Raw genomic sequence first — 57010 nt, 5'->3', positions numbered from 1 at the left:
ACGCCAAAGATCGATCCCGAAACACACGCGGTCTACGTACCTTCGCGGAACGGGTCAGTAGCGGTCATCCGGGATCCATCCAACCGGGATTTCACGACCGACGGTCGCGCCGATGTGCTGGCCAGAGACACCAACGGAGCCCTGTGGCTGTACCCGACCAATGGTGCCGGAGCTTGGCTCCCGCCGGACCGTGTGGGTCAGGGATGGAACTCCATGGCGTCCATAGTGGCTGGCGGCGACTTCAACAGTGATGGACGAGCGGACGTGCTCGCCACGGATGGAGGCGGGGCGCTGTGGTTGTACCCGGGCGACGGAGACGGCGGCTGGCATCCGCGGATTCAGGTCGGGCAAGGCTGGCAGTCGATGACTGCCATTGTCGGCCCGGGCGACTTCAACAGCGACAGCCTTCCCGACGTCCTGGCCCGTGACCAGGCCGGGGTCCTTTGGCTCTATCCGGGAAATGGGGCCGGCGGTTGGTCCGCCAGGGTTCAGGTGGGTCAGGGGTGGAACGTCATGACGACAATTCTTGGCGGCGGAAACTTCGCCGGAGATGGGGAACCTGATGTCCTGGCACGGGACACGTCCGGTGTGCTGTGGATTTATCCCGGCGACGGGGCAGGTGGCTGGTACCCGCCGGTGCGGTCCGGTCAGGGGTGGAACGTCATGACTGCCATCATCGCTCCCGGAGACTTCAGTGGTGACGGCCGAGCCGACGTGCTGGCCCGTGACAGCGCGGGAATTTTGTGGTTGTATCCTCGGGCCAGCGCCACTGGGTGGATGCCACGTGTTCAGGTTGGGCAGGGCTGGAACGTCATGATCACCATTGTCTGACCTCTCGGAGCACCGAAACGAGTACGACTGGGCGGAACCAAACCCAGTCGCAGCGCGAGAAGCCAGCACGGGCGAGCAGGATGATGAGTGCGTCAAAAGATGGCATGACCGCGCCGTGTCCGCCGGGGAGGAACGCATTCTTGCCCGAACGGTGAATGGTGGACTTCACAGTTACCGCGCGGAAGAGATCACGCTGTATCGCCAAGGAAACCGCTGGTACGCGGTCGGTCAGCTGCCTACTTCGAACATCTGGACCGAAATGCATCCAGATTGCCGAGCACGCCAGAGAACGATGATGATGTTGAACTCTTGCTGATGAGCAAGGGGTTTGCGGACGACGGCTCGGTTATCGGCGGGGAGCAGAAAGCATCTGGCGGTGAAGGGAAAGGCCACCAGCCGCAGTCAGGGATGAAGGGCTGGTTCTCTCGCCTTTTCGGTCGCGCGACCTCCGGCAAATAGCCCGGCCACCGCTTGTCCGTTAGTCGGTGACGTTGACGTCTGAGGAAATGAAGAGAACCAAGTACTCCCGGGTGGGAGTTCGCATCGAAGAGGTCAGGAGTTCGAATCTCCTTAGCTCCACAGTTTAGGTGTACCGCAGCTATCTTGGCTGCAGTGAACGTGTCTCCCCGGGAACTTCGCCCACCTGGCCGGACGCCAGCAGTTGAAGGGCTCCTTCGGCGGAAGAACCAGGATCAGTCGCATACATGAGAATCCGGTGCCCTGATTCGTCCGGAGGGGTAAGAACCTCGAAATTGAGCACCAGATCCCCAACGTCCGGGTGATGAAGATGTTTCAGCCCGGACATGCAGTTCTCGACCGGATGCCGGGCCCACAGGGCTGCGAATTCTTCGCTTTTCATGGTCAGCTCTCCAACCAGGGAGGCCAGTTCGGGATCGTCCGCGGATTGGCCGGCAACCAGGCGCAGCGACGAAACAGCCCGCTTGGCTTCCTCGCCCCAATGTGTGTACAGCTCACGGGTGTGGGGGTCGAGGAACAGCATCCGGGTCAGGTTCGGCCTTGTCGCCGGCGTTGAAGGCGCAGAGAAGTCCAGATGACCGGCAACAAGCCTGTGGCCAAGGGCATTCCATGCCAGCACTTCGCTCCGGCGGCCCAAGACAACGGCCGGTGTGGTCGGCATCGAATGAATCAGCCGCAAGGTGCCGGGCCTGGCTTTGTCCGGCTTCATGGTTGTTCGCCGTTTGGTGGTCGTTGCCCGGGCAAGGTTAAACAGGTGCGTGCGTTCATCGCTGTTCAGGTTCAGGGCCCGGGCGATTGATTCGATGACAGCCTCGGAGGCGTTGCTGCTCTGGCCCTGCTCAAGGCGCGTGTAGTACGTGCTGCTGACTCCGGCGAGCATCGCCAGTTCTTCCCGGCGGAGCCCCGGTACGCGGCGGATGCCGTAGTTGAGGAGGCCGACATCCTCCGGCTGCAGGGAAGCGCGCCGGATACGAAGGAACTCCCCAAGTTCGCTTTGACTGGTCATGAACCCATTCTGCCGGTCCTGCCTGAAACTGTCCTGTCCCTGCCAGGGGTAGGCAAGAGGGGGTGTGGTTGATGCGCTGGCATTCGGTGAAGGTGGAGATCCGAGACACTGCCGACGGACGCAGCAAGTACTCCACGGAAGGAAACACCCATGACCTCGCACCAGGACTTAGCCACAGGATCGGCTCCACCCCCATCAGAGGCCCGCCGGATTACCACGCCGTCTGCCCGGATGGCAGGCAGGCAACGACTCGCCCTCATCATCCTGCTCGCGGCCAGCTTCACCCTCGCCGTTGATTTCTCCATCCTCAACGTCGCCCTCCCCGCCATCGGTGCCGACGTCGGGTTCAGTTTGGAGAACCTCCAATGGATTGCGACGGCGTTCGCCTTGTGCGCCGCCGGACTGACCTTACTGTTCGGACGTGTTGCCGACATCGTTGGCCGCCGCACGATGTTCCTCATAGGGATGGCCCTGCTCGGTGCAGCCTCCCTGGCCGGTGGCATGGCAGTCGACCCAGCCGTACTGCTGATCGCCCGTGTGGGCCAAGGCACCGCCACAGCCATCGTCGTCCCCGCTGCCTTGTCACTATTGCTGGCTTCGTTCCCGGAAGGACCGCTCAGGGACAAAGCCCTGGGACTCAACGGTTCCCTTATGGCCGCTGGGTTCACCACCGGCGCCATCCTGGGAGGCCTTCTGACAGACCTTCTCAGCTGGCGGTGGGCCTTCTTCCTGAACGTTCCCGTGGCCGTTGGAGTGCTTGCCATCGCTCCGATCGTCCTGGCCGAAAGCAAGCCCGCTGCCAAGCTGCGGTTGGACGTACCGGGGGCAATGACCGTAACTCTGGGCCTTCTGGCCTTGGTTTTCGGACTCACCAACGCTGCCGAGCACTCGTGGACCGATCCGCTGACCCTGGGTGCCCTGGGGGCCGCCGTCGTGTTCTTCCTTGCGTTCGCAGCCGTCGAGCGGCGTGCTGCGTCGCCGTTGGTGCCGCTGGAGATACTGAAGCGGTCGACCGTGGCCTGGGCGAACATCGCAGGCATTCTTGCGTTTGTCACGGAGACGTCCCTGGTTTTCCTCCTGACCCTGTATCTCCAGCAGGTCCTCGGCTACACACCTTTCGGTGCAGGTCTGGCCTTTGCAGTATTGGGTCTTGGTACTGTCCTGGGCGGCGTCCTCGGGCCGAAGATCATCGGCATGATCGGGAGCAAGAAGGCGATCGTTTATGGATTCCTCGTTCAGGCAACGGCCACTGGCCTGCTTGTGTTGCTCAGTGCTGACCCTGCCTCCATCGGCCTGCTGCTGACTGCAACGTTCATCGGGGGAGTCGCGAACCTTGTGGTCATTGTCGGGTTCATGGTCACCGCAACCTCGGGCCTGCCTGAATCCGAGCAGGGTTTGGCCACGGGACTGGCAACCATGAGCCAGCAGATCGGCATCACCCTGGGCATTCCGGTCATGAGCGCTGTCTTCACCGCGCATATTCTGGCCATCGGCCGCCAGGATGCCCTTTCGGTGCTCAGCGGCGTGACAGCCGCCGTCTGGGTCAATGCCGGGCTGTGCCTCCTGGCGGCACTTCTTGTGGCTGTGTTCCTGCGGAGACCGATGCCGGTCACCCCGCAGTCGCTACCGGCGGTCAGCTGACTGCCGGCGGCGCCTGACGTTTCGAATAACGAGCCATCCCAGAAAAACCGCCAACGCTGCGTACACGGCGTAGTTGAGGAACCGCGAGTACTGGTCGATCAGGTGGTACTGCTTGCCAAGCAGTGACCCCAGGCCGATCAGTACTGCGTTCCATAGTCCCGCGCCGGCGATCGTGAAGATGGAGAACGTCATGAGGTTCATCCGTTCGGCGCCTGCGGGCAAGGAAATGAGGCTCCGCACGCCGGGGAGTAGCCTGCCGAAGAAAATCGCGGACTTGCCGTGGCGTTCGAACCAGCCGGAGGCTTTCTCGAAGTCCTCCCTGTCCACCAGCGGAAGTTTCGAAAGCAGCGAGATGGACCTCTCCAAACCAACCTTGTATCCGAGCCAATACAGGAACAACGCCCCTGCGTATGCGCCAAGGGTGCTTGTGACGAAGACCAGAACAATGTTCATGCTTCCCTGCTGGGTCAGGAACCCCGCGAGGGGGAGTATCACCTCGCTGGGGATGGGAGGGAACACGGTCTCCAGGAACGTCATCAGGCCCACGCCCCATTCGCCCAGGGCATCAATCACCTGGGCGGCGACCCCCACAATGCCGGTCAAGTCTTCGGTGGAACCTTGGGCTCTCGGTACACTGATCAACTCTTTGCCCTTTCATGGACTTCGCCACAGTAAACGCTATTGCCACGAATGCTTTTGGGCAAAGTTGCCTGCTTGGACGCGCGGCTGCCTCTCTGATCCCGGCAAGGTGTCGTGCCCTTTACGGGCCCCGGAGGATCGGCAAGGATGACGAGATTACCCAGCCGTGCCTGAAGGAGCATCGCGATGACCAAGTACCTGATCTATTTTCCCAGTGCTGCCATGGACATCACTGAGGAAGAACTCCCTGCAGTGGCTGCAGCGGCCCACGCCGTAGTACAGGAGGCCAAAGACGCAGGAGTGTGGGTGTTCGGCGGGGGTATCGATGAAAGCATCCCGCCGGTCATGGTCGACGGCGGCGGCTCGGTTCGGGAGGGAACGTACCCGCAAACGTCGCAGTTCGAAGTTGGCTATTCCATCCTGGAGTTGCCCTCCTACGAGGCCGCACTGGAATGGGCCACAAGGATGGCGGCGGCGTGCCGCTGTGCCCAGGAAGTCAGGGCTTTCCAGTACGATCCTGCCAGCTGATGCCCATTGTTTTGGACCCCCGTCACCTATATCGTTGACTATATCGTTCAGTATCGTTCGCGAATCTCAGAGGTGAGCTTGATGCACAATTCATTCCCTTCAAATGGCTTTATGGGCAACAACCTGGATGGCATGTGGCAGGCCGTGGAAGAGTTCCGGTCACGCTTCGAGAAGCGCTCCGGGGGCCGGGCCGGGCGCGGCGAACTAAGGACCGCGATTTTGGCCCTCCTGGCTGAGCGTCCCATGCACGGTTACCAGATCATCCGGGAAATCGAGGAACGCAGCGGTGGAAGCTGGAAGCCCAGCGCGGGTTCCGTATACCCAACGCTTCAGCTGCTCTCTGATGAGGGATTCGTCAGTTCCGAGGAATCCAGCGGGCGCAAGATCTACGCCCTGACCGAAGCAGGCAGGGAGGATGTAGCAAGCTCCGAGACGTCGGCACCCTGGGGCTCCGTGGGCGCTGCATCGGGTCCCGGGTTCGCCGCATTGCCCAAAGCCGGGGTCGAGCTCGCCCAGGCCGCTGCGCAAGTGGGCCGGACAGGCACACCACAACAGGTTCGGGAAGCGGTGACGGTGCTCGAAGAGGCTCGCCGCCGTCTGTACTCGATCCTCGCCCAGGACTGAAGGGGTGACGTCGGTTCGACCGGATCAGGCAGAGCACGTCCCGGGCGCTGTGAGTGCACGTGCCCGTTACCGTCGCATCCTGCGGTTCGCTGCCTGGCATCTTGCGGTGACGTGGTGGTTCGAGCTTTTCCTGCCAAGGTTGGGCCTGCGCCGGCTGACTGAACGCAATCGTGCCCGGCGAATGACGCGTTTCGCTCAACGGTTCCACCAACTCGCGGTGGAACTTGGCGGCCTGATGATCAAGGTGGGACAGTTCATGTCCTCGAGGCTCGACGTCCTGCCGCCCGAGATCACCGCCGAGTTGGAGGGCCTGCAGGACGAAGTGCCGCCCGTCCCGTTCCAAGCCATCCGCCAACTCGCGGAGGCCGAACTCGGCGCACCCTTGGAGTCGGTGTTCGCCTCCGTTGAGGAGGTGCCCATCGCGGCGGCCTCACTCGGACAAGCCCACCGTGCCAAACTCTTGGCAGGCAACGCGGAGGACACTGGGCTGAGCAGCGTGGTTTTCAAAGTCCAGCGGCCCGGGATCCAGACCATCGTCGATATCGATCTTGCCGCACTGCGCAGGGTGGGAGGCTGGCTAAGCCGGATCCGCATTGTGTCCGACCGTGCCGATGTTCCCGCGTTGATCAAGGAATTTGCCCAGACCAGCCTTGAGGAGATCGACTACCTGAACGAGGCCGCGAATTCGGAGCGGTTCGCCGCTGACTTTGCCCATGACCCACGCGTGACGGTGCCGGGAGTGGTGTGGGAGCGGACCACCCGCCGTGTGCTCACCCTTGAAGACGTGACCGCCATCAAGATCACAGATACCGAGGCACTGCGGTTGGCGGGAATTGATCCCGCGACTGTCGCGCCCGTTTTCGCGTCAGTGATGTTTGACCAATTGTTCACCAATGGCTTCTTTCACGCCGACCCGCACCCCGGGAACATCTTCGTCACCCCGAACACCGGCACCTCGGAACATCCGTGGAAGTTGACGTTCATCGATTTCGGCATGATGGGCGAGGTTCCGGCGAAGACACGGTCCGGCCTTCGGAAGCTCCTGATCGCAGCAGCCTCACGGGACGGCAAGGGGCTGGTGGCCGCCATCAGCGACGTCGGCGTGCTGATGCCCTCTGCGGATACGGTCGAATTGGAGCGGGCCATGACACAGCTCTTTGCCCGCTTTGGAGGCATGGGTTTCGCCGAACTGCGTGACGTGGATCCGCGGGAGTTCCGCGATTTCGGCGCAGAGTTCGGAAGCGTCATCCGTTCACTGCCGTTTCAGTTGCCGGAGAACTTCCTGCTTGTTATCCGGGCGATGTCCCTGACGTCCGGGGTTTGCAGTTCCTTGGATGCCCGATTCAATCTGTGGGATTCGGTCGAGCCCTACGCGGCACAGCTCCTTCGTGATGAACGCGGCAATCTGGTAAATGACATTGCCTCCCAGGCGATGGAGGCCGCGACGCTGGCCTTGCGCCTACCGAAACGCCTTGACAGCTTGATCACCCGGGTCGAGGACGGGTCGCTGCAGGTTTCGAACCGCAAGCTGGAACGCCAGCTGGCGCGGCTCATACGTTTGGCCCGTTACGGGGTGGCTGCTGTGCTCTTCGCTGCGTTGCTCATTGCCGGTTCCGTGGTCAGGGGAGGGGATGCGGTTCTTGGCGACGTGCTGATGTTTTCGTCAGTGATCCCGTTGCTGGGTGCGCTGCTGACGGGGCGCCGACACAGATCCTGAGGGCACGCCCAGTGCCGTGCCGCGCCGTAGAATTGCCCTGTGACTGAGACCCCTGCCCGTCGTCGTGAAGTATCCGGCGGCATGAACGGACCCATTCTGGTGGGCGTCATGCCTGGGCAGCATCCGTCGGTGGTGGAGCAGGCAGCCGTGGTTGCCGGCGGCACACGCCTTCCGTTGGTGTTCGCCTACGCCGATGTCACCGTCTATCCCGTGGACGGAACCACAGGAGGACCGGCGGCACCCATTGATCCCGATGGCGTGGACGGCGATTCCCGCAACGCCATCGAAGCGCTGAAGAAGACCATCGCGGATCAACTGTCCGGACTTGATATCCAATGGTCGATCACGCCGCTGGCGGGGGAACCTGCGCGTGCCCTGGCCCGCGAGGCGGAGGCCATTGGAGCGTCGATGATTGTGGTGGGTACACGCGAACACCGCCTGACCGCGGCACTCAAGGACGCAACTGCCGGTTCCGTGGCCCGCCATCTGTCTCACCGGCAGAACCGCCCTGTGCTGGTGGTGCCTGTGAACCCGCGGGTCCCGGACGACGATGACGACGAGTAAAGCCACACGCCCGGTACATCTGCACTGGCGGTTCATGGGGATAGTGGCCGCCGGAGGGGTACTGGGGGCAGTGACACGCTATGGCCTGGGAATGGTGATCCCCGCGCCCGGAGCTTGGCCCCTTCCCACCCTGATCATCAACCTTTCCGGGGCTTTGGCCCTTGGTGCCCTTCTGGAGGGGCTCTCCCGCAGGGGTCCCGACGTCGGAAACCGCCGGGTCTTGCGGCTTGCGCTGGGAACGGGGTTCTTAGGCGCCTACACCACCTACAGCACCCTGGCCGTGGACGCCGTGCATTTGCTGAACGCTGACGCAGTTTCCGCAGCTGCGGGCTACCTGACGGCAAGCCTGCTGGGCGGGGCTGCCGCTACGACTGCGGGAATATGGCTCGGCGCCTGGCATCACAGACTGACGGAGCGGGCCCGATCATGACGGTCCTTCTGCTTGGCTTGGCTGGAGGAGTGGGCGCAGTCGCCAGATTCATGGTCGATGGCCTCATTCGCGCAAGGCTGAAGACCGCCCTTCCCTGGGGCACCATCCTGATCAACGTTTCGGGCTCTTTAGTGCTCGGATTTTTAGCTGGGTTGATGATGCGCGGCGAGGCGTCCGAGACCCTGTACCTTGTCCTGGGCACTGGTTTCCTGGGAGGCTATACGACATTCAGCACGGCAAGCCTGGAGACCATCAGGCTTATCCAGAGCGGCAGGGCAGGGCTGGCCCTGATCAACGGTGTGGGCTCCATGGCCGCCTGTGTCCTGGCTGCCGCGGCCGGTGTCGGACTCACTTTTCTCCTGCCCTAAGCCGTGTGTGTCCGCCCGTCTAGGACGCAGTCGCGCGGCTGTAGGATCTAGCCATGGCTAACAAGACTTTCAATGAACTGTTGTCCGCCCAGGTTGCCAATGAGTTTGCAGCCTCCCAGCAGTACATCGCTGTGGCTGTGTACTTCGACGGTGAGGATTTGCCACAGCTTGCCCGGCATTTCTACCGCCAGTCCCTGGAAGAACGCAACCACGCCATGATGATGGTCCAGTACATGCTGGACCGTAACGTCCACGTCGAGATTCCGGGCATTGCCCCCGTGCGGAACAACTTCACCAACGCCAAGGAACCCATCGCCCTTGCCCTGGAACAGGAGAGGGAAGTCACCCGCAACATTGAGGAGATGTTCCGTGCTGCCCGTGCCGAAGGCGACGCCCTGGGCGAGCAGTTCATGTTGTGGTTCCTCAAGGAACAGGTTGAAGAGGTCGCATCGATGACCACGCTGCTCAACATCACAGAACGCGCCGAGAATCTCTTCGACATTGAGAACTACGTCGCCCGCGAAGCAGTGGGCGACGGCGGTCACGACGCCAGCGCCCCCTCCGCTGCCGGTGGCGCCCTTTAGGAACCGGCAACAGCCCGACGCAACGCGCATGACGGGGAAGGTCGCCGGAATCTCAGCTTCCGGCGGCCTCTTCGCGTGCAGCGTCGTCGTCCGCGTGGGACCGTCCGAGCAAGGACAGGCGGCTCGCGATGCGGGCGAAGTCCATCGGAAGGCCGCTGCGGCCGGCCCCGACGTCCCAGTCCAGCGGGCCGGGGCCGATCAGGAACAACGTGATGTCCTGATCGTGCAGCACGTCCACCACGTTGCTGAACCTTTGCCAGGCCGGCGCGGATGCCGCATCGGCGTCCGCAGGTGAGGGGACGCCGTCGATCACCCAGGTGGTGAACGTTTCGGCCAGTGCCAGATAGTCGGACGTGGAGGTCAACCCGCCGCACAACTCCTCGAATCCAACCCACAGGAGGTCGGGATCGGAGTTCTTGACGACGATCGGCTGGGTGGTGGGGGTCAGCACCCGGCTCTGCGACGGTGACGGGACGAACAGGCCCAGCCGGCCCAGCTGGCGGGACGTACCGGGTGTCACGATGCGTCCTGCCCGGAAGGACTCCCTGCCTTGGGGCTCTGCGGACCCGGCTGCGGGGAAGCGTCGAAAATCTGAAGAACCATCGATTGTCACTATGTCCATCATCTCCTTGATGGCCTCAATGGTGGGCAGGAAATGGTCGTGCCAAAGAGGGTTGGGCAGCAACTCGTCCGGCGCGTAGTTGGACGTGACCGCCAAGGGGATGCGGCGCTGCGCGGCAGTTCGCAGCAGACGCGCAATGAACATGCCATCGCCGACGTCGTGGACGTGAAATTCGTCAAAGAAGAGCACCTCAATGTCATCCAGCAACGAGTCCACCGAATGCTGGATGGCCGTCGAGCTGCCGGCATGGGAACCGTGGGTTCCGGCGTGGAGGCTGCGGAAGAAGTCGTGGAAATGCACCCGCCGTTTGCGCACATCGAGCTGCCCAAAGAAGCTGTCCATCAGCCAGGTCTTTCCCCGTCCCACAGGTCCGTGCAGGTAAAGACTCCGTGGCATCTTCCGCGAAAGAGTCCGACGCCGGACCGTCACCTCCGCGCCCATGGCCGCCAACCGCCCGGCTGCACGCTGCTGGCTGTCTTCGAGCGCAAAGCCGGACTGTCCGGCGTCGAGGTTTATTCCTTCGAGCAACCTCCGGGCGATGTCCCGGGTTGCTCGTGGAGTTGGCCTCAAGAGTGGCGTCACAGCCATCCTTTGCGCTTGAAGATGACGTACATGAGCAGTGCCACGCCCACCATGAGGCCGATCGCCATGGGGTAACCAAGGTCCCAGTGGAGCTCGGGCATGTGGTCGAAGTTCATTCCGTAGATTCCTGCCACGAACGATGGCGCGAAGAGGATGGCAGCCCAGGAGGAGATCTTCTTGACCTGCTCGTTCTGGGCCGCGCTGGCCTCGTTCTGCCGGTTTGCGGTCAGTGTGCCGTCCAGGGTCAACGCGTTCTGGAGGAGGTCCCGGAACGAGTTCACACGGGAAATGACGCGTTGCACGTGGTCTTCGACGTCCCGGAGGGAACGCTGCAGCTCGATGTCCACGCCATATTTCTCAAAACCCTTCTCCAGAAGCGACATGATGTCCGGCAGGGGTTGGATCGCCCTCTGGAACTGGATCACTTCGCGGGCGAGTTCGTAGATCCTCCGGGAAACGGCGCTGTCACCGCTGAAGAGCTGGTCTTCGATTTCATCGATGTCGTTCTCCAGGCCGGCGACCACGGGCGCATAATCATCCACCACCTGGTCCAGCAGCGCGTACAGCACCGCTTCCGGGCCGTGGCAGAGAAGATCCGGCCGTGCTTCCAGGCGGTGGCGGACACGGGCAACCCCGCCGGTTTCGGCATGGCGGATGGTCACCACAAAGTTGACGCCGGTAAAGATATGGAGTTCCCCGAACTCCACGGACTCGGAGTCATCCAGATACCTCGCCGGTCGGAGAACCGTGAAGAGGTTGCTGTCGTAGCGCTCAATCTTGGGCCGCTGGTGCGCCGAGACGGCATCCTCCACAGCCAGCCGGTGGAGGCCGAACTCCCGGGCCACCGCGGCCATTTCTTCCTGCGTGGGGCGGTAGAGGCCGATCCAGGCCATGCCGCCGTGCTTGGCCAATGTCTCAAAGGTTTGCTCGAGGCTGTGGGGGGTGGCAGTGCGGACGCCGTCCACGTACACGGCGTTGTCGATAATGGTCACAGGTTGAACGCTACTGCATGGCCCCGATGATCGCCCCGGCAACAGTCATGGCAAGAATGTCGTGGCCGGAATCGATCACGGTAACCGTCGAGGGGCGTCCCGCAAAGCCGTTGTGGATCACGTGGCCACCGGCACGGATGACCACGGCGATGATCAGGGCGAAGACGGCGCCTGCCCAGAAAGTGTTGATGTCAAGCGCGCTGAGCAGGATCGCCAGGAGGATGCTGGTCACGGCCGCTGCGAGCATCATGGGTACCCAGATCCCGGCTCCGCCGTCGATGTTCTTCAGATCGTCCTCGGTCTTGCCGATGGCCTGCATCCACCTGCGTCCAAGAACGGCCGGCATGTACCAGACAAAGCCGATCACCATGCTTGAAACGAAGGCCAGGAGAACGGCGAGCCAGTTGATCTGGGAGATATGTGAGAGCCAATCCATGCCTAAGATCCTAGTTCGTTCAGGCCTCCGCGCCCGGGCTCTGGTTCTCGTTCCTGCTGCGTGTTGGTACTGAGGCCATCCGGCCGATGAGCGGTTCCGTGCGGTAAGGGATGTGCGTGTGGAGCGCCAGCACCGTTTCCGTCCTGATCACTCCTTTCGTGCGGAGGACCGAGCGCAGCGCGGACTGCAGATTATGGGTGTCGGTTGCCACCACCCGGCACCACAAATCTCCCCGCCCGGAGATCTCGTGCACTTCGAGGACCTGGGGGATGAGGCGCAGGGCGCCGATGACGCCGTCGAGTTCGCGGTGGGTGACCTCGATCGTGACGAAAGCGACGACGTCGTATCCCACCTTCTCCAGGTCGACCTCCCGTCCCGCGGCCTGAAGGACGCCGGTGCGGAGCAGACGCTTAAGGCGGCTTTGGGCGGTGTTCCTCGCGATGCCCAGACCGTCGCTTAGTTYGGCGATCTGGATGCGCGGATCCTTGATCAGTTCCAGGAGGATCCGCAGGTCCATGGGGTCGAGGGTGTTCAAATGGTCACTCCAGATCACTCGGCTGCTAGGTCTTTGAGTATTTTGCTCAATCCCTGCATGTTTACAGCTCCCAAAGTTCAGTCCTCCTGCATTCTATTGCCATCAATACTTAGCCGGCCTGCGTTTCCCACAAGGAGGCCAAAACCGGCAACCGAGTCCGAAGGCATGGAAATGACTGTCTTGAGCGAACTCCGCATGCGTCCGGCCACCGCCGAGCGCTGGGGATGGGATGCCTCCACCACGGCCAGGCTGGTCCTGGCAGGGGTCGTGATCTTCACGTTGCTGGTTGGCGCGAACCTCGCCACACCCCTGTACCCCTTGCTCCAGGCCAGGATCGGCTTGTCATCGCTTGACGTGACCGTGGCCTTTTCCAGCTATGTGCTGGCGTTGGTGGCTGTCCTCATGGTGGCAGGGCACTGGTCGGATCACATCGGCCGACGGGCGGCACTGGTGCTCGCGGTCCTGGTGGGCCTGGCGGGCGGGGTGATCTTCGCCAACGCAGATTCCCTCCTTACCCTGTCTGTCGGCAGGGCGCTCCAGGGGGTCGCCGTCGGCCTCGCTACCGGAGCGAGTTCCGCGGCGCTGCGGGAGTTGCTGCCCCAACGCCCGGACTGGGCTTCTCGCTTCACGCTGCTTTCTTCGGCAGGTGGCGTGGCTGCAGGTCCTGCCATTGGCGGTCTTTTGTCGCTCCTCCCGGAGCCCACCCGCACGCCGTACTACGTCCACTCGGCCGTGCTGCTGGCCGCCCTCATTCCCCTGTGGCTGCTGAAAGCCAGGCCCGCGATCGCCCCAGCAGAAGGCCCAAAAGCCCATAGGGTGCTGGCACCCCGGAAACCGTCCATTTCACACGAGGCCAGGGGAGCTTTCTGGATGGCGGCCGCCACTGGATTCCTGAGCTTTGCGGTCTTCGGTTTCTGCTTGTCGCTCGCGCCCGGATACTTCGCCACAGTGGTTCACGCAGACTCCCGGCCCTTGATCGGAGTGCTTGCCGGAGTCACCCTTGGCGCATCAGCACTCAGTCAATTGCTGGGTGTCCGTGGGAGTTTCGTTGTTCCTGCGGCGCTCGCAGTACTGGGTGTTTCCGTGGTCCTCGTGGGAGCTGCCGCCGCGTGGTCAAGTCCTTGGCTGCTGGTGGCAGCGAGCATCTCGGCCGGCATGGGCCAGGGAATTGCCTTCCGGCAGGTATTCAACGAGGTCGCCGGAAAGGTAGAGGCGGCCCGGCACGCACAAGTCATCAGCACGGTGTACGTCATTACCTACCTTGGAAGCGCTGTTCCGGTGATTGGGCTGGGACTTGCCGTGACGGCACTTGGCCTGCAGGCCGCCGTCGTGGGCTTCACCGCGCTATGTGGCCTCGCCGCGCTGACGCTGGCCGCCGTGTCCATGAAGAGTGCCCTGCGGATCTGACGCTACGGGGGCCGGTGTTGGCAGGGATCCGGTGTTACTCGGGGAGTGGTCCCCGGTTGCCCGGGATGTGCTGGAACACCATGGTGGTTTCCGTGTGGCCGACCACGGGGTCGGTGGCTAGGTTGTCCAGGAGCCAGTTGCGGAGGTCGTCGGTATTTGCGACGGCGATGTGCAGCAGATAGTCCACCGAACCGGTGGTGTGGAACGTTGAGATGACGGCCGGGAGCTTGGGCACGCGCGCCGTGAAACGGTCGATCTGGTCGCGGTCGTGGGCGCGGAGGCGGACAGCGATCAAAGCCTGTACCGAGCGGCCAATGGCCGGCAGGCTCAGCACCGCCTCGAAGCCTTCAATAATGCCGCGCTCGGACAGGGCCCTGGTACGCATCAGGGCCGTGGACGGTGCGATCCCCACGAGTTCTGCCAACTGCTTGTTGGAAATGCGGGCGTCATCTACCAAGGCAGCGAGGATCCGCTCATCGATCGCGTCCAACGGCTCTGCGCTGCCCGTGCTCGACCGAACATTCTTCGTGGGGTTGCTCACGGATCCTCCTGAAATTGCCTTCCACCCATCCTAAGCGGTGAATTCTTCAGGTGACTATCGTTGCGCGGGCTTGCTGCGGTCCCTCCGGCGGTCCAAGCGCTGGAGTGGCTCGCTGAGCAACATCAGGAGCAACGGAAGATTTCCCGCGGATGGAATCACAATGGCCAGCACGAGGGCGGCGAGGAAAAGCCCGGCCACTATCGCCCCTGCCCGGATTCCGGAGCGAGCCTCCACCGCGTCCATTTCGTGAAGCTCGGGATGTGAACGGAGATAGATGCGTGCCAGGAGAAGCGTGAGGCTGGTGGCAAACAATGTCCCGATGTACACCAGGGGTTGGGCCCAATCGGCGTCCATCTGGGTGGAGAGCGACGTGGACACGGGCATGACCACAATGAAGAACATCCAGGCTACCGTCAGCCACAACAAACCCGAATCGATCTGCCGGACCTTGCGGAACATGCGGTGATGATGCGTCCAGAACACGGCAATGAGGATGAAGCTGAGGGCAAAGCCCAGCAAAGCGTATTGTTCCTCGACGAGCCATTCCGCCGTGGTTCCGTGATGATCGGCCAGTTCCCCCACGCTCTCCATGAGGGGAAGGATCAGCAGGGTCAAAGCAATCGCCACCACGGCATCGGTAAACGCCTGCAAACGTTCCGGCGACGACAGTACCCGTGTACTCGCGAGCTGTGTCATGCCTCCGATTGTAGGACCAACACGGCCCGAATCAGCGGGAAATCCGTGGTGAACGGTGCACTGCCAAGGTGACTGCCGCCGTCGTGCAGGAAAGGGCGATGACCCCCACCGCCAAAGCGGTCCAGCCGAAGTGCTGGAAGACCAGGCCTCCGGCCCATCCGATCACGCTGGAACCGAGGTAATAGGACAGGTTGTACAGGGACGCTGCCTGTGCCCGGCCGGTAGTGGCAATGGCGCCGGTCCAGCCTGAGCCCACGCTGTGGGCCGCGAAGAAGCCGCCGGTGAAAACTACCAGCCCGGCAAGGATGGCCACAAGGTTATCCACCAGGGTCAATGCCAACCCGGCCGACAAAACGGCGATGCCGGCTACCAGGACGTTCCGCCGTCCGAACCTGGTGGTGAGCCCGGCCGCCCAGCGGGAACTTACCGTGCCCGACAAGTAGGCAAGGAATATGAGGCTGACCAGGGTGGCTGGCAGCCCAAAAGGCTCGGCATGCAACCGGAAACCCAGGTAGTTGTAGACCGCTACGAAGCCACCCATGAGGAGGAACGCCTGCAGGTACAAGGACAGGAGTTTTGGATTGCGTGAATGTCCGCCCAACGTACTGATGGCGCCACGGAACCCTGCGGCCGGGGCTGGCGTGAAGCGGCGCTGTTTGGGAACAAGCACCAGGAACAGGACGGCGGACACGGTGGCCAGCAGGGACACGGCAAGGGTCGCTGCACGCCAGCCCCACAGTTCGCCGGCGGGACCCGCCACGAGTCGCCCGGCAAGGCCGCCCAGGGTGGTGCCGGCTACGTAGCTCCCGGCGGCCAGGGCGGTATGGATCTTGGTGACTTCCTCATTGAGGTACGCGATGGCGATTGCGGGTATACCGCCCAGGGCCATGCCTTCCAGCATCCGCAGACCCAGCAGCATGGGCACATTCGGGGCCAGCGGAACAAGCAGCCCCAGGATCGTAGCGGCAGCGATGCCGATGGCCATGGCACGGACCCTGCCGATCCTGTCGGCCACAAACGACCACGGAAGCACGGTGGCGGCGAGACCAACCGTGGCCAGTGAAATGCTGAGTGCGGCTTCCGCTGCAGTGATCCGGAGGTCCGCTGCCATGAGGGGCAGCACGGCCTGGGTGGAATACAGCTGTGCGAACGTCGCGACGCCGGCCAGGGCCAATGCCGCCAGAACACGGCTGTAGCCGCGGGACCCCTTGGCGTGCCCGTCCCAGCTTTCGGTTTCAGCCTCAATGCTCGTTCTGTTCACCGGCCCAGAGTAGGACGACCTCGACTACCCATTCCAATGCATGGGTTACTTATAATTGATGCAGATATGCATGAGTTGTGTTGCTGAAAGGGAACGTCGTGGAACCGGATTACCAGCAGCTTGTCCAACTCCTCCCGCTCCTGCCGGTTCTTGCAGAACTGGGCCGCACCGAACATATGACGGAAACCGCGGAATTGCTCGGGGTGCCGCAGTCCACGGTCAGCAGGGCCGCGGCTCGGGCCAGTGCGATCGTTGGGATGGACCTGTTGGTTCGGGACGGACGCGGTATACGTCTCACCTCCGCCGCGAAGGCCCTCCTCCCGTACATCGACGCTGCGCTGGAGGATTTCCAGGCAGGCCTGGACCGGGTACGCCACGAATCGGACGTCGTGCGGGGGAGGATCGGAGTCTCGTTCCAGCACACGTTCGGCGAAGCCACCCTCCCTCTCCTGATCAGTGCGTTCCGCGGCCGCCATCCCCACGCAGCGTTCGAACTCTGGCAGGGACCCGGCGACGATTGCCTGCAACAGTTGGCCAGTGGGGAGATGGACTTCGCCTTGACGGCGCCCATAGCGCCGGAGGGCCGGGGCATCCGCTCCCATCCGCTGTACCGGGAGCCGCTGAGGGCTGTGCTGCACTACCGGCACCCCTTGGCCGGGCGGCCCAGCGTCAACCTCTCGGAGCTGCGGCACGACCCCTACGTGACGCTGCCGGCCGGAGTCGGCTTGCGGGCACTGGGGGAGGCACTGTTCCGTGAAGCAGGATTCCGGCCACGCATTGCCTTTGAGGTCCAGGAGTCCACATCCGCCCGAGGGCTGGTCTCGGCAGGGTTGGGGTTCAGCATCCTCCCGCCCGCCGGGCCCGGCTCCGGCACCGGACAATATCTGCCCAAGACGGAACTCGGGCTCGTCGAGGTGCCCATTGAATCCGATCTGGCGTTCCGGCAGATTGGCATCGCCTGGCGGGAGCGGACTTTCGAGCCGGACGCGGTTCGGCTTTTTCGCGAACTGGTGGTGACCGAAGGCGGCGAACTGTTGGCCGAACTCGTTAGAGCCCGTTCAGGAACTCCCTGACAACATCCCTCGCTGATCCTGTCCGCGCATGCTTCCAGCCCGTTCCAGCCCACAAGTTGAGGCGGTGCGGATCGCCCGCCGCGGACGCCGCCGCACGGACCGGGGCAGTGAGGTGGTGGATGGCCGGGTAGCCCTTGGGGGCGTCCTGATGATCCTGCACGAACTCGTTAACCAGAGAACGTGCCGGACGTCCCGTGAAAGCCTGGGTCATGGCGGTTTCAGTGAACTCAGGATTCCCCAACGCGTCCTTGTGCGATTGGCGCGCGCCGCTTTCGTCCGTGCGGAGCAGGGCGGTGCCAACCTGGGCGGCTGCTGCACCGGCAGCCAGGACCCCGCGGAGCGCATTGCCGTCCATGATCGCGCCGGCAGCTATCAGCGGAAGCCCGACGGCGGCCCGCACCCGGGCGACCAGGTCCGCCGTCGTACTGGCCGGCGACGTATCCGGACTGCCGGCCAGGAAGGCCGCAGTATGTGCCCCTGCGGAGGCGTGCTGGACGACCAGTGCGTCAGGGCCCTCCTCGGCAGCGGCGAGGGCTTCCTGAACACTGGTCACACTGGTGACAACGAGTGTTCCGGCCTTCTGCAGGGACCCGACCACTTCGCGCCCAGGGAGGCCGAAAGCGAAACTCACCACTTCCACCGGGTCCGTCACGAGGATGTCGATCTTCTCCTGCCAGGCGTCATCGTCATCGAGGCGAAGCGGGGGCAAAGTGACACCGTAGCGCGCAGCCTCTGGTTCCAGCTCGGCGCGGTAGGCTTCCAGCCGTGCCCGCTCCTTGGGCCCCGGCGACAGTGCGTCCGGGTCCGGAACAAAGACGTTCATGCCGAACCTGATCCCCAGCGCCCTCGCAGCGGAGATCTCCGCAGCCATGGACCCGGGACTCTTGTACCCGGCAGCGAGGAAGCCCAGCCCGCCGGCCTCATGGACAGCGTGTACCAACTTCGTTGTTGATGTCCCTCCTGCCATCGGGGCCGCAATAAATGGTGTGCCAAACAGGAATTGAGGCATGGTCGGTTCCTCCTCAGGACGCTCCAAGCTAGTCTTTCACGGTGAACAATCATGACTCCGCACTGCATTCCCCTGCCCCCTCCGCGGCCGCGAGCGGCACCGTTATCGGGCTCGACATCGGCGGCACCAAGACCCGCGGTGTGAGGTTTCAGGACGACGAACCGGTCCGGGATGAAACGTCAGGCAGTGCCAACGTCCAGAATGTCAGCCGGGAGAAGGCTGCGGCGAACCTGGCCGAATTGTTCGGAAAAATCGGTGGTGGCCGGATCGACCAGGTATACGCAGGTGCCGGCGGAATCGATACGCAAGAAGATGCCCAGGCGCTCGCAGACCTGATCGCCCCCCACGCGCCGGGGGCGCGCATCACCGTGGTCCACGATTCGAGGCTGCTGCTGGCGGCCGGGGGAGCTGGCACCGGTGTGGCCGTCATTGCCGGGACCGGTTCGGCGGCGTGGGGAAAGAACGACGCCGGTGAGGAAGCCCGGGCGGGTGGCTGGGGCTACCTCCTGGGGGATGAAGGAAGCGGGTACTGGCTCGGAAGGGAAGCCGTCCGGCACAGTTTGCGGCGGATGAATCAGGGCTTGGAGCCTGACCGGCTGAGCCGCGCGCTCCTGGATTCCTGCGGAGTGGATGAGCCGGGGAAGCTCATAGCCCTGTTCCATTCACCTGACACCGGCCGCCGCTACTGGGCACAACAGGCCCGGCTTGTGGTGGAAGCCGCCGACGCCGGTGACGAGGCCAGCCAGGCAATGGTGGTGCAGGCCGGGCGTGACCTCGCCGACCTCGCCGGACAGGCCACCCGCCAGCTGGGCCTGAACGGTCCGGTCATCCTGGGCAGCGGACTGGGAATGAATGTTCCACGTTTGCAGGAAGCGTTCACGGCGGCACTCGCCGAACAAGGCATCACGGATGTGCGGATCCTGCGGCAGGATCCCGTCTTTGGCGTTCCCCGTCTGATTGCCGAGCAGCGGACATCAAGCCGGAAATAAGGCTCAGCCGCGCGTACGGGGACGCAGCTTGACGCCGGGAAGAGGGGGAGCCGGAATGCGGCCGGCTTCGGGACCGGCATCTGGTCCGTGGCCATGGACATGGCCGAAGCGCGAGGCCGCGGCAGCATCGGCGTCGAGCAATCCTTCGGCCTCCCATTCTTCGCGGGCCTGTTCTACTTCCTCGTGCGTCCGCCCAACGAAGTTCCACCACATGAGGAGGTCTTCACCGAAAGGCTCGCCGCCCAGGAGCATGAAGCGGGTGTCGGGTTGCGCTTCCACGGCGAGGCTGCTCCGGCCGGCGCCAAGATAGGCCAGGGGACCGGCCTGCACCTCCTGGCCGTCAATGACGAGGCGGCCGTCCAGGACCAGTACAGCGTGCTCGAAGTCGGGCCGCAACGGAAGTTCCAGCAGGCCCGATCCCACGATGTCGGCGCCAACGATGGGGCTGAACATGGTGGCAGGGGACCGCTGTCCGGCGAACTCGCCTACCATCACCGTGGCGGAGAAGCCGTCTCCCACGGCCACCGGCAGATCCCGGACTTGCTCGAACGACGGCGCGCGGTGGCGATGCTCATCCGGAAGGGCAACCCAGAGCTGAAGTCCCCGTGACACCGGCAATTCCTCGACGAGGGGGCTGGAACCGTCTTCGGTGGTGGCCGGAAGGACCGAGAACTCGGAATGCGAAATGCCGTTGCCGGCGGTCATGATGTTCAGCTCGCCGGGCCGCACCACAACGTCGCTCCCGACGCTGTCACGGTGCCGCACGGCACCTTCCAATGGCCAGGTGACTGTCTGCAGACCACAGTGGGGGTGGGGAAGGACGCTCATCGCCACCCGGTCCGGGCCGAAGCTGTCCAGGAAGCACCAGGCCCCTACGGTGGGCAGTCCACGCTGCGGCAGCGTCCTCATGACGTTCATCGCGCGGACGCCGCCCAGGGGGACTTCGCGTTCGGGCCACAGTTGAACGCATGGACCCTGCCCTTCGGGCGCGGCAGGGCAAACTTCCTGTGCAGGGGAAGTATCAAGATTGGTCACGTGTTCATCACCTGTGCATAAATGTTGGAAATTGAGCTAATCTGTTCCGTGTGAACAACGCCCTTTTGAGCTACCACGACGCTGTCCTTTACCGTTCGGGTGAACCGTACCGCATCCTCGCTGGAGCCATCCACTACTTCCGGGTTCACCCCGATCTGTGGCGGGACCGCTTGCGTCGGCTCAAGGCCATGGGGGCCAACACTGTTGACACCTACGTTGCCTGGAACTTCCATCAGCCGCAGCGTGATGCGGCACCGGACTTCACTGGCTGGCGGGATGTTGGCCACTTCATCGACCTCGCAGCAGAGGAAGGTCTGGACGTCATCGTCCGCCCGGGTCCCTACATTTGCGCAGAATGGGACAACGGGGGCTTCCCGTCATGGTTGACCGGCATCCCGGGCATCGGGCTGCGGTGCATGGACCCGGTATTCACCACCGCCATTGAGGAATGGTTCGACCACCTACTGCCGATCGTTGCTTCCCGGCAGGCCTCCTTGGGCGGGCCGGTGGTGGCCGTGCAGATCGAGAACGAGTACGGCAGCTACGGCGATGACCATGAATACATCCGCTGGAACCGCCGGGTCCTTGAAGAGCGCGGCATCACGGAGCTGCTGTTCACGGCCGACGGCGGCACGGACTACTTTCTGGACGGCGGCTCTGTCGCGGGAACGTGGGCTACAGCGACGCTGGGAAGCCGGGGAGATGAAGCCGTGGAGACGTGGAAGCGGCGTCGCCCAGGTGAGCCGTTCTTCAATGTCGAGTTCTGGGGCGGCTGGTTTGACCATTGGGGCGAACACCACCACCGGCGCGATGCCGCCGATGCAGCGCATGAAGCCCGCAAGATGCTTGATCTTGGCGGCTCCGTTTGCGTCTATATGGCCCACGGCGGGACCAACTTCGGCCTCGGATCCGGAAGCAACCACGATGGCTCCCGCCTGCAGCCGACGGTCACGAGCTACGACTCCGACGCGCCCATCGCGGAGAACGGTGCCCTGACGCCTAAGTTCCATGCCTTCCGGGCAGAATTCTTCCGTGCGCAAGGCATTGAGGAGATGCCCGGGCTCCCCGCCGAATTGCTGGCGGACCCTCCGGTGGTCCCGGCGCAGTCGCTGCCATTGTCGGCCGGACCGGACGTGCTGGAGCTTGCACGCAGCTCCGGCAAGCCCGTCAGCAGTGTCAAGCCCCTCAGCTTCGAACAGTTGGGGCTTGACGCCGGTATGGTCCTGTACTCCGCCGACGCCATCTTGCCGGGCCGCGCCGACTCTCCCAGCGAGTGCCGGTTGAAGATCACTGGCCTGAACGACCGCGCCTACATCTGGGTGGACGGCGCTTTTGCCGGAGTGCTGGACGATACGAGCGGCGCAGAAGGCTTGCCCCTGACAGGGACTGGTGCCTCCGCCAAGCTGGACATTCTGGTGGAGAACCTGGGCCGCATCAACTACGGGCCCCTCACCGGGCAGGGCAAGGGAATCCTGGGCGGAGTCCTCATCAACCAGCGCTACACGTTCCACTGGACACAGGTTCCGGTGGCACTCTCCGAGTGGGGCAGCGAGGAGTTGGAAGACCTCGCCGGGGCCGACTTTGACCTGCGGGAACCGGCTGATACTTACGTTGCCTTGCCCGATTCCGGGAAGGGCTTCGTCTGGCTCAATGGTTTCCTTCTCGGACGGTACTGGGAAAAAGGACCACAGGTCACCCTGTACGCGCCCGCACCGTTGCTGAACGTTGGCCTCAACCGCATCAAGGTTCTTGAACTCGGCAAGCCGGGGACCGTCGTCGAGCTTCGTGAGCAGCCGGACCTTGGCCCCGAAGAGCCCGGCCCCATCGCCGCCGCCGAACTGCCCTAGGGATCAGGCAAAGCGAATTATGCTGGCACGATGAGCCCGCAGTTCGACACCCGCCCCGCAGCCTACGCCGTCATCGTCAAGGAGGAACGGATCCTGCTGGCCTACTGGAAGCAGGATGACAAGGAGGGGTGGACTCTGCCCGGCGGAGGCTTGGATTTCGCCGAGCACCCGGTTGATGGGTGCCGGCGCGAAGTCCGGGAGGAAACCGGCTACGAGGCCAGGGTTGACCGGATGTTGGGGATCGACGTCGGACACTGGCCCGGGGAGACGCAGGCGGACGGCTCCGTTCGGGGCTTCGAGGCCCTGCGTATTGTCTACGAGGCCACCGTGGTGGGCGGAGAACTGACCTACGAGGTGGATGGCAGTACTACCCATGCCGCGTGGATTCCTTTGCATGACGTCGGGAAGCTGAACAGGGTTTCCCTGGTCGACACGGCACTGCGCCTCCACAGTGAGCGCCCGGCAGACGGAAAGCCCGGCACGGAGGGCTAGCCAAGCTGCCCAACGGTTGGCTAGGCTTGGCATCGTTGCCGGCCTTCCATGCCGGCCCTGATGCCCAAGGAGGTGGATTTTGATGATTGCCATAACTTCGCGCGCCCCGCACGCGGCGGCGCACCGTCATCACACCACTCACCCTGTCCCGGCATCTGCCCGCCAGTAGCAGGCAACCGGGCCTCAGCAGAGGCATCCCATTGAATACTTACGCGAATAACTACGCGAACACTTACGCTTCTTCAAGCGACCCGTCATTGAGCAGCACCATGCCATTCCGCGGACCTGCGGAATACGGCTTTACAGCCAAGACAGCAGCGCTCTTCAGCGCCAATCTTCCGGCGGACAACCAGGACGCAGCCAGCCCCGGAAGGGTGGTCCGCTTGGACCGCAACCGCGTTCTCGTTGTCTCCGGTGAAGGCCTGCTGCATTTGCCCTATCCCACCCAAGGACTGGTGCCCGCCACGGGGGACTGGGTCTGGGTCGGCCGGAACAGTGCAGGCGAGCCGGCCGTCGTCGCCGTCCTTCCACGCTATTCCGCGCTGAGCCGCAAGCGGGCCTTCGAGGCTTCCTCGGAGGAACAAATCCTGGGCAGCAACATCGACATCGTCGCAGTGGTGGTCCCTGTGGACCGGCCCCTCACGCACAACCGCCTGGAGCGCACCCTGGTGGCTGCTTGGGACTCAGGGGCCACACCGCTGGTGGTCATTACCAAAGCCGACCTGGCGGACCTCGCGGATGACGTCGTGGGGGAGGTCATCCTGCAGGCTGCGGGCGTGGAGGTGGTCACCACGTCCGCCGAGCACGGCGATGGGCTCGACGAACTCATGCAGCACATCCCCGACGGCGCCACCCTGGTTCTGCTGGGTCCCTCAGGAGCGGGGAAATCAACGCTCATCAACGCCCTGGCAGGCCGCGACGTCCAGCAGACCGGTGCCGTCCGCGCCGGCGACGGCAAGGGCAAACACACCACGACGGCCCGGGAACTGGTGCCCCTCGGCGGCGGAGCTGTCCTGATGGACACTCCCGGGGTGCGCGGGTTCGGGCTCTTCGACGCGGAGGACGGGATGGAGGAGATGTTCGGTGACCTTGACGAACTCTTCGCCCAGTGCCGTTTTGCCGACTGCGCCCACCAGGCGGAGCCCGGCTGCGCCGTGCAGCAAGCGCTCGCCGAGGAGGCCCTGGATCCCCGGCGATGGGCCAGCTACTTGAAACTGCAACGCGAGCTCGCTGCCCTGAACCGCAAACATGATGCCGCGGCCCGCCGCGCCTACCAGCGCGAATGGCACCAAAAGGTGATGTCGGCAGACAGGGGCCAACGCGCCGTCGAACGTTACAAACATGACCAGGCCCAGGAACGGTCCGGCAGGGGAGCCAAACGAAGGAAGCGGTAAACATTGCCGATTGATTACGGAAATCGTGCCGCCGCTGACATCGTCGGTGGTGCTGGCTACGCTGGGTGAAGATTGCTTTGCAGCCAAGTAATAAGAGTGCATATGATCATCAGGCTCTACCGATGTTCTCGACCACAGATAGGTAAGCCCGGGTATGGCCGAAGCCATGATTGAGTTCCAGAGCGTCACCAAGCGATACCAGGGCGGGCAACCGGCGGTGGACGATCTCACCATGTCCATCGACAAAGGTGCCATTACCGTGTTCGTGGGGCCCTCGGGCTGCGGTAAAACCACGTCCCTGCGCATGATCAACCGCATGGTGGAGCCCACCAGCGGGACCATCACCGTGGCCGGAGAGGATGTGTCCCAGGTTCCGGCGGCAAAGCTGCGCCGCTCCATGGGGTACGTCATGCAGTCGTCGGGCCTCTTGCCGCACCGCTCCGTGCTGGACAACATCGCCACCGTCCCGCGGCTTAATGGCGTATCCAAGTCAGCGGCGCGGAAACGCGCGGCGGAACTGCTTGACGTCGTCGGCCTGGCATCGGTTCTCGGGAAGCGTTACCCGAGCCAACTCTCAGGTGGGCAGCAGCAGCGTGTCGGGGTTGCCCGGGCGCTCGCTGCTGATCCGCCCATCCTGCTCATGGACGAACCGTTCAGCGCAGTGGATCCTGTGGTGCGCGACGAACTCCAGCAGGAGTTGCTGCGCCTGCAACGTGAACTTGCCAAGACCATCGTGTTCGTCACGCACGACATCGACGAAGCCACCGTGCTCGGCGACAAAGTTGCGGTGTTCGCCGTCGGTGGCAAGCTGGCCCAGTACGCCGCGCCGGAGGAAATCCTCAGGGCACCGGCAAACGACTTCGTTGCCTCCTTCGTGGGCCGCGACCGCGGTTTCCGGCACCTCGCCTTCAACGCCGCGGACGCCGTGACCCTGCACCCGGTGACCATGGTCAGCGCCAACGACGGCCACAGTGCCGGGCGTCGCTCGGGGGAATGGGCGCTCGTGGTCGACGAAGATACCCGTCCGCTGGGGTGGTCCTCGCCGCGTGACGGCGCCGGCCTGATCCCCGGCGGATCGCTCTTCCGCAAGGGGGACACGCTGCGTCGCGCCCTGGATGCGGCGTTGTCGTCACCGTCGGGTCTTGGCGTGGCGGTAGACGACGACGGCCGGGTTGCCGGAGTCCTGAAGGCGCCGGAGGTCCTGGCCTTGATCGAGGAAGTCCGGCACCACAGGGAGGACGCCACCTGATGGAGTGGTTCCTTGCCAACAGCGGCATGGTCCTGGGCCTGGCCGGCCAGCACCTGGTTCTCGCGATCATTCCGATGGTCCTTGGACTGCTGATTTCCATTCCCCTGGCCCAGCTGGCCCGGCGGAACAGCACACTCCGTTCGGTAGTGGCTACTGCTACGTCACTGCTTTACACCATTCCTTCGCTTGCCCTGTTCATCATCCTGCCCACCATTCTGGGGACCAGGATTCTGGACCCCCTGAATGTGGTGGTGGCGCTGACCATCTACGCCGTGGCCTTGCTGGTCCGCGCAGCGATGGATGCGTTCGACTCGGTGGACGACGATCTCCGGAACGCCGCCGTTGCCATGGGCTTCAAACCCATGGCCCGTTTCTTCCAGGTAGACCTCCCGTTGTCCCTCCCGGTCATGTTCGCCGGTCTTCGCGTGGTGTCGGTCAGCAATATCTCCCTGGTCAGCGTTGCGGCATTGCTGGGTGTAGGGAACCTTGGATTCCTCTTCACCGACGGACTGCAGCGGACCTTCATCACTGAAGTGGTGGTGGGAATCCTTGCCATCCTGGTCCTGGCCTTGCTGATGGATGCTGTTCTTGTGGTGTTGGAACGACTCCTGACGCCTTGGACCCGTGCGGCAGGTGGCAAGTCTTCGGGAGCTGACGCCACCACCTTGATCACTGAACCCAAGTCCGGTCCTGGCCTGCCGCGTGCAAGCCTTCGGCCCGATACGGGGGCGTCCGGATGAATATTTTCGCTGAAACCATTGCCTGGCTGCTCGACCCCAAGCACTGGACCGGAACCGGCGGGATTCCCACCCGGCTCTTCGAACACCTGCAGTACAGCGCCCTGGTGTTGCTCATTGCGGCCGTGATCGCTATCCCGGTGGGCCTCTTCATCGGGCACACAGGACGTGGCCGGGTTGTGGCTGTCGCTGTGGCCGGCGCGCTCCGGGCGTTGCCTACCCTCGGATTGCTGGTCCTGTTCGCCTTACTCGCCGGCAGCGGCCTGATGCCGCCGGTCTGGGCGCTGGTGATCCTCACCGTGCCGCCACTCCTGGCAGGTACCTATGCCGGTATTTCCAGTGTTGACGCCAACGTCGTTGACGCTGCGAGGGCCGTTGGCATGACCGAACTGCAAATCCTGTTCCGAGTGGAATTGCCCAACGGACTGCAAGTGATGTTCGGCGGTATCCGCACCGCGGTGTTGCAGGTCATTGCCACTGTTTCCGTGGTTGCCTATCTGCCGCTGGGAGGGCTGGGCCGGTACCTGTTCGACGGCCTTGTCCTTCAGGACTTCCCCAGGATGCTGGGCGGCTCGTTGCTTATCGCCGGACTTGCGATCGCCGTGGACCTGATCCTCGCCGGTGTGCAACGGCTTGTCCTCTCACCGGGACTGACCCTCGACTCAAAAGCAAAAGGCAGCCACAAGGCGGCCGAAGATCTCACAGCCACGGCGCCAGCCGGGGCTGCCGTTCAAGGAGGTACACCATGAAGAACCCCGTCCCAATGACCCTTACACGCCGTGGTCTTGGCGGCCTCGCAGCCGGTGTGGGTTTGGCCCTCGCCTTGAGCGCCTGCGGTGGCAGCCCCTTGGCTACCCCTTCCTCGGCGGCGCCCAGTGGCTCTGCCGGAGGCTCCCTGGTAGTGGGCTCCGCTGACTTCCCCGAGAGCCAGGTCATTGCCGAGATCTATGTTGGCGCCCTCAACGCCGCAGGCCTCACGGCTACGTCCAAGCCGAACATCGGTTCGCGCGAGATCTACTTCAAGGCCGTGCAGGACGGGTCCATTGACCTCGTTCCGGACTACTCCGGGAACCTCCTTTCCTTCGTCGACACAGAGGCCGCGGAGGTCTCGGCCGATGATGTCTACAAGGCGCTCCCCGGCAAGCTTCCCGAGGGCCTGGGTGTCCTGGAGGCTTCCAAAGCCGAGGATAAGGACGCGATGGTAGTTACCAAGGCGACGGCCGAGAAGTACCAGCTGAAGTCCATCGAGGACCTGGCCAAGGTGTGCAAGGACTTCACCATGGCTGCCCCGGCCACGTTCGAGACCCGCTCGTACGGTTTCCCCGGTCTGAAGAAGAACTACAACTGCGAACTCAAGGGCCTGCAGCCGTTCAGTGACGGCGGCGGAAACCTGACCTTGCAGGCATTGCTGGAGGACAAGGTCCAGGTGGCCGACATCTACACCACCACGCCGTCCATCGTTGACAACGACCTCGTTGTTCTTGAAGATCCCAAGAACAACTTCAAGGCCCAGCAGGTCCTGCCGCTCTACAACAAGGCAAAGATGACGGACAAGGCCAAGGAAGCACTCAACAACGTCTCCAAAATCCTCACCACCGACGATCTGATCAACCTGAACAGGGCCGTCAGTGGCGACCAGAAGCAGGCACCCAAGGACGCCGCAGCCGCTTGGCTGAAGGACAAGGGCATCGTTAAGTAGCATCCGCATAAAACCGCGTACGACGGCGGTGACGGACCCGCGCGGCTCCGTCACCGCCGTCGTCGTATATGTGAGTTAAGTCTCAGCTGAACTGCATCACCCGTGTGGCATATTTGAGGAATGGCGAAATTCAAGCAGTCCACCAAGCTTCATAATGTCCTCTACGACATCCGTGGACCGATTCTTCAGGCCGCCCAGCAGATGGAGGCGGAGGGTCACAGAATCCTCAAACTGAACATCGGAAACCCGGCCCCGTTTGGTTTTGAAGCGCCTGACGCCATCTTGGTGGACATGATCCGCCACCTCCCGAACGCCCAGGGCTACAGCGATTCCCGCGGTATCTTCTCGGCCCGGACAGCGGTATCGCAGTACTACCAGACCCGTGGCATCCAAAACATCCACGTCGACGACATTTACCTGGGCAACGGAGTCAGTGAACTCATCACCATGTCCCTCATGGCTTTGCTCGAGGACGGCGACGAGGTTCTGATCCCCACCCCGGACTACCCGCTGTGGACGGCCTCGGTTGCACTGGCCGGTGGCCGCCCGGTGCACTATCTCTGCGATGAGGAGTCCGGCTGGCAGCCCGATCTTGACGATCTCGAATCGAAGATCACTCCACGGACCAAGGGAATCGTGGTGATCAACCCGAACAACCCCACGGGTGCCGTTTACCCGGAGGAGACGCTCAAGAAGATTGTGGCCGTGGCGGAGAAGCACGGCCTGGTGCTTTTCGCCGATGAGATCTACGAAAAGATCTTGTACGAAGACGCCGTGCATGTGAATTTGGCTGGACTGACCGGTGACGACGTCCTGTGCCTGACGTTCAGCGGCCTGTCAAAGGCTTACCGTGTGTGCGGTTACCGTGCCGGGTGGATGGCTATTTCCGGGCCGAAGAAGGACGCTGCGGATTACCTCGAAGGCATCAACCTCCTGGCCAACATGCGCCTGTGTGCCAACGTCCCTGCGCAGCACGCCATCCAGACTGCGCTGGGCGGCTACCAGAGCATCAACGACCTCATCCTGCCCGGCGGCAGGCTGCTGGAACAGCGCAACAAAGCCTACGACCTCCTCAATGCCATCCCGGGAGTCAGCACCCAGCAGGCCCGGGGTGCCTTGTACCTGTTCCCGAAACTGGATCCTGAGGTGTACCACATCAGGGACGACGAAAAGTTTGTCCTTGACCTCCTGAAGGAACAAAAGATCCTGGTTTCCCACGGGCGTGCCTTCAATTGGGTTCGTCCGGACCACTTCCGGATGGTGACCTTGCCCAACGTCAAGGACATCGAAGAAGCGATTGGCCGCATGGCGGACTTCCTGTCGAGGTACCCGGGCAACTAGCCTGAGGTGCATAGCCGCGCCATCGGGGCGCGGCCGGACAGAAGGGTACCGCCACATGGCTGCTGCAGTTGAGTTCGCCAAGAGTCCGGCCGAAGTTCTGAAGGTTGGCCCGGGCTTTTCGCTGGCTGGCGTTGACCCCCAATCCACTCCCGGCTACCCGGGGGCCAAGGCTGACGGCAAGGCGCTGCTTGCCGCCCAGGACGACCGGTTGGCCGGGCTGCAGGAGCAACTCTTCGCCGAGGGCAAGTTCGGCAGCTCCAAACGGCTCCTGCTGATCCTGCAGGCCATGGATACTGCGGGCAAGGGCGGGATTGTGAGCCATGTGGTGGGCGCCATGGACCCACAGGGCGTACACCTGGCCGCTTTCAAGGCACCCACGGAAGAGGAAAAGTCCCACGACTTCCTGTGGCGGATTGAGAAGCAGGCACCTGCTGCGGGCATGGTGGGCGTTTTCGACCGTTCGCATTACGAGGACGTCTTGATCCACCGCGTTCACGCCTGGGCGGATGGCGAGGAACTGGAGCGGCGGTATGCGGCAATCAACGATTTTGAGGCACGCCTTGCAGAGCAGGGCACCACTATCGTCAAGGTCATGCTGAACATCAGCAAGGACGAACAGAAAGAGCGTCTCATCGCCCGGCTTGACGATCCCGCCAAGCACTGGAAGTACAGCCGGGGCGACCTCGCCGAGCGCGCCTACTGGGACGACTACATGGCGGCCTACGACATCGCTTTTGAGAAGACATCAACGGAAGTTGCTCCCTGGCACGTCGTGCCGGCAAACAAGAAGTGGTACGCCAGGATCGCTGTTCAACAGCTGCTGCTGGACGCCCTCGGAGGCCTGGAACTGGACTGGCCCAAGGCCGACTTCGACGTCGCCGCCGAACGCGCTCTGGTGGCAGCCTCCTAGGGCTTCCGTTCCTGCTGGCGTCAGTCGGAGCCGGCGGCAGCTCCGGCGTCGTTCCCTGCGTCGCGGGCGGTAGCCAGGCGCTTGCGGGCGCCTTCCAGCCAGTCCTCGCAGCGTTTTGCAAGGGCCTCGCCGCGTTCCCAGAGGGCCAGGGACTCTTCGAGGCTGGCCCCTCCGGCCTCGAGCCGACTGACGACGGCGACCAGTTGCTCGCGGGCTTCTTCGTAGCTCAGTGAGTCCAGGGGATCGGTCCCGGGAGCTGATGGATTGTTGTCGGTCATGATGTCCTTTGCGTGGGTTTGCAGGGCTGTGGGGAAATCAGGGTTCCAGGATTTCCCCGTGGCCGGCGGAGACGGCCTTGAATCGTCCGTGGGCTACCCGAATGGCGAGTGCAGTCCCGTCCGGAGCTTCATCGGGAGCGCTGACCACATGGTGCCCTGCCTGGTCCTCTCCAAGGAGCTGGACAACGGCGTAACCGCGGTCCAAGGTTTTCTGGGGTGACAGTGCCCGGACCTGGGCCCGCAGGTGATGCACTTGGTCCAGTGCCCTCACAACGGCCGTGCTGACCGCTGAATGTGTTCTGCGCTGGAGCCGATGGATATCCTCGGCGCGGGCGTCCACCATGGTTGCCGGGGAGGCAAGGACGGGGCGTGATTTCAGGGAATGAAGCCTGTCCATTTCGCGGTCCACCATGCGGCTGATGCCGCGGCGCAGGTGCTCCCTCGCTTGCCGGACCATGGCCAGTTCTTCTGCGACGTCCGGAACGATCCGCTTGGCGGCATCCGTGGGCGTGGAAGCGCGGAGGTCCGCAACATCGTCGAGGATTGGCCTGTCGGCTTCATGGCCGATGGCACTGACCACCGGGGTGCTTGCCGCCGAGACCGCGCGAATAAGGTCCTCGTTGCTGAACGGCAGGAGGTCTTCCAATGCGCCGCCACCACGGGCCAGTACGATGACGTCCACCTGGGGATCGGCATCAAGTTTCTTCAAAGCGGCAATGATCTGGGAAACAGCGGTGTTGCCCTGGACGGCCACCTCCCTGACATCGAACTCCACTGCGGGCCACCGCAGGGCGGCATTACGCATGACATCTTTCTTGGCGTCCGAGTCCCTGCCGGTGATCAGGCCAATGCGGTGGGGGAGCAGCGGCAGCTTCCTCTTCCGGGAATCGGCAAAAAGGCCTTCAGCTGCCAAGGCTTGGCGCAGCCTTTCAATTCTCGCGAGCAAGTCACCGAGGCCTACCGGTCTGATGTCCTTGACCGACATGTTCAGGCGCCCGGTTTTGACCCAGAAGTCCGCCTTCACCAGCGCCACCACCCGTGAACCGCGCTCCAACGGAATTTTTTGCCGGTCCAGCACGGTGGACCATACGGAGGCCGGCAGGGAAATCTCGGCGTCGACGTCGCGGAGAGTGAGGAAGGCGTTGCCGCCCCTGCGGTTCATTTCAATGACCTGGCCCTCGATCCACGCCGCCGGTGCACGCTCAATGTGGGCTTTGAGTTTCCGGGACAGCAGTTGCAGAGGCCAGGGATTATCCGGGCTGGTTTCGGCAGCGGTCCCGGGTAGGGTTGATTCCGGCGTCGCTTCAGCGGACATGGCTGATCCGTGCCTGTCCCGGTCGCTGCGGTTGTGGCTGCATTCTTGTCGTCCTCATTCAGGGGTGCGTCCTTGGATGCCGGCCGCCTTCCAACTCTATCCATAGCTTTACCGCCGGCTCCGACATTTTTCCTATCATGTGGACAGACCTAGGATGGTGGCACTGCCCCCAACCCCAAGGATGACCTTGCGTACTTTTGTCTCTGCAGTTGGAGTGGTCCTCGCCGTGCTCCTCACGGCCGTCGCCGTTCCCACCGCGTGGGTGGACCAGAACATCGTCAAGGAAGAAGGGTTTGTCCGTATCGCCGGATCCCTGGGAAATGACCTCGGATTCCAGGGCAGGCTGGCTGCGGCCGCTGTAGGGACCTTTGAGTCCTCAGTGGATCTCCCCGATCCCATTCAGTCGCTGGCCGCCGATGCCCTGCGGAAAGCTGCCTCGGGCATGCAGTCGTGGAGCGACTATCCGAAGGCCTGGGAGGACACTGTCAGGAACAGCCACAAACTCAACTTCGGCACGGTGGACCAAGCCGAGGAAGCCCGTGGCAGTACCGCACTTGTCCTGGACATCGGTCCGATGGTCAGGCTTGTTCGCGACCACTTCGCCGAGGCCACCACTATTCGCATTGATGTTCCGGCCGAGAGCCTGGTGTCGCTGGGGCAGCCTTCCCACCGACAACTCGTCGAGCGGGTCGCGACGTTCGCTCCCTTGTGGTGGGTGGCGGCCCTTGGCGCTGTAGTTTCGGCCCTTCTGGCGCTCGTTGCCTCTCGACGCCGTTCCCTGGTTCTGGTGTTCCTCGGACTTGGCGGGCTCGCCCTTGCAGCCCTTTGGACTGCCGGGGCTGATCTTGCCGGGGGAGTGGTGGGGAACCTCGACAGCGCCAACGGTGTGGCGGAGCTGTTCAAGGATGAGTTCCTCACTGCGGCCCGCGCCGGCTTCGGGCAATGGGTTGTGATGGCAGCGGTCGTCTCCGGCGTTGTCCTTGTGGTGGGCGTCATAGCAGCTGTGGTCTCAGGGCGACAACGGTCACGTTCTGCCCTGAGCTAAAGGCCGGGCCGGTAGCATGGAGGCATGACCAGCACAGCAGTTTCCATCCCGATGCCAACGGTGCCCCGCAGACGGCGATCTCCGGAAGAGGTACAGGCAGCGGCTCCCGTTACGGGTCCCAAGAAGGTCCTGCTGGCAGCTCCGCGCGGCTACTGTGCCGGTGTCGACAGGGCTGTCATCGCTGTTGAGAAGGCCCTGGAGCACTACGGGCCGCCTGTCTATGTCCGGAAACAGATCGTCCACAATGTCCATGTGGTCAGCTCCCTGGAAGAACAGGGTGCCATTTTCGTGGAGGAAACCGACGAAGTTCCCGAGGGCGCCTTGGTGATCTTCTCGGCACACGGCGTTTCCCCCGCTGTTGTCCAGTCGGCTGAGGACCGTGGCCTGCGCACCATCGATGCCACCTGCCCCTTGGTCACCAAAGTCCATAAAGAGGCTGTGCGCTTCGCCAAGGAAGACTACGACATCCTGCTCATCGGCCACGAGGGCCACGAGGAAGTCGAAGGTACGGCCGGTGAAGCTCCCGAGCACATCCAGATCATCAACGGCCCCCACGAGGTAGACAAGGTCACCGTCCGTGACCCAGAGAAGACCATCTGGCTTTCGCAGACCACGCTGAGTGTGGACGAGACCATGGAAACGGTCCGTCTGCTGAAGGACCGCTTCCCGACGTTGCAGGATCCGCCCAGCGACGATATCTGCTACGCCACCACCAACCGCCAGGTAGCCATCAAGAAGATCGCTCCGCAGGCCGACCTCGTGATCGTTGTGGGTTCAGCAAACTCCTCCAACTCAGTACGCCTGGTTGAAGTTGCTCTCGAATACGGGGCCAAGAGTTCATATCGCGTCGACTTCGCGAACGAAGTGGACGAATCCTGGTTCGAAGGCGTGGCTACCGTAGGCGTGACCTCCGGGGCCTCCGTTCCTGAAGTCCTGGTGCAGGACGTCCTGCGACTGCTCGCGGACTATGGTTATGGCGAAGTCCAGGAAGTTGTCACGGCAGAGGAAGACCTCCTCTTCTCGCTGCCCAAGGAATTGCGTGCAACCTTGAAGAAGGCGGGCGACGTCACGCGTGCCCTGGGCGGGCGCGGAAACCGCCCCTCATCCTAGGTCTCAAACCCAGACACTGGGATCCGGACATTTTGACCCGTTGCGGGCCGTCTACGAACGGCCCGCAACGGGTCTTTTCAGTCAGGCTGCTGAATCCCGATCTTCCCTGTTTTCAAGGAGCTCAGGTGCAGCCAGCGCCCTGGGAACGGCTTCCACCGACGGCGGGGCCGTAAGTCCGGCATCGTCCATGGTGTTGAGCTTGCGGGCCGTGGGGAGCACCCGCGCTTCCAAGGTGCCTACCATGGCGTTGTAGCGATCAACCGAGGTCTTGAGAGAGCTTCCCAGCTTGCTGACGTTCTCGCCCAGTGTGCCCATCCGTTCGTACAACTGCTTGGAGAGCTCAAACAGCTCGTGGGCGCTGTCCGTGAGGACATCCTGCCGCCAAGTAAAGGCCACTGATTTGAGGACTGCCAGCAGCGTGCCGGGGGAGGCAAGTACGACGTTCCGGGACAGAGCGTGCTCCAGCAAGGCCGGGTCGGCCTCAAGGGCGGATGCCAGGATCGACTCCGCCGGAAGGAAGCAGATCACCAGCTCGGGGGAGTTACCCGGAATGTCCCAGTACTTCTTGGTTGCCAGTGCATCGATGTGGGCCTTGAGCGCTTTGGCGTGCTGTGCAAGGAGTGTCTTCGAGTCCTGGTTGCTGGCAGGGGCTACCGATTCACCGAAGGCCCCGTCTCCATGCAACTGCTCCTGGGCAGCGAGGTAGGAGGCCAGCGGTACCTTGGCGTCCACCACAAGTTGCTTGCCGCCAGGCAGCTGAACCACGAGGTCCGGCCGCAACGTATTCTCGGTTCTGCCCGAATGCACCTGTTCGTGGAAGTCGACGTGCCGCAGCATCCCTGACGCCTCCACTACGCGCCGAAGTTGCACCTCGCCCCACTGGCCACGCGCGCTGTTGGAACGAAGGGCGGAAGCCAGCGCGTGTGTCGACCTGAGGAGTTGTTCATCGGAGAGGCGTGCGTCCTGAAGCTGTTGGGCAAGCTGTCCGTACTGCTCCACGCGGTCGCGCTCCAGCAATGACACCTGCTGCTGTACCGCCGTAAGTTTCTCGGCTACGGGAGCCAACGCCCGCAGAACACTGCCGTCGGAGTTCCTGGCCGCGCTCAACTCGCGGTTCTGCGTAAACAAAAGCCGCCGCTCGGCGTCGGCCGCTGCCAACTGCGCCGTCACCTCCGAAAGCCGCGACGAGACGGCGTCGAAGTCCTCTTCCAAGCCAGCGCCCCGGCGTCGGAAGGCAACGTAGCCGGCAGCGAGACCAACCGCAGCGCCAACCAGCAGCATCAGCAAGGCCAAAACCAATCCAAATCCATCCATAAGGCAACCCTGTCACAGGGGTGCGACAGTTTTAGCGAGGCGGACCGGCAGTACGCGTGCTGACCGTGCAGGGCAAGCGGGGACGGGCTTCCTACGGGTAGAATCAATGCTCGTGGCTCTTACTATTGGCATCGTCGGACTGCCCAACGTCGGCAAATCAACCCTTTTCAACGCACTGACCCGCAATCAGGTGCTCGCTGCGAACTACCCGTTCGCCACGATCGAGCCCAACGTAGGCGTCGTGAACCTGCCTGACCCCCGTCTGGCGAAGCTGGCCGAAATCTTCGGTTCGCAGAAATTGCTGCCCGCTCCCGTGTCTTTCGTGGACATCGCAGGCATCGTGAAGGGCGCGTCCGAAGGCGAAGGCCTGGGCAACAAATTCCTGGCCAACATCCGCGAGGCTGAAGCCATCGCGCAGGTCGTCCGCGTTTTTGACGACCCCGATGTCATCCACGTCGACGGCAAGGTCGACCCGCGCTCCGATATGGAGACCATCAACACCGAGCTGATCCTCGCTGACCTTCAGACCATCGAAAACGCCATTCCGCGCATCGAAAAAGAAGTCAAGATCAAGAAGCGCGATGCCGCTGAGCTGGCAGCCATCAAGGCCGCCCAGACGGTGCTGGAACGTGGCGACACCATCTTCTCCTCCATCAAGAGCGACAAGCTCGAAATGGGCCACCTCAAGGAGCTTGGACTCCTGACGGCCAAGCCGTTCATCTACGTCTTCAACGCCGACGAAGGCATCCTTGGCGATCCCGCCAAGCAGGAAGAACTGCGCGCCATGGTTGCCCCGGCCGACGCCGTGTTCCTTGACGCGAAGCTCGAATCCGACCTCGTCGAACTGGACGAGGAAGAAGCCCGAGAGATGCTGGAAATGAACGGCCAGTCCGAATCCGGCCTTGACCAACTGGCTCGCGTCGGTTTCCACACGCTCGGCCTGCAGACCTACCTCACCGCCGGTCCCAAGGAAACCCGTGCATGGACCATCCGCCAGGGCGACACCGCGCCCCAGGCAGCAGGTGTGATCCACTCAGACTTCCAGCGCGGTTTCATCAAGGCCGAGGTGGTCTCCTTCGATGACCTCATCGAGGCGGGCTCCATGGCCGAAGCAAAGTCCCGTGGCAAGGTCCGCATCGAAGGCAAAGAGTATGTGATGGCCGACGGCGACGTGGTGGAGTTCCGCTTCAACGTCTAGATTTTAATTGATGGAAATATGCCGCCCCCCGTGAATCGGAGGGCGGCATATTTTTCGTGGTGTCTGCCGGAGCGGTCCGCCGGTTATGACGACCCCATGAATTATGTCTGGCTATGGCACCATGAGCAGTAGAGAAAACAATAGGGGGAAATTGTTATGACCGAACCACATCAACCGACTGCCGCTCCGGACGGGCCGTCGCCGAATACAGTCCCGCACAATGCGGCACCGGACAGCCATTCAGCCATCGGTGCAGAAAGCGGCACTAAAAATATTGGCCCTACCAACGCCGGCCTCAAAACTGGGCCGGTGTCCAGCGTCGTCAGTTCTTTTGACGCAAAGTCGCTGATTCCGGGGGCCCTGGTGGGGGCCATTTCCTATGCAGCCGTTCTCATCACCGCATTTCTCTTCCTGATTCTGGCTCTTATAGGTGTGGCCATCAGCAACGGCGGCAACACCGATCTCCCGTCCAATTCGATGGTTTCCGGCGGTAATAGCAGCAGCATGCCGTCCCCGTGGTCCCTGATGGGTCAGTTGGCCGTTCAATTGGTAGTCATGAGCCAGCTTGGGGCGCTCGGCACGAGCATCGACGCAACATTTCCGTTAGTCGGAAGCGTCCAGGGTTCGGCATCATTCTTTGCCGTTCCACTGTTGTTGACTGCCATCTCAGTTGCAGTCCTGTTCCTTGCCGCACGGATTGCCGCAAAGCGGTCCGAAGCCCACACCACAGCCGGAATCTGGATCGAGGCAGCAACAGCCGGCCTCGTCTTCACCCTCTTGGTCAACGCCTTCGGTGCGATATTTGCCGTGAACCTGCCCATTCCCAATGTGAAGGTCAGCTCGATCGGGGCCGTGACCTTTGGCTCTGTGATTTTTGCGCTGATCCTCGGAACCCTCGCCGCATATTTGGGGCGGATGTCGGGTAAACCGCGCGTCCCGGCCCTTAGTGGGCCGGGTGCCGCAATCGGTCGGGCCTTCGAAGCTGTGGCCGTTCATTATGGTGTATTTCTTGCCATTGCGATTCCCGTCCTGGTAATTGCCATCGGCATTAAGTCCGGATGGCAGGCCTCGCTCTCTTCACCTTTGTGGGCGCCCACCGCAGGCTTTTTCATGTTCGGATTGGGCCACCTGAGTGCCGTTAGCCGCACCTGGAATTCCGGTTCCAGCATGTCTTCGTCGTCTAATTCATCAGGCTCGGATATCAGCTTTGGATTCGGCAATGCGCTCACCCAATTCGGCGTGCCGGGCTGGGCCGGGTGGCTGATGCTTCTCCTGGCATTGGTCTCCGTCGTGGTGGCTTCTGTTTTCTGGTACCTGCGCCGGGGGCCGGTGGTCAGCAACAAGATCACCGACTGGGTCCTGCTTCCCGCTTCTTTCCTGGTGGCCGGGACGTTGATGACGTGGCTCAGTGGCGTAACAGGAACGTTCGACGCCGGGTCACTGGCTTCGGGGGCCGTCAGTATGACGCTGGCGTGGTGGACGCCGTTCATCTTGCTGCTTTGGGGCGGCGCAACGGAAGTTTCAGCACGTTTCCTGGCGCCACAGTTGAGCAGGTATGTGCCCTTGTCCCTGGCGGGCAGGATCGCTCCCGCCAAGCCTGTCGTTGCTGAACAGGCTGCCACCGCACCTGGTGACGGTCAATCCGTGCCGGCTCCCGCTGCGGCTCACCCGGCCCTGGCACCGAGAGAGCCCATGACTGCCCAAGCGAAGCGCAAGCTTGGTCTGATCCTGGGAGCAGCCGGTCTGGTCGTCGTACTGGTCGTCGGGGCATTCATCGCCGTCGATGTGATCAAGGGCAACAACGGACCAGACAAGGCCGTCGCCGGCTACCTCCAGGCGCTACAGAATGGCGAGGCGTCCAAGGCGATGGCCATCGCCGATCCCGGCGTCGCCACTGACCAGCGAATTCTGCTGACCGATGAGGTCTATTCCAAGGCGGGCAAGCGCATCGACAGGTTTGAGATCGTGTCTACGAATGTCTCAAACGACACAGCCACCGTGGTTGCCGCCATGTACCAGGACGGCCGGAAACAGCAAACGACCTACCGTTTGCATAAGTCCAACCCGGAGTTCTTGGATGATCACTGGGTCATGGACTCCGCGTCTCCACGGACTTTGCGCATTTCGTCCGACACCCCGGTGAAAACCCTCCTGATCAATGGACAGTCAGTTGATGTCAACCTCTCTGACAGCCGCTCCGTGACGTATCCCGCCTTGCCTGGCGAGTACACGGTAGAGTTGCCGTCCTCGGAGAAGTATCTGTCAGCTCCGAAGCTGACCACGATGGTGACCATCGGCACCGTGTCGACTTCTTCAACGGCCAGCCTAAAGGTGGAAGCTTCAGAAGCATTGAAGTCAGAGGCAATGGCCCAAATCGATGCCTATCTGGCTGAATGTGTGAAGTCCACCGAGGCCCGGCCGGCCAACTGCCCCTTGAACAGCTACAGTTCCTCGCGCTACACAAAGAACTTCCGCTGGGCACTCACCACCAAGCCCACGTTCGTTGTCAGCAAGGGCTACGGCGAAACCCCGTGGCGTGTACGCACGTCGAATCCGGGGAAAGCGACCGTCACTTATGAGAAGGACAACTCATATGGTTTCGGGACGCCGGACTGGAAGACCACAACGGACACCACCTCAGTATCACTGAGCGCCAACATCAGCCTGGATGGCGGCAAGGTAAAGGTGTCGTTCAACGACTACTAGGATCCATAAATTGAGGCCCTTCCCGGTTCGCCGGGAGGGGCCTCAAAAGTATGAAGAGCTTTTAGGTTCAGGGAAAGCCAACGGGAACAGCTGGCACGGAGCTGCCGTTGCCATTGACCCAGCCCATCCATCGGGCGAAAGATGAAGCCGAGACGGGGTTGTTTCTGCGCCTGAAAAACGTCCTGTCCTGCTGTCAGACAGCGAATGCTACCACCGGGTAGTGTTTGACTTGAAATTCCCGCCGTTTTAGGCATGTGGAGGTTGCGGAACGGTTACAGTTTGGCCAGCATGTTCCAACATTCGGACGCAATGTGGGTAGGCTTACACTCACATGTAGGCAACGTCACAGTAGGAATCTGTGCCTTGCCTTGGGGGAACCTACCAAAATTCCCCTGATCAACTTCCCGACTCATAGGAGGCGGAATGCGTTTCTCGCGCACTTCCAAAGCTCTAGGCGTAGCGGCGGTCATCGCCCTCGCAATGACCGGTTGCGGCGGCGGCGGCAACAACGACTCCGGCGCATCCGGCGGTAACCCCAACAAGGTCATCATCGCTGACGGTTCAGAACCGCAGCGGCCGCTGATGCCGGCAGATATCAACGAGGTCGGCGGCGGAAAGATCGCAACGCTGATCTTCTCCGGGCTCGTTAGCTACGACCCCTCCGGCAAGCCGGTCAATGAACTGGCCGAGTCCATTGAGGCACCTGACGCGCAGAACTTCACCATCAAGATCAAGAAGGATCAGAAGTTCACCAACGGCGACGCCATCACGGCCAAGACGTTTGTTGACTCCTGGAACTATGGTGCAGCAGCGAAGAACGCTCAGCTGAGCGCAACCTTCTTCGAAAGCATCAAGGGCTACGACGAAACCAGTGCCAAGGGTTCCACCGTCGACACCATGTCCGGCTTGAAAGTTGTGGATGACACCACCTTCACGGTCGAACTCAAGCAGCCTGAGTCGGACTGGCCGTTGCGACTCGGCTACACCGCCTTCATGCCGGTCCCTGCCGCAGCACTCGCGGACCCGAAGACGTACGGCGAGAAGCCGGTAGGCAACGGTCCGTACAAGATGGCTGAGAACGGTTGGCAGCACAACGTGCAGATCCAGCTCGTTCCGAACGCCGACTACAACGGTCCCCGTAAGGCCAAGAACGGTGGCGTGACGTTCAAGATCTTCCAGAACGATGACGCCGCCTACCAGGATCTCCTGGGCAACAACCTGGACATCCTCCAGACGATCCCCACGAGCGCCCTCGCGAACTTCAAGACCGACCTCGGCGATCGCTTCATCGAGAAGCCGTATGCCGGTAACCAGACCATCGCCATTCCCGAGTACCTCCCCGAGTGGAGCGGAGAAGCGGGCAAGCTGCGCCGCCAGGCAATCTCCATGGCCATGAACCGTGAAGAGATCACCAAGGTAATCTTCAGCGGTGGCCGTCAGCCCGCCAAGGACTTCACGGCACCGGTTCTGGACGGCTACAGCGACAGCATCCCGGGCTCCGACAACCTCAAGTTCGATGCTGCCAAGGCCAAGGATCTGTGGGCCAAGGCCGACGCCATTCAGAAGTGGGACCCGAACACGGTCTTCACCATTGCGTACAACGCTGACAAGGGCGGCCACAAGGCTTGGGTTGAGGCCGTTACCAACCAGCTGAAGAACAACCTTGGTATCAAGGCTGAGGGTCTTCCGTTCGCTACCTTCAAGGAAGCCCGCGACCTTGCAACGTCCGGTAAGTTGACCGGTTCGATCCGTGCAGGTTGGCAGGCAGACTACCCGTCGCTGTACAACTTCCTGGGACCGATCTACAAGACCGGCGCAGGCTCGAACGATGCCCGCTACGAGAACCCCGCCTTTGACAAGGCCATCTCTGACGGACTCTCGGCCCCCTCGGTTGCAGAAGGCAACAAGGCCATGAACAAGGCCCAGGAGATCCTTCTGCAGGACCTCCCGGCTATCCCGCTGTGGTACCAGGTATCGCAGGGTGGCTGGAGCACCGGCGTCTCGAATGTTGACTACGGATGGGACGGCGTCCCGCTGTACTACAACATCACTGGCAAGTAAATAACGATCGGCGGCGGGGGCGCTCTAGAGGCGCTACCGCCGCCGTATCGCGTTGCAAATCAATGACGCCCAACTCCGGTTGGGCGTCCTTGTGCAGGCATACTTGGACCGTCGGCCCTGAACTCCTGCACATCGAACGAAAAGGTTCTTCGATGAACAACTCCGCTGCACCCCTGGACCGGGTGCCTGCTGTTCGGGGTGTATTGCGCTAATGGCCACATACATCCTGAAAAGATTCCTCCAGCTGATTCCTGTCTTCCTGGGGGCCACCCTCCTTGTGTATTTCCTGGTCTTCAGCCTCCCGGGCGACCCCATTGCGGCACTTTTTGGGGACAAGCCTGTCAATGAAGCCGTCGCGGCAAAGCTCAGGGCGCAATACAACCTGGACCAGCCGTTTATCGTTCAATACTTGCTCTACCTAAAGAGCATTTTTACGTTTGATCTGGGCCAGGACTTCTCCGGGCGTCCCATCGCTGCCGTCCTTGGCGAAGTGTTCCCGGTTACGGCCCGCCTGGCTGTCATGGCACTGATCTTTGAAGGTGTTTTTGGCATTGCGTTTGGTCTCATCGCAGGTCTGCGCAAGGGCAAGCTTTTTGACGGCACTGTCCTGATCGCTTCGTTGATCGTCATCGGTATCCCGATTTTCGTGCTCGGTTTCCTTTTGCAGTTCTTTATCGGCGTCCAGCTGGGGTGGGCTAAACCTACCGTGAGTTCGGCTGCGACCATACCGGACCTTATTCTTCCGGCGATCGTCCTGGGGCTGGCCTCTTTCGCCTACGTTTTGAGACTGACCAGAACCAGTGTTATCGAGAACATGAACGCCGACTACGTTCGGACGGCCACTGCCAAGGGGCTTTCCCGTTTCCGTGTGGTCAACGTGCACATTCTGCGCAACTCGCTGATCCCCGTTGTCACGTTCCTGGGTGCTGACCTTGGCGCCCTCATGGGTGGCGCGATCGTCACCGAAGGTATCTTCAACGTACCTGGCGTAGGCAACAGGTTGTACCGGGCAGTCCTGTCCGGCGAAGGACCTACCGTGGTATCGATCGTCACAGTTCTGGTGCTTGTCTACTGTGTCTCGAACCTGATTGTTGACCTTTTGTACGCCTGGCTTGACCCGAGGATCCGCTATGACGCCTGATAACAACCTGACGGGGCAGGACACAGCCCCGCGTCACATCGAGCACTTCGTTGCGGACCTCGAAGAGACGCCACTGCAAGCCACTGACAAGGTAAAAGAAGACCAAGCCCCTTCCAGTCTTTGGGGAGAGGCCTGGAAGAATCTGCGTAAGCAGCCTCTGTTCATCATTTCGGCCTTCATGATCCTGGTCGTAGTCGTCGTCTCTCTGTTCCCGGGCCTTTTCTCACCGATCGATCCCTCTGGCGAAGCTTGCCAGTTGGCCAACTCGAACGGCGGACCTGTCAGCGGCCACCCGCTCGGCTTTAACAAACAGGGCTGCGATGTCTACGCACGCGTCATCTTCGGAACGCGCTCGTCTGTGACAGTTGGCCTCTTCACCACGCTTGGAGTTGTCATTTTCGGCGGCACAGTGGGTGCCCTCGCCGGTTACTACGGTGGCTGGGCTGACGCACTCCTGGCTCGGCTCACTGATATCTTCTTTGCTCTGCCCCTCATCCTTGGCGCAATCGTCATGATGCAGCTTCCCGTCTTCCGGGCCAACCGCACGGTGTGGACGCTCATCCTGATTCTGATTACCTTCGGATGGCCGCAGATTGCCCGAATCACCAGAGGCGCCGTCATTGAGGTGCGGAATGCGGACTTCGTCATGGCTGCAAGGTCATTGGGTGTTTCGCGCTTCCGCTCCTTGCTTCGCCACGTGCTGCCCAACTCTCTGGCTCCGATCATTGTTGTTGCCACCATCTCGCTGGGCACATTTATCGTGGCGGAATCCACCCTGTCGTTCCTCGGCATCGGATTACCACCAAGCGTGATGTCTTGGGGCAACGACATCCAGGCAGCGCAGGCATCGTTGCGATCCAATCCCATGCCTTTGCTCTACCCGGCTATCGCCCTTTCCATCACCGTTCTGAGTTTCATCATGTTGGGTGACGCCCTTCGTGATGCTCTGGACCCGAAAGCGCGTAAACGATGAAAGGCCAAGCCATGAACCCTTCCGTTCACATCAAAGAAGAATCCGCTGGCCTCGAACGTCCGTTGCTGGAGATCAGGGACCTGGCAATCAACTTCGCGACAAGCAACGGCGAGGTTAACGCCGTCAGGAACGCGCACTTCACTGTCATGCCGGGTGAGACCGTGGCGATTGTGGGCGAGTCCGGATCCGGAAAGTCCACCTCCGCCCTGGCAGCCATTGGTTTGCTTCCGGGCAATGGGCGGGTGGCTGCCGGAGAGATCCTTTTTGACGGCGAAGACATTGCCCATGCGAGCGAAAAGCGGATGATTGAGCTTCGTGGCAACTCCATTGGAATGGTGCCGCAGGACCCGATGTCCAACCTCAACCCGGTGTGGAAGATCGGTTTCCAGGTCAAGGAAACGCTGAAAGCCAACGGCCTTCCGTCCGGGCCGGAGGATGTCGCCAAGGTCTTGTCCGAAGCTGGTCTTCCCGATGCGGCGCGTCGTGCCAAGCAATATCCGCATGAGTTTTCGGGCGGAATGCGCCAGCGCGCGCTTATTGCCATTGGCCTTTCCTGCCAGCCGCGTTTGCTGATCGCGGATGAGCCCACGTCGGCACTCGACGTGACCGTCCAGCGACAGATTCTGGACCACTTGGACAAGATGACGTCCGAATTGGGGACCGCTGTACTCCTCATCACCCACGACCTCGGGCTGGCTGCCGAGCGGGCGGACAAGGTGGTGGTGATGTACAAGGGACAGGTTGTGGAATCCGGTCCGTCCCTCGAGTTGCTGCGTAACCCGAAGCACCCGTACACCAAGCGCTTGGTCTCCTCGGCCCCGTCCTTGGCCTCCCGGCGTATTCAGGTTGCCAAGGAACAGGGCGTTGAGTCCGACGAACTGTTGGCGCCCAGCGAACCTGTGGTCGTTGAATCCGCGCTGCCTGAAGAGGTCCTGAAGGTTGAAGACCTGACCAAGGTTTTCAAACTTCGTGGCGGCATCGGCAAAACCACGGACTTCAAGGCTGTGGACGCAGTGTCATTCTCCGTTCGTCGAGGGACTACCACAGCCATTGTGGGCGAGTCCGGCTCCGGTAAGTCGACTGTGGCGCAGATGGTGCTTAACCTGTTGGAACCCACCTCGGGGAAGATCATTTTCGACGGCGTTGACACATCAACGTTGAACAGCAAGGACTTGTTTAAGTTCCGCCGCAGGGTGCAGCCGATCTTCCAGGACCCTTACGGTTCCTTGGATCCGATGTACAACATCTTCCGAACCATCGAAGAGCCGCTGCGCACTCACAAAATCGGCACCAAGGCCAGCCGCGAAAAGAAGGTTCGTGAGCTGTTGGATCAGGTGGCGCTTCCGCAGTCGACCATGCGCAGATACCCGAACGAGCTTTCGGGTGGCCAGCGTCAGCGTATCGCCATCGCGCGTGCTCTGGCTTTGGACCCGGAAGTCATTATCTGTGACGAGGCCGTTTCCGCTTTGGACGTCCTGGTGCAGGCCCAGGTCCTGAACCTGTTGGCGGAGCTGCAGGACAACCTCGGTTTGACCTATCTCTTCATCACCCACGACCTCGCTGTGGTCCGTCAAATTGCCGACCACGTCTGTGTGATGCAAAAAGGCAAGCTCGTGGAAACGGGAAGCACGGACGAGGTCTTCGACAATCCCCGCGAGGCCTATACACAGGCCCTCCTGGATGCCATCCCGGGTGGATCCTTGCTCCTGCCCCCTGAAGTGGCCTGACCGGCGTCGTAATCCCGCTGCCGTACAGCAGAAGAGCCGGTGGTTCCCTGGAAAGGGAACCACCGGCTCTTGCCGTTTAGTACGGTCGCCTACTTTGCCGGCTGCGGGTTGTCCGGGCGGGCAGTGAGGCCCAGGGCCGTGAGCTCGCGCGCCAGGGCGACACCAAGCTTCGCGTGTCCGGTCGCCCTCAAATGAACGCCGTCCTGAAGGTCACTGATGGCGTCGTATCGGGTGAGCCAATCGCCGGCACTGACGAAAGGAATGCCGTGCTTGGCGGCGATCCGGCCCAGGAGGGCGTCCACTTCCGTGCGTCGTCCGCCTCCGTTGCTGACGCCGCGGGCCAGGGTGCCGATCATGGCCAGGCGTGAGCCCGGGTAGCGGGTCTTCAAGGCGGCCAGCAGCCGCTCGGCGTTGCCGGTGATCTGAGCATCCGTGGCGCGCTGCGTGGCGTCGTTTCCGCCGCCCTCCACCACGATCAACGGTGGCTCGCCATAGGGGAGAACCCAGTCGCCGCGTTGCAAGGCGTCAATGTAGTTGCCGGTCTTGCCGTTGGTGGCGACGTATCCGGTACCGCCCATGCCCACCACATGCAGTTTGTAGCCGAGGGCTGCGATGCCTTGCTGCGGCCAGGAACCCGCCGGCATGGCTTGGGAATCACCGATCAGTACGGCGGTGTGGCGGACATCGGCCAGCACCAGTTCGTTGCGGTTGTTCGTCGGATTCTTGTACAGGGAACCTGCCGGGAGATTCAGGGCGCTGGGTTGCGGGGCAACCCTGAGTGGTTTGTCAGCGGCGGCCGTCTGGGCGGGCGCGGGCGCAGCGGATCGTGAGGGGGCACTGGTTGGCACTGGGCTTGGTCCGCAACCGACCGTAAGGACGCCAACGGCGATCAAAGGTGCGATCATGCGAAACACGGCCGAAGATTGGCGCATTGATTGGTCTCCGTGGGGCACTGGTTCTGCTGCAATCATGGGGCACGGGAGCGTGAAAATCCAGCATCTTGACTTGTGTTTACGAACACGTGACCTGCTGTGACTGACGCCACAATTCATGGCCCGATGGCTTGCTTTTTAGGCTCAGAAATGCATCTGCGTTTAGACTTGATGCAGGTGCCCTGTGTCCCGGGGTCTTTTCGCTGTGTGTTCCGATCAAGTCGATCAGGTATGCGCGCGGATACAAACAGCTGACTTCACCACTGAATCGAGTCATTAACGCATGTCTGAAACCATCACCAACACTGCGTCGCGGAGCGATCTGCGCAACGTCGCGATCGTCGCACACGTTGACCACGGTAAGACCACCCTGGTCGACGCCATGCTCAAGCAGACCAACTCCTTCGCTTCCCACGGTGAGGTTGAGGACCGCGTCATGGACTCCGGTGACCTGGAGCGCGAAAAGGGCATCACCATCCTCGCCAAGAACACCACGGTTGCCTACAACGGCCCGTCGTCCAACGGCGAGACCATCACCATCAACGTGATCGACACCCCTGGCCACGCCGACTTCGGTGGCGAGGTGGAGCGCGGTCTGTCCATGGTTGACGGCGTTGTCCTGCTGGTTGACTCTTCCGAGGGTCCCCTCCCGCAGACCCGCTTCGTGCTCCGCAAGGCCCTTGCTGCGCACTTGCCGGTCATCCTCCTGGTCAACAAGACCGACCGCCCTGACGCCCGTATCGACGAGGTTGTCCACGAGTCCATGGACCTGCTCCTGGGCCTCGCCTCCGACCTCGCGGACGAAGTTCCGGACCTGGATCTGGACAAGGTACTCGAGGTTCCGGTTGTCTACGCCGCCGCCAAGGTCGGCCGCGCATCCCTGGACCAGCCGGCCAACGGCTCGGCCCCGGACAACGAGGACCTTGAGCCCCTCTTCAAGACCATCATCGAGCACATCCCGGCTCCGACGTACAACCCGGACGGCGTGCTGCAGGCTCACGTGACCAACCTGGACGCATCGCCGTTCCTTGGCCGCCTCGCCCTGCTCCGCATCTACAACGGCACGCTCCGCAAGGGCCAGACCGTTGCCTGGGCACGCGCCAACGGCGAACTCAAGAACGTCAAGATCACCGAACTGCTGGCCACCAAGGCCCTGACCCGTGTTCCTGCCGAAGAAGCCGGTCCCGGTGAAATCGTTGCAGTTGCCGGCATCGAGGACATCACCATTGGTGAAACCCTCACGGACGCCGAGAACCCGCAGCCGTTGCCGCTGATCACCGTGGATGATCCCGCGATCTCCATGACCATCGGTATCAACACCTCGCCGCTGGCCGGCAAGGTCAAGGGCGCCAAGGTCACCGCCCGCCAGGTGAAGGACCGCCTGGACAAGGAACTCATCGGTAACGTCTCCATCAAGGTTCTCCCCACCGAGCGTCCTGACGCCTGGGAAGTCCAGGGCCGTGGCGAGCTCGCCCTCGCCATCCTGGTGGAGCAGATGCGTCGCGAAGGCTTCGAGCTGACCGTTGGCAAGCCGCAGGTTGTTACCAAGACCATCGACGGCAAGATCCACGAGCCGATGGAGCACATGACCATCGACGTCCCCGAAGAGTACCTCGGCGCCGTAACGCAGCTCATGGCAGCCCGCAAGGGCCGCATGACCAACATGGCCAACCACGGCACCGGCTGGTGCCGCATGGAATTCATCGTTCCGGCCCGAGGCCTGATCGGCTTCCGCACGAAGTTCCTCACGGACACCCGTGGCGCCGGTATCGCAGCTTCCATCTCCGAGGGCTACGAGCCGTGGGCCGGCCCCATCGAATACCGCACCAACGGTTCGATGATCGCCGACCGCGCCGGTGTTGTGACCCCGTTCGCGATGATCAACCTGCAGGAACGCGGCTCCTTCTTCGTCAAGCCCACGTCCGAGGTTTACGAGGGCATGATCGTTGGCGAGAACTCCCGCGCCGACGACATGGACGTCAACATCACCAAGGAAAAGAAGCTCACCAACATGCGTGCAGCTTCCTCCGACACCTTCGAGAACCTGACGCCGCCGCGCGATCTGACCCTCGAAGAGTCCCTCGAATTCGCCCGAGAAGACGAGTGTGTTGAGGTAACCCCGGATGCAATCCGTATCCGGAAGGTCATCCTGGACTCCAACGAGCGCGCAAAGGCCAACCGCGCCCGCGCCAAGTCCTAACACCCGCTGGTTCTGAACCGGTCAAGGACAGCTGCATGAAGAAGGGAGTCGCCGGTACGGTCCGTGGCATAGCCGCGGCCGTACCGGCGGCTCTTTTCGTTGCTGCGGCAGGAACGGCACTGCACCGYCATGCCATCCAGTGGGCCGGCGTCGGGATCCCTTGGGGCGTAGCCGCCGCCTTGCTGCTTCTCGCCTCGGTTCAGCTGTGGCTCGCCGCCTGGTCACGCTCGGTCGTCCCGACGGCGGTGGCAGGCGTGGTGGGTTATGCCGCCGTCGGCGTTTTGTCGTCGGCGGGGCCGTCCAAACAGTTGGTGCTGGGCGACGCCGTCGGAAACGTCTGGGTTTTTGGGATCGGCGCTGTGACACTGGTCATGCTCGTGGCGGCCAGCCGCCTTCGAACTAGGACGCCTGTCGCCGCGGCGGTGGCGGCGGAACCTCTTTCGCCGCGATGACCAACGCCAAGGGAATTTCGACGTCGGCGGTGCGGGTCCGTACCGTGCAAACGGTGTCGTTGCTGCCCAGCAAGTAGCCCAGGGCGTCGGTGAGGCCTTCCTCGATCTTGTACCGCACCACCACCCGGATGCCCGGCGTTGCGTTGAGCAGGAACTGGCGGGGAGGCAAGTGTGGCGGATTCACCGTTTCATACTAAGACGCGGGCTAGGTTGGCGTGATCGCACTGTTGGATAATAGGCTCAGAAGTTGAGTGCCCGGCATCATGCCGGCAGTATTACCCGGCCATCGCCGGGACAAACCGTGGAGAGGTCTGGGACGTGACGTACGTAATCGCGCAGCCGTGTGTGGATGTCAAGGACAAGGCATGTATTGAAGAATGCCCTGTCGACTGCATTTACGAAGGTGAGCGTTCCCTCTACATCCACCCCGACGAGTGCGTCGACTGTGGTGCCTGCGAACCCGTATGCCCGGTAGAGGCCATCTACTACGAGGATGACACCCCGGAAGAGTGGGCCGACTACTACAAGGCCAACGTCGAGTTCTTTGATGACCTCGGTTCTCCGGGTGGGGCTGCCAAGATCGGCAACACGGGCAAGGACCACCCGTTCATCGCTGCCCTGCCCCCGCAGAACCAAGACCACTAAGGGCGGTAGCTAGGTTGATCTCAGCGGCACCGGCTTTCGGCCTGAACCTGCCTGACTACCCTTGGGAAGCCATGGCGCCGTATGTCGCCACGGCTGCCAAACACCCGGGCGGCGCGGTGAACCTTTCCATCGGCACCCCGGTGGATCCCACGCCCGGACTGATCCGGGACGCGTTGGCCAACGCAGCGGACGCCCACGGCTATCCGACGGTGCACGGCACCGAGGCACTGCGCCAGGCTGTCGTCGACTGGTTCGCCGCCAGGCGCGGGGTGCCCGGGCTGGACCCGAAGGACGTCATGCCTACGGTGGGCTCCAAGGAACTGGTGGCCTGGCTGCCGTTCCTGTTGGGATTGAGCGCCGGTGACGTGGTGGTCCGGCCCACGGTCGCCTACCCGACCTATGACATTGGCGCCTCATTGGCAGGTGCCACGGCCGTTGCTGCCGATGACCTGGATGAGCTGGATCCGGCAACCCGTGCAAAGGTCCGGTTGGTCTGGATCAACTCTCCGGGCAACCCCACAGGAAGTGTCCGGGATGTCGAGTCGCTTCGTCGGATCGTAGCCCAGGCCCGCGAAATGGGCGCAGTGGTGGCCTCGGACGAGTGCTACGCAGAACTGGGATGGGGCGAATGGGATGCCCAGCGCGGGGGAGAGGCTGTCCCCAGCATCCTGGATCCCAGGGTCACAGACGGCTCCACCGATGGCCTGCTGTGCGTCTACTCGTTGAGTAAGCAATCCAACCTTGCCGGTTACCGGGCAGCCTTCGTCGCCGGTGATTCCGCGATCATCGCCAACCTGGTCAACAGCCGCAAGCATGCCGGCATGATCGTGCCGTTCCCCGTCCAGGAGGCCATGCGCGTGGCGTTGGGCGATGCCGGCCATGTCCTCGCCCAGAAAGATCTGTACAGGGGGAGGCGCGAGAGGATCGTGCCCGCCCTGGAGAAATTCGGGCTGCAGATCCACCAGTCCAAGGCCGGGCTTTACCTGTGGTCCACAGCCGGCGAGGCCACCTGGGACACGGTGGCGAGGTTCGCGGAACTGGGCATTGTGGTGGGGCCGGGAGTTTTCTACGGAGACGCCGGTAACGGTTTCGTCCGCGTCGCTCTGACCGGCAGTGACGAGCGGATCGATGCCGCCGTTGAGAGGCTTGTCGCCAACGCATAACAATGCTGTGACTTGCGCCACTTTTAGCGCCATTCTGCCAGTAACCGGAGGCTGCGGATTAGTTCCGCGGGGTTACTGGCGGTAGCTTTTTAACTGACTATCAATGGTGGCCTTCTCTAAGAATGCACTCCGGCCGTTGGAGCCCTGCGACAGCGGGGCCGAAGGCGGCGGCACCAGAAGGTGGTTGGACAAGCGTTCGATAGAGGCCCAAAGGCCTCATGAAGGGGACTCCATGACTGAGACCACCAGCGCGACACTGCGCCATGCCGGCGGCGAACTCGAACTGCCGCGCATCAAGGTTGTAGAAGGAAACGAAGGCTACGACGTTTCCAAGCTGCTGAAGCAGACGGGCGCCGTTGCCTATGACCCCGGCTTCATGAACACAGCGGCCACCACCTCGGCCATCACATACATCGACGGCGACGCAGGCATCCTGCGGTACCGCGGTTACCCCATTGAGCAGCTCGCGCAGCACTCGAGCTTCCTCGAAGTTTCCTACCTGCTGATCTACGGCAACCTTCCCACCCCCACGGAGTTGGAAGAGTTCGATCAGCGCATCCGTCGCCACACGCTCCTGCACGAGGAACTCAAGGGCTTCTTTGGCGGGTTCCCGCGCGACGCCCACCCTATGCCGGTGCTTTCCTCGGCCGTTTCGGCGCTGTCCACGTTCTACCAGGACTCGCTGGATCCCTTCAACGCGGAGCACGTGGAAGTTTCCACCATCCGCCTCATGGCCAAGCTGCCCGTCATCGCCGCTTACGCACACAAGAAGTCCATCGGCCAGCCCATGCTGTACCCGGACAACTCCATGAACCTCGTGGAGAACTTCCTGCGCCTGAGCTTCGGCCTCCCGGCTGAGCAGTACGAAATGGACCCGGTTGTCGTCAAGGCGCTGGACCTCCTGCTCATTCTGCACGCAGACCACGAGCAGAACTGTTCAACCTCCACCGTCCGCCTGGTGGGTTCGTCCAACGCGAACCTCTTTGCTTCGGTGTCCGCCGGCATCAACGCCCTCTTCGGACCCGCCCACGGTGGCGCCAACGAGGCCGTCCTGAAGATGCTCCGCCAGATCCAAGCCGACGGCATCAAGCCCGAGGACTACATGGAGAAGGTCAAGAACAAGGAAGACGGCGTCCGCCTCATGGGCTTCGGACACCGTGTCTACAAGAACTACGATCCCCGCGCCAAGATCATCAAGGCAACGGCACACGAAGTCCTGGGCAAGCTCGGCGGCAACGACGAACTGCTGGATATCGCCATGCGCCTCGAAGAGAAGGCCCTGGCCGACGATTACTTCATCCAGCGCAAGCTGTACCCGAACGTCGACTTCTACACCGGCCTGATCTACAAGGCCATGGGTTTCCCGGAGAAGATGTTCACCGTTCTGTTCGCCATTGGACGCCTCCCGGGCTGGATTGCCCAGTGGCGCGAAATGATCAACGACCCCCAGACCAGTCCCACCTCACGCGAGGTGGGACGGCCGCCGTCGTTATTCCCGCCCCTAAAAGCAACGCGGGGTCACTTATGGCCCATGTTGGGGCCTCCAGGGGGCCATAAGTGACCCCGCGTTGCTTCAGGAAGCGTTGTAGCCGAAGGGGTTGTTCTTCTGCCAGCGCCAGTGGTCTTCACACATCTGGTCCACGGTCTTGGTGGTGGACCATCCGAGGTCCGCCAGCGCAGAGGATGCGTCGGCCCAGAAGGCGGGGAGGTCGCCTGCACGGCGGCCGGTGATCTCATAGGGGATCGGCTGGCCCACGGCCTTCTCGAAGGACCGCAGGACCTCCAGGACGGAAGACCCACGGCCGGAGCCGAGGTTCCAGCGCCGGACGCCGGCACGGTCGGCAATGTAGTTCAGGGCTGCTACGTGGCCCTCTGCCAGGTCCACCACGTGGATGTAGTCGCGCTGGGCCGTGCCGTCCGGGGTGTCGTAGTCGCCGCCGAACACCATCAGCTTCTCTCGGCGTCCAACCGCTACCTGGGCGATGAAGGGGACGAGATTGTTCGGAATGCCCTGCGGGTCTTCGCCGATGCGGCCGGACGGGTGGGCGCCCACTGGATTGAAATAGCGCAGCAGTGCGATATGCCAGCGGTCGTCCGCGTTGCCGAGGTCCGAGAGGATGTCCTCGATTTGTTCCTTGGTGCGGCCGTACGGGTTGTTGGCGCCGATTTCCATCTTTTCGATGTAGGGGATCGGGTTGTGCTCGCCGTAGACGGTGGCCGACGAACTGAAGACGATGGAGCGCACATTGTGCTTGTCCATGGCGCGGAGCAGGTTGAGGGTGCCCACGATGTTGTTGTAGTAGTAGGCCAGCGGCTCCTGGACGGATTCGCCTACAGCCTTCAGACCCGCGAAGTGGATCACGGCATCGATCTGGTGCTGGTCGAACACGGCCTCGACGGCGGGCTCATCCACCAGGTCAACCTTGTGGAAGGCCGCGTTCTTGCCGGTGAGCTCGGACACCCGACGCAGGGATTCCTCGCTGGAGTTCACCAGATTATCCAGCACGACGACGTCATGGCCGGCTTCCTGAAGGGACAAGACGGTGTGGGACCCGATGTAGCCGGTGCCACCCGTGACAAGAATTTTCATGGTCCCTACGCTATCGGAAATCGGAGCCACGCCGCTTCGTATTGAGCGGTGTTGAAGCACGTTCGTGCTAAAAACGACTGGTGCCCAAAATTGTTGATGCCGAAGCCCGGCGCCAGGAAGTCGTCCAAGCTGTATTCCGGATCATTGCCAGCGATGGCTTGGAACGGGCATCCCTCCGGGAAGTAGCCGACGAAGCCGGACTGGCCGTGGGCTCGGTACGTCATTACTTTGCCAGCAGCGACGAACTACTGGTCTTCTCCTTTGGGGTCGTCATTGACCGCATCGCCGGGCGCCTCGAGACGGCGCTGTCCGACGTTGAATTGGAAGTCGCCGGCAGTCCGGGACACCAAGCAGCCGTCCTGAATCTCCTCGGCCAGTTCCTGCCTTTGGACGAGGAACTCGCCGTAGACGCCTGTGTCTGGATGGCCTTCAGGCATGCCGCCCGTATCAAGCCCGTCCTCGCCCCGGAAGCTGAGCGGAGCCACAGGACCGTGGCAGCCGCCATTGGGCGGCTGATCCTGCTTCTGAACCCCGGCAAGGCCGATGCCAGGCAAACCCTGGTGACGGAGGCAGAGCGCCTTTTGGCCACCTTGGACGGGCTCTGTATGCACGCCTTGCTTCAGCCTGAGTGGATGACGGCCGAGGTATGCAGTGACGTCCTGGCATCGCACTTGAAGACGTTGGCGGAGCCTGCAGAGTCCTAGTGCCGGTACGCCAAAGCCCTGCTATCGGCATGGGACAGGGCAGCCCATCAGGAATAGACTGGGTGATGTCGGTATCCTGCTGATGGAGGTCTTGGGATGCACGTATCAGACGGCCAAGGGTGGCGCATCACCATGGACACGTCCGGACCGATGCTCATCGCACTGTATTTGCGCGATGTTGCCGGCCTGGACGGCGCGGGAAAGCCGAGCCTCTCCCACGCGGACCCCAAAGTCCGACACGCAGACCATAGCCATCTCACCTCCGACGTGGGCGGCATCAACGCCCTCAAAACCGAATGGGAAGCCTGGTGGGAAAGCCTGGTGAAGTCCTACCCCAAGCCGGTGTCCGAACTCGAGCCTCCAAGTTTCAAGGCTTTCGGTAACTCGCCGGCGCTCCAGAGGGTCCTCCAAGCCCATTTCGGCTCGGCCTTGGGATGGGCCACGGACAGGATTGACGAGTACGCCCGGCTTGAAGCCGAACGCGCGGCAAGCGGCCTGAACCAGGTCCTCAGCGAAATGGTGGAAGACCGGCTGTTGGAGGTGGGCCGCAGCTCCCGGGATTTCGACCTCACCATCATCGAATTGCCGCTCAACGAGCCCCGGGCGTGGTACCTGGAGCCTGACACGATGATCATGAGCCACCGGCTCATGTCCCAGCCGGATGCCTTCCGAAGCTACGTCCAGCCCGTGGTTGAGATGCTCGCCTGACGGAGTTTTTGTACAGCTAATGCCCTTAAGGAGCGCTCTTAAGGGCATTAGCTGTACAAAAACTCACGTGGTGGGAGCTGACACTGTGATGGTGACAGCATCCGAAAATGCAGCGCCAGCTTGCCAACCATCGCGTTTTTCGCGGTTCCAGGTCTGGCCTGCGACATCCACCTGCGTGATGGACAACGCCTTTGCATTCGCAACGGCCCAGTGGGCTACAGCCCAGGCTTGGGTGCCCGTCAGCTTCAGTTGTACCGTGCGGCCCTGGACGGTGGCCGCCTGGGTGCCGAACGCCGTCGTGAGTTCATCCACGACGGCGGCAGGGTCGCCTGCCGCTTCCGGCATGCGCAGTTCGCAGTTCAGTGACGACGCCGAATGTCCGGTCAGTGCGGATGCGAAGGCCCGGCCCATGGGCTCATGCTGGGCGTAGGCGCGGGGAAAGGCCGAGCGTTGGACTGCCTGGGCGGCCTGGGTGATTTCCATGGTCTCGTAGCCGGGCACCTTGACCAGGCCGTCGTAGAACGCGTTGCTCGCGTAGACCGGATCCATGATCTGCGCCTCGGTGCCCCAACCCTGTGAGGGCCTCTGCTGGAACAGGCCGCGGGAATCAGGGCCGGCGTCGTCACCGTAATTGATGTTGCGCAGCCTGGATTCCTGCATGGCAGTGGCCAAGGCAATGCTCGCGGCCCTGGGCGGCAGGCCACGTTTGACCGAGATGGCAGTGATGAGCGAAGCATTCGCAGCCTGGTCCGTGGCGAGCTCGTGGCTTTCGGAGCCGACGACGGCGGTGCAGCGCTCCGTGACCAGGGTCTCGGAGCGCTGCAGTACAGCGACGATCGCGTAGATGGCGCCTGCCACCAGGGCCAGAGCCAGCACCGCTACGATGGCGCGGCGGAACCGGCGCACGGATATCCTCCTGCTAGTTGGCGTGAAGCGCTTCGTTCAGCTCCACCGTCTGACCCTTGCGGGGGAGGACTTCCACGCCGCCGGTGGTGGAGTTGCGACGGAACAGCAAGTTGGGGACGCCGGAGAGTTCCACAGCCTTGATGATCTGGCTGGTGTCTTCGCCGTTTTCGTCTTTGGGGCCCGGGATGCGGACGCGGGTGCCCGCGGTGACGTACAGACCGGCTTCAACAACGGAATCATCTCCGATGCTGATGCCCACGCCGGAGTTGGCACCGAGGAGAACACGCTCACCCAAGGCAATCTTTTCCTTGCCGCCACCGGAGAGGGTGCCCATGATGGATGCGCCGCCACCGACGTCCGTACCGTCACCGGCCACGACGCCTGCGGAGATGCGGCCTTCCACCATGGAGGTGCCCAGGGTTCCGGCGTTGAAGTTCACGAAGCCTTCGTGCATCACCGTGGTGCCCTCGGCAAGGTGGGCACCCAAGCGGACGCGGTCGGCGTCGGCGATCCGCACGCCGGTGGGGACGACGTAGTCAACCATGCGGGGGAACTTGTCCACGCCGTAGACCACGACGTTGCCGCGCTTGCGCAGGCGGGCGCGGGTCAGCTCGAAACCGTCAACGGCGGCCGGACCGAAGTTGGTCCAGACCACGTTGGGGAGCTTTCCGAAGATGCCGTCCAGGTTGATGCTGTTCGGCTTGACCAGGCGGTGCGACAGGAGGTGCAGCCGGAGGTAGGCGTCGGCCGTGTCCGCGGGGGCGGCGTCGAGGTCGATCTGCGCGAAGACCACTTTCTGCTCGGTGCCGCGGTCGGCGTCCTTGCCCTCTTCTGCCAGTGCTGTGAGTGCGGGGTCGGCGTTGTCGACGTCACGCAGGGTCTCTGCGGCAACGCCCAGTGACGGTGCCGGGAACCAGACGTCCAGAACGGTTGCTTCCCCTGATGCCGAAGTGGCTATGGTGGCGAGGCCGAATCCGTAAGCTGATCGATCGTTGGTGGGCGCGTTTGCGGGCGCAGCGGAGGAAGCAGTTTCAGTCATGGGCCAAGTCTATCCAGCAGGCGGAGGTCGGCTGAAACGCGTCTCATGCCGGTGAAGTCGCATTTGTTGGCATTAAGCTGGACGGGTGACCCTGAACCCTGCTCCCGCCCTTCTTGACCTGCGCCAGGATGTTGCCCTGCTGACGGCCGCGATCATCGACTTCAACTCCGTCTCCGGCAACGAGACCGAACTGGCCGATGCCGTGGAGGCTGCCCTTCGCGCCATCCCTGCCTACACGGTGGTCCGCGATGGCGATGCCATTATTGCCCGGACCGAACTCGGGCGAGCTGAACGGGTGATCCTTGCCGGCCACCTGGACACTGTTCCCCTGCCCACCGTCGAGGGATCGCTCGGCACTGTACCGGCAACCTGGGAATCGGGCACGCCGGGGGAGGGTGTCCTGTACGGCCGCGGCACCACTGACATGAAGGGCGGCGTCGCAGTTCAACTCGCCCTTGCGGCAACACTGTTCGAAGACGGAGCGCAGCCGGACAAGGACGTCACCTTCGTCTTCTACGACCACGAGGAAGTGGAAGCGGTCAAGAGC

Annotated in this window: 56 protein-coding genes (2 of these 56 running past the window's edge); 37 read left to right on the top strand and 19 right to left on the bottom strand. The window is 62.5% G+C overall.

What is annotated here, in order from left to right:
* On the top strand, nt 1-831 hold the 3' portion of the coding sequence (locus tag AB4Y81_RS08080) for an FG-GAP-like repeat-containing protein (RefSeq protein ID WP_441995638.1). It extends 864 nt beyond the left edge of the window; 831 of the gene's 1695 nt are visible here — the last part of the coding sequence; its start codon lies beyond the left edge, outside the window; its stop codon occupies nt 829-831.
* A gap of 598 nt (nt 832-1429) precedes the next feature.
* Here AB4Y81_RS08080 and AB4Y81_RS08075 read toward each other — a convergent pair.
* Nucleotides 1430-2314, bottom strand: coding sequence for a helix-turn-helix transcriptional regulator (locus AB4Y81_RS08075; RefSeq protein WP_039242304.1), 885 nt, complete (start codon nt 2312-2314; stop codon nt 1430-1432).
* Between the two features lie 231 nt (nt 2315-2545).
* Here AB4Y81_RS08075 and AB4Y81_RS08070 point away from each other — a divergent pair, with 231 nt between their 5' ends.
* Nucleotides 2546-3955 carry an MFS transporter gene (locus AB4Y81_RS08070; protein ID WP_441995656.1) on the top strand — a complete coding sequence of 470 codons (1410 nt, stop codon included), beginning with the start codon at nt 2546-2548 and terminating at the stop codon, nt 3953-3955.
* Here AB4Y81_RS08070 and AB4Y81_RS08065 read toward each other — a convergent pair.
* Nucleotides 3938-4597 (bottom strand): DedA family protein, encoded by a 660-nt coding sequence (locus tag AB4Y81_RS08065; protein ID WP_064721623.1) that lies wholly within the window; start codon nt 4595-4597, stop codon nt 3938-3940. The two genes, AB4Y81_RS08070 and AB4Y81_RS08065, sit on opposite strands and share 18 nt — an antisense overlap.
* Before the next feature lie 183 nt (nt 4598-4780).
* Here AB4Y81_RS08065 and AB4Y81_RS08060 point away from each other — a divergent pair, with 183 nt between their 5' ends.
* The 7 genes from AB4Y81_RS08060 (at nt 4781) to AB4Y81_RS08030 (ending at nt 9409) form a co-directional block, all read left to right on the top strand.
* Nucleotides 4781-5122, top strand: coding sequence for a YciI family protein (locus AB4Y81_RS08060; protein ID WP_441995637.1), 342 nt, complete (start codon nt 4781-4783; stop codon nt 5120-5122).
* A gap of 111 nt (nt 5123-5233) precedes the next feature.
* On the top strand, nt 5234-5746 hold the full coding sequence (locus tag AB4Y81_RS08055; protein ID WP_018776595.1) for a PadR family transcriptional regulator: 513 nt from the start codon (nt 5234-5236) through the stop codon (nt 5744-5746).
* A gap of 4 nt (nt 5747-5750) precedes the next feature.
* Nucleotides 5751-7463, top strand: a complete 1713-nt coding sequence (locus tag AB4Y81_RS08050) for an ABC1 kinase family protein (RefSeq protein WP_055971760.1) — start codon at nt 5751-5753, stop codon at nt 7461-7463.
* Nucleotides 7464-7502: 39 nt separating this feature from the next.
* Nucleotides 7503-8027 (top strand): universal stress protein, encoded by a 525-nt coding sequence (locus tag AB4Y81_RS08045; RefSeq protein WP_039242297.1) that lies wholly within the window; start codon nt 7503-7505, stop codon nt 8025-8027.
* A complete protein-coding gene (locus AB4Y81_RS08040) occupies nt 8014-8457 on the top strand; it encodes a fluoride efflux transporter FluC (protein ID WP_064721627.1) in 444 nt (147 codons plus the stop codon). Before AB4Y81_RS08045 ends, AB4Y81_RS08040 begins: the two co-directional genes overlap by 14 nt.
* On the top strand, nt 8454-8825 hold the full coding sequence (gene crcB / locus AB4Y81_RS08035; protein WP_055971771.1) for a fluoride efflux transporter CrcB: 372 nt from the start codon (nt 8454-8456) through the stop codon (nt 8823-8825). The genes AB4Y81_RS08040 and crcB overlap by 4 nt, the downstream gene beginning before the upstream one ends.
* Nucleotides 8826-8878: 53 nt before the next feature.
* Nucleotides 8879-9409: a ferritin gene (locus AB4Y81_RS08030; protein ID WP_018776590.1), complete on the top strand. Its 531-nt coding sequence runs from the start codon at nt 8879-8881 to the stop codon at nt 9407-9409.
* A gap of 52 nt (nt 9410-9461) precedes the next feature.
* Here the strand turns inward: AB4Y81_RS08030 and zapE are convergent, their stop codons facing one another.
* From zapE to AB4Y81_RS08010, 4 genes are read right to left on the bottom strand one after another with little or no spacing between them, the layout of a single operon-like run.
* Complete coding sequence (zapE, locus tag AB4Y81_RS08025; RefSeq protein WP_441995636.1) at nt 9462-10619, bottom strand: cell division protein ZapE; 1158 nt, start codon at nt 10617-10619, stop codon at nt 9462-9464.
* A complete protein-coding gene (corA, locus tag AB4Y81_RS08020; protein WP_018776588.1) occupies nt 10610-11605 on the bottom strand; it encodes a magnesium/cobalt transporter CorA in 996 nt (331 codons plus the stop codon). Before corA ends, zapE begins: the two co-directional genes overlap by 10 nt.
* 10 nt (nt 11606-11615) lie before the next feature.
* Nucleotides 11616-12041, bottom strand: coding sequence for a DUF1761 domain-containing protein (locus tag AB4Y81_RS08015; protein WP_441995635.1), 426 nt, complete (start codon nt 12039-12041; stop codon nt 11616-11618).
* Nucleotides 12042-12060: 19 nt separating this feature from the next.
* Complete coding sequence (locus AB4Y81_RS08010; protein ID WP_441995634.1) at nt 12061-12576, bottom strand: Lrp/AsnC family transcriptional regulator; 516 nt, start codon at nt 12574-12576, stop codon at nt 12061-12063.
* Between the two features lie 171 nt (nt 12577-12747).
* Between AB4Y81_RS08010 and AB4Y81_RS08005 the strand changes: the two genes are divergently transcribed.
* Nucleotides 12748-13983 (top strand): MFS transporter, encoded by a 1236-nt coding sequence (locus AB4Y81_RS08005; protein WP_431229453.1) that lies wholly within the window; start codon nt 12748-12750, stop codon nt 13981-13983.
* Between the two features lie 34 nt (nt 13984-14017).
* Here AB4Y81_RS08005 and AB4Y81_RS08000 read toward each other — a convergent pair whose 3' ends face one another.
* Genes AB4Y81_RS08000 through AB4Y81_RS07990 form a run of 3 tightly spaced genes read right to left on the bottom strand, consistent with a single transcriptional unit; the run spans nt 14018 to nt 16481 of the window.
* Entirely contained in the window at nt 14018-14524 is a 507-nt protein-coding gene (locus AB4Y81_RS08000) for an Lrp/AsnC family transcriptional regulator (RefSeq protein ID WP_011775479.1), read from the bottom strand.
* Between the two features lie 54 nt (nt 14525-14578).
* Nucleotides 14579-15220 carry a TMEM175 family protein gene (locus AB4Y81_RS07995; RefSeq protein ID WP_431229452.1) on the bottom strand — a complete coding sequence of 214 codons (642 nt, stop codon included), beginning with the start codon at nt 15218-15220 and terminating at the stop codon, nt 14579-14581.
* A 31-nt stretch (nt 15221-15251) separates the two neighbouring features.
* Entirely contained in the window at nt 15252-16481 is a 1230-nt protein-coding gene (locus AB4Y81_RS07990; RefSeq protein WP_434327029.1) for an MFS transporter, read from the bottom strand.
* A 98-nt stretch (nt 16482-16579) separates the two neighbouring features.
* Here AB4Y81_RS07990 and AB4Y81_RS07985 point away from each other — a divergent pair, with 98 nt between their 5' ends.
* Nucleotides 16580-17554, top strand: a complete 975-nt coding sequence (locus AB4Y81_RS07985) for a LysR family transcriptional regulator (RefSeq protein ID WP_441995655.1) — start codon at nt 16580-16582, stop codon at nt 17552-17554.
* On the opposite strand, the gene AB4Y81_RS07980 is transcribed toward AB4Y81_RS07985, so the two are convergent.
* Nucleotides 17529-18563, bottom strand: a complete 1035-nt coding sequence (locus AB4Y81_RS07980; RefSeq protein WP_441995633.1) for a nitronate monooxygenase — start codon at nt 18561-18563, stop codon at nt 17529-17531. The genes AB4Y81_RS07985 and AB4Y81_RS07980 overlap by 26 nt on opposite strands.
* Nucleotides 18564-18604: 41 nt before the next feature.
* On the opposite strand from AB4Y81_RS07980, the gene AB4Y81_RS07975 reads away from it, so the two are divergent.
* Nucleotides 18605-19552 (top strand): N-acetylglucosamine kinase, encoded by a 948-nt coding sequence (locus tag AB4Y81_RS07975; RefSeq protein WP_441995632.1) that lies wholly within the window; start codon nt 18605-18607, stop codon nt 19550-19552.
* Between the two features lie 3 nt (nt 19553-19555).
* Here AB4Y81_RS07975 and AB4Y81_RS07970 read toward each other — a convergent pair whose 3' ends face one another.
* Nucleotides 19556-20587, bottom strand: a complete 1032-nt coding sequence (locus AB4Y81_RS07970; RefSeq protein ID WP_026266977.1) for a pirin family protein — start codon at nt 20585-20587, stop codon at nt 19556-19558.
* A gap of 50 nt (nt 20588-20637) precedes the next feature.
* On the opposite strand from AB4Y81_RS07970, the gene AB4Y81_RS07965 reads away from it, so the two are divergent.
* The 9 genes from AB4Y81_RS07965 (at nt 20638) to AB4Y81_RS07925 (ending at nt 30256) form a co-directional block, all read left to right on the top strand.
* Nucleotides 20638-22434: a glycoside hydrolase family 35 protein gene (locus AB4Y81_RS07965; protein ID WP_416430117.1), complete on the top strand. Its 1797-nt coding sequence runs from the start codon at nt 20638-20640 to the stop codon at nt 22432-22434.
* Between the two features lie 30 nt (nt 22435-22464).
* A complete protein-coding gene (locus tag AB4Y81_RS07960) occupies nt 22465-22926 on the top strand; it encodes an NUDIX hydrolase (protein ID WP_018776577.1) in 462 nt (153 codons plus the stop codon).
* A gap of 269 nt (nt 22927-23195) precedes the next feature.
* A complete protein-coding gene (rsgA, locus tag AB4Y81_RS07955) occupies nt 23196-24320 on the top strand; it encodes a ribosome small subunit-dependent GTPase A (protein ID WP_434328309.1) in 1125 nt (374 codons plus the stop codon).
* Nucleotides 24321-24474: 154 nt separating this feature from the next.
* Nucleotides 24475-25569 carry an ABC transporter ATP-binding protein gene (locus tag AB4Y81_RS07950; protein WP_441995631.1) on the top strand — a complete coding sequence of 365 codons (1095 nt, stop codon included), beginning with the start codon at nt 24475-24477 and terminating at the stop codon, nt 25567-25569.
* Nucleotides 25569-26309, top strand: coding sequence for an ABC transporter permease (locus tag AB4Y81_RS07945; protein WP_018776574.1), 741 nt, complete (start codon nt 25569-25571; stop codon nt 26307-26309). The genes AB4Y81_RS07950 and AB4Y81_RS07945 overlap by 1 nt, the downstream gene beginning before the upstream one ends.
* On the top strand, nt 26306-27055 hold the full coding sequence (locus AB4Y81_RS07940) for an ABC transporter permease (protein ID WP_039242274.1): 750 nt from the start codon (nt 26306-26308) through the stop codon (nt 27053-27055). The genes AB4Y81_RS07945 and AB4Y81_RS07940 overlap by 4 nt, the downstream gene beginning before the upstream one ends.
* The gene (locus tag AB4Y81_RS07935; RefSeq protein ID WP_441995630.1) at nt 27052-28005 is read left to right on the top strand and encodes an ABC transporter substrate-binding protein; all 954 of its coding nucleotides are present in this window, start codon (nt 27052-27054) and stop codon (nt 28003-28005) included. Before AB4Y81_RS07940 ends, AB4Y81_RS07935 begins: the two co-directional genes overlap by 4 nt.
* A gap of 120 nt (nt 28006-28125) precedes the next feature.
* On the top strand, nt 28126-29346 hold the full coding sequence (locus AB4Y81_RS07930; RefSeq protein ID WP_018776571.1) for a pyridoxal phosphate-dependent aminotransferase: 1221 nt from the start codon (nt 28126-28128) through the stop codon (nt 29344-29346).
* A gap of 55 nt (nt 29347-29401) precedes the next feature.
* The gene (locus tag AB4Y81_RS07925; protein WP_039242273.1) at nt 29402-30256 is read left to right on the top strand and encodes a polyphosphate kinase 2 family protein; all 855 of its coding nucleotides are present in this window, start codon (nt 29402-29404) and stop codon (nt 30254-30256) included.
* Between the two features lie 20 nt (nt 30257-30276).
* Here AB4Y81_RS07925 and AB4Y81_RS07920 read toward each other — a convergent pair whose 3' ends face one another.
* A complete protein-coding gene (locus AB4Y81_RS07920; protein ID WP_039242271.1) occupies nt 30277-30534 on the bottom strand; it encodes an exodeoxyribonuclease VII small subunit in 258 nt (85 codons plus the stop codon).
* 37 nt (nt 30535-30571) lie between these two features.
* On the bottom strand, nt 30572-31849 hold the full coding sequence (gene xseA, locus AB4Y81_RS07915) for an exodeoxyribonuclease VII large subunit (RefSeq protein WP_441995629.1): 1278 nt from the start codon (nt 31847-31849) through the stop codon (nt 30572-30574).
* A 181-nt stretch (nt 31850-32030) separates the two neighbouring features.
* Between xseA and AB4Y81_RS07910 the strand changes: the two genes are divergently transcribed.
* Both AB4Y81_RS07910 and AB4Y81_RS07905 read left to right on the top strand, forming a co-directional pair.
* On the top strand, nt 32031-32894 hold the full coding sequence (locus AB4Y81_RS07910; protein ID WP_275775559.1) for a hypothetical protein: 864 nt from the start codon (nt 32031-32033) through the stop codon (nt 32892-32894).
* A gap of 24 nt (nt 32895-32918) precedes the next feature.
* A complete protein-coding gene (locus AB4Y81_RS07905) occupies nt 32919-34004 on the top strand; it encodes a 4-hydroxy-3-methylbut-2-enyl diphosphate reductase (protein WP_018776566.1) in 1086 nt (361 codons plus the stop codon).
* A gap of 81 nt (nt 34005-34085) precedes the next feature.
* Here the strand turns inward: AB4Y81_RS07905 and AB4Y81_RS07900 are convergent, their stop codons facing one another.
* The gene (locus AB4Y81_RS07900; protein WP_018776565.1) at nt 34086-35318 is read right to left on the bottom strand and encodes a DNA recombination protein RmuC; all 1233 of its coding nucleotides are present in this window, start codon (nt 35316-35318) and stop codon (nt 34086-34088) included.
* 112 nt (nt 35319-35430) lie between these two features.
* Between AB4Y81_RS07900 and ychF the strand changes: the two genes are divergently transcribed.
* From ychF to AB4Y81_RS07870, 6 genes are all read left to right on the top strand, one after another.
* Nucleotides 35431-36516, top strand: coding sequence for a redox-regulated ATPase YchF (ychF, locus tag AB4Y81_RS07895; protein ID WP_026266974.1), 1086 nt, complete (start codon nt 35431-35433; stop codon nt 36514-36516).
* A 309-nt stretch (nt 36517-36825) separates the two neighbouring features.
* Nucleotides 36826-39222 (top strand): hypothetical protein, encoded by a 2397-nt coding sequence (locus AB4Y81_RS07890; RefSeq protein ID WP_441995628.1) that lies wholly within the window; start codon nt 36826-36828, stop codon nt 39220-39222.
* 423 nt (nt 39223-39645) lie between these two features.
* Entirely contained in the window at nt 39646-41283 is a 1638-nt protein-coding gene (locus tag AB4Y81_RS07885; RefSeq protein WP_018776562.1) for a peptide ABC transporter substrate-binding protein, read from the top strand.
* Nucleotides 41284-41494: 211 nt separating this feature from the next.
* Nucleotides 41495-42424, top strand: coding sequence for an ABC transporter permease (locus AB4Y81_RS07880; protein ID WP_018776561.1), 930 nt, complete (start codon nt 41495-41497; stop codon nt 42422-42424).
* Complete coding sequence (locus AB4Y81_RS07875) at nt 42414-43397, top strand: ABC transporter permease (protein WP_018776560.1); 984 nt, start codon at nt 42414-42416, stop codon at nt 43395-43397. Before AB4Y81_RS07880 ends, AB4Y81_RS07875 begins: the two co-directional genes overlap by 11 nt.
* A gap of 11 nt (nt 43398-43408) precedes the next feature.
* Nucleotides 43409-45124, top strand: coding sequence for an ABC transporter ATP-binding protein (locus tag AB4Y81_RS07870; RefSeq protein WP_018776559.1), 1716 nt, complete (start codon nt 43409-43411; stop codon nt 45122-45124).
* 89 nt (nt 45125-45213) lie between these two features.
* Here AB4Y81_RS07870 and AB4Y81_RS07865 read toward each other — a convergent pair whose 3' ends face one another.
* Entirely contained in the window at nt 45214-46095 is an 882-nt protein-coding gene (locus tag AB4Y81_RS07865) for an SGNH/GDSL hydrolase family protein (RefSeq protein ID WP_370874698.1), read from the bottom strand.
* Between the two features lie 244 nt (nt 46096-46339).
* Here AB4Y81_RS07865 and typA point away from each other — a divergent pair, with 244 nt between their 5' ends.
* Both typA and AB4Y81_RS07855 read left to right on the top strand, forming a co-directional pair.
* Nucleotides 46340-48256 carry a translational GTPase TypA gene (gene typA / locus AB4Y81_RS07860; RefSeq protein WP_018776557.1) on the top strand — a complete coding sequence of 639 codons (1917 nt, stop codon included), beginning with the start codon at nt 46340-46342 and terminating at the stop codon, nt 48254-48256.
* Between the two features lie 35 nt (nt 48257-48291).
* Nucleotides 48292-48708: a hypothetical protein gene (locus AB4Y81_RS07855; protein ID WP_441995627.1), complete on the top strand. Its 417-nt coding sequence runs from the start codon at nt 48292-48294 to the stop codon at nt 48706-48708.
* Here the strand turns inward: AB4Y81_RS07855 and AB4Y81_RS07850 are convergent.
* The gene (locus AB4Y81_RS07850; protein ID WP_082499713.1) at nt 48656-48892 is read right to left on the bottom strand and encodes a putative acetyltransferase; all 237 of its coding nucleotides are present in this window, start codon (nt 48890-48892) and stop codon (nt 48656-48658) included. The two genes, AB4Y81_RS07855 and AB4Y81_RS07850, sit on opposite strands and share 53 nt — an antisense overlap.
* Nucleotides 48893-49026: 134 nt before the next feature.
* Between AB4Y81_RS07850 and fdxA the strand changes: the two genes are divergently transcribed.
* From fdxA to AB4Y81_RS07835, 3 genes are all read left to right on the top strand, one after another.
* Complete coding sequence (gene fdxA / locus AB4Y81_RS07845) at nt 49027-49353, top strand: ferredoxin (RefSeq protein WP_018776555.1); 327 nt, start codon at nt 49027-49029, stop codon at nt 49351-49353.
* A 14-nt stretch (nt 49354-49367) separates the two neighbouring features.
* Nucleotides 49368-50516 carry a succinyldiaminopimelate transaminase gene (gene dapC / locus AB4Y81_RS07840; RefSeq protein WP_275775541.1) on the top strand — a complete coding sequence of 383 codons (1149 nt, stop codon included), beginning with the start codon at nt 49368-49370 and terminating at the stop codon, nt 50514-50516.
* A gap of 232 nt (nt 50517-50748) precedes the next feature.
* Nucleotides 50749-52077, top strand: a complete 1329-nt coding sequence (locus AB4Y81_RS07835; protein WP_441995626.1) for a citrate synthase — start codon at nt 50749-50751, stop codon at nt 52075-52077.
* Between the two features lie 12 nt (nt 52078-52089).
* Here AB4Y81_RS07835 and galE read toward each other — a convergent pair whose 3' ends face one another.
* Nucleotides 52090-53106 carry a UDP-glucose 4-epimerase GalE gene (gene galE, locus AB4Y81_RS07830; protein ID WP_039242247.1) on the bottom strand — a complete coding sequence of 339 codons (1017 nt, stop codon included), beginning with the start codon at nt 53104-53106 and terminating at the stop codon, nt 52090-52092.
* Between the two features lie 80 nt (nt 53107-53186).
* On the opposite strand from galE, the gene AB4Y81_RS07825 reads away from it, so the two are divergent.
* The gene (locus tag AB4Y81_RS07825) at nt 53187-53810 is read left to right on the top strand and encodes a TetR/AcrR family transcriptional regulator (RefSeq protein WP_079580637.1); all 624 of its coding nucleotides are present in this window, start codon (nt 53187-53189) and stop codon (nt 53808-53810) included.
* A gap of 96 nt (nt 53811-53906) precedes the next feature.
* Entirely contained in the window at nt 53907-54518 is a 612-nt protein-coding gene (locus tag AB4Y81_RS07820) for a hypothetical protein (protein ID WP_018776550.1), read from the top strand.
* Nucleotides 54519-54581: 63 nt separating this feature from the next.
* Here AB4Y81_RS07820 and AB4Y81_RS07815 read toward each other — a convergent pair whose 3' ends face one another.
* Both AB4Y81_RS07815 and dapD read right to left on the bottom strand, forming a co-directional pair.
* Nucleotides 54582-55424 carry a hypothetical protein gene (locus AB4Y81_RS07815; RefSeq protein ID WP_441995625.1) on the bottom strand — a complete coding sequence of 281 codons (843 nt, stop codon included), beginning with the start codon at nt 55422-55424 and terminating at the stop codon, nt 54582-54584.
* Nucleotides 55425-55437: 13 nt separating this feature from the next.
* Nucleotides 55438-56463 carry a 2,3,4,5-tetrahydropyridine-2,6-dicarboxylate N-succinyltransferase gene (gene dapD, locus AB4Y81_RS07810; RefSeq protein WP_189075209.1) on the bottom strand — a complete coding sequence of 342 codons (1026 nt, stop codon included), beginning with the start codon at nt 56461-56463 and terminating at the stop codon, nt 55438-55440.
* Nucleotides 56464-56548: 85 nt separating this feature from the next.
* On the opposite strand from dapD, the gene dapE reads away from it, so the two are divergent.
* On the top strand, nt 56549-57010 hold the start of the coding sequence (gene dapE / locus AB4Y81_RS07805; protein ID WP_189075208.1) for a succinyl-diaminopimelate desuccinylase. 669 nt of this gene lie beyond the right edge of the window; 462 of the gene's 1131 nt are visible here — the first part of the coding sequence; the start codon lies at nt 56549-56551; its stop codon lies beyond the right edge, outside the window.

This window comes from Paenarthrobacter sp. TAF1 (assembly GCF_052113825.1).
Lineage (GTDB): Bacteria > Actinomycetota > Actinomycetes > Actinomycetales > Micrococcaceae > Arthrobacter > Arthrobacter nicotinovorans.
This window is presented reverse-complemented; position numbering and strand designations above follow the sequence as displayed.

Coding starts and splice junctions, on each gene's coding strand:
- AB4Y81_RS07930 (WP_018776571.1), top strand. CDS start 28,126: ATGGCGAAATTCAAGCAGTCCACCAAGCTTCATAATGTCCTCTACGAC.
- AB4Y81_RS07910 (WP_275775559.1), top strand. CDS start 32,031: ATGACCTTGCGTACTTTTGTCTCTGCAGTTGGAGTGGTCCTCGCCGTG.
- typA (WP_018776557.1), top strand. CDS start 46,340: ATGTCTGAAACCATCACCAACACTGCGTCGCGGAGCGATCTGCGCAAC.
- AB4Y81_RS07880 (WP_018776561.1), top strand. CDS start 41,495: ATGGCCACATACATCCTGAAAAGATTCCTCCAGCTGATTCCTGTCTTC.
- crcB (WP_055971771.1), top strand. CDS start 8,454: ATGACGGTCCTTCTGCTTGGCTTGGCTGGAGGAGTGGGCGCAGTCGCC.
- galE (WP_039242247.1), bottom strand. CDS start 53,106: ATGAAAATTCTTGTCACGGGTGGCACCGGCTACATCGGGTCCCACACC.
- AB4Y81_RS07820 (WP_018776550.1), top strand. CDS start 53,907: ATGCACGTATCAGACGGCCAAGGGTGGCGCATCACCATGGACACGTCC.
- AB4Y81_RS08055 (WP_018776595.1), top strand. CDS start 5,234: ATGGGCAACAACCTGGATGGCATGTGGCAGGCCGTGGAAGAGTTCCGG.
- AB4Y81_RS07995 (WP_431229452.1), bottom strand. CDS start 15,220: ATGACACAGCTCGCGAGTACACGGGTACTGTCGTCGCCGGAACGTTTG.
- zapE (WP_441995636.1), bottom strand. CDS start 10,619: ATGGCTGTGACGCCACTCTTGAGGCCAACTCCACGAGCAACCCGGGAC.
- AB4Y81_RS07945 (WP_018776574.1), top strand. CDS start 25,569: ATGGAGTGGTTCCTTGCCAACAGCGGCATGGTCCTGGGCCTGGCCGGC.
- AB4Y81_RS07920 (WP_039242271.1), bottom strand. CDS start 30,534: ATGACCGACAACAATCCATCAGCTCCCGGGACCGATCCCCTGGACTCA.
- rsgA (WP_434328309.1), top strand. CDS start 23,196: ATGCCATTCCGCGGACCTGCGGAATACGGCTTTACAGCCAAGACAGCA.
- AB4Y81_RS07935 (WP_441995630.1), top strand. CDS start 27,052: ATGAAGAACCCCGTCCCAATGACCCTTACACGCCGTGGTCTTGGCGGC.
- AB4Y81_RS08015 (WP_441995635.1), bottom strand. CDS start 12,041: ATGGATTGGCTCTCACATATCTCCCAGATCAACTGGCTCGCCGTTCTC.
- AB4Y81_RS08060 (WP_441995637.1), top strand. CDS start 4,781: ATGACCAAGTACCTGATCTATTTTCCCAGTGCTGCCATGGACATCACT.
- AB4Y81_RS07875 (WP_018776560.1), top strand. CDS start 42,414: ATGACGCCTGATAACAACCTGACGGGGCAGGACACAGCCCCGCGTCAC.
- AB4Y81_RS07960 (WP_018776577.1), top strand. CDS start 22,465: ATGAGCCCGCAGTTCGACACCCGCCCCGCAGCCTACGCCGTCATCGTC.
- AB4Y81_RS08070 (WP_441995656.1), top strand. CDS start 2,546: ATGGCAGGCAGGCAACGACTCGCCCTCATCATCCTGCTCGCGGCCAGC.
- AB4Y81_RS08040 (WP_064721627.1), top strand. CDS start 8,014: ATGACGACGAGTAAAGCCACACGCCCGGTACATCTGCACTGGCGGTTC.
- AB4Y81_RS07865 (WP_370874698.1), bottom strand. CDS start 46,095: ATGATTGCAGCAGAACCAGTGCCCCACGGAGACCAATCAATGCGCCAA.
- AB4Y81_RS08030 (WP_018776590.1), top strand. CDS start 8,879: ATGGCTAACAAGACTTTCAATGAACTGTTGTCCGCCCAGGTTGCCAAT.
- AB4Y81_RS08075 (WP_039242304.1), bottom strand. CDS start 2,314: ATGACCAGTCAAAGCGAACTTGGGGAGTTCCTTCGTATCCGGCGCGCT.
- AB4Y81_RS07870 (WP_018776559.1), top strand. CDS start 43,409: ATGAACCCTTCCGTTCACATCAAAGAAGAATCCGCTGGCCTCGAACGT.
- AB4Y81_RS07885 (WP_018776562.1), top strand. CDS start 39,646: ATGCGTTTCTCGCGCACTTCCAAAGCTCTAGGCGTAGCGGCGGTCATC.
- dapD (WP_189075209.1), bottom strand. CDS start 56,463: ATGACTGAAACTGCTTCCTCCGCTGCGCCCGCAAACGCGCCCACCAAC.
- AB4Y81_RS07900 (WP_018776565.1), bottom strand. CDS start 35,318: ATGGATGGATTTGGATTGGTTTTGGCCTTGCTGATGCTGCTGGTTGGC.
- AB4Y81_RS07905 (WP_018776566.1), top strand. CDS start 32,919: ATGACCAGCACAGCAGTTTCCATCCCGATGCCAACGGTGCCCCGCAGA.
- AB4Y81_RS07980 (WP_441995633.1), bottom strand. CDS start 18,563: ATGCCTCAATTCCTGTTTGGCACACCATTTATTGCGGCCCCGATGGCA.
- xseA (WP_441995629.1), bottom strand. CDS start 31,849: ATGTCCGCTGAAGCGACGCCGGAATCAACCCTACCCGGGACCGCTGCC.
- AB4Y81_RS07925 (WP_039242273.1), top strand. CDS start 29,402: ATGGCTGCTGCAGTTGAGTTCGCCAAGAGTCCGGCCGAAGTTCTGAAG.
- AB4Y81_RS08005 (WP_431229453.1), top strand. CDS start 12,748: ATGACTGTCTTGAGCGAACTCCGCATGCGTCCGGCCACCGCCGAGCGC.
- AB4Y81_RS07835 (WP_441995626.1), top strand. CDS start 50,749: ATGACTGAGACCACCAGCGCGACACTGCGCCATGCCGGCGGCGAACTC.
- AB4Y81_RS07940 (WP_039242274.1), top strand. CDS start 26,306: ATGAATATTTTCGCTGAAACCATTGCCTGGCTGCTCGACCCCAAGCAC.
- AB4Y81_RS07950 (WP_441995631.1), top strand. CDS start 24,475: ATGGCCGAAGCCATGATTGAGTTCCAGAGCGTCACCAAGCGATACCAG.